This window comes from Marinobacter sp. ST-43 (assembly GCF_030541085.1).
In the GTDB taxonomy this organism is placed as follows: domain Bacteria; phylum Pseudomonadota; class Gammaproteobacteria; order Pseudomonadales; family Oleiphilaceae; genus Marinobacter; species Marinobacter nauticus.
Genome location: NZ_JASSVO010000001.1, coordinates 401,750 through 459,420, shown reverse-complemented (window position 1 = coordinate 459,420; position 57,671 = coordinate 401,750). Strand labels below are relative to the sequence as shown.

46 protein-coding genes (2 of these 46 running past the window's edge) are annotated in these 57,671 nt (G+C 54.7%); 9 read left to right on the top strand and 37 right to left on the bottom strand.

Going from position 1 to position 57,671, the window contains the following annotated elements:
- The 6 genes from prsK to QPL98_RS02135 form a co-directional block, all read left to right on the top strand.
- A protein-coding gene (gene prsK, locus QPL98_RS02160; RefSeq protein ID WP_303292541.1) for an XrtA/PEP-CTERM system histidine kinase PrsK crosses the window boundary here: on the top strand, window positions 1-1,607 show its 3' portion. 532 nt of this gene lie to the left of the window's left edge; only the last 1,607 of its 2,139 coding nucleotides appear in the window; the start codon falls outside the window, past its left edge; its stop codon occupies window positions 1,605-1,607.
- A 135-nt stretch (window positions 1,608-1,742) separates the two neighbouring features.
- A complete protein-coding gene (gene prsR, locus QPL98_RS02155) occupies window positions 1,743-3,113 on the top strand; it encodes a PEP-CTERM-box response regulator transcription factor (RefSeq protein ID WP_014421323.1) in 1,371 nt (456 codons plus the stop codon).
- A gap of 50 nt (window positions 3,114-3,163) precedes the next feature.
- Window positions 3,164-5,866 carry a tetratricopeptide repeat protein gene (locus tag QPL98_RS02150; RefSeq protein ID WP_303292540.1) on the top strand — a complete coding sequence of 901 codons (2,703 nt, stop codon included), beginning with the start codon at window positions 3,164-3,166 and terminating at the stop codon, window positions 5,864-5,866.
- Between the two features lie 120 nt (window positions 5,867-5,986).
- The gene (locus QPL98_RS02145) at window positions 5,987-7,951 is read left to right on the top strand and encodes a PA14 domain-containing protein (protein ID WP_303292539.1); all 1,965 of its coding nucleotides are present in this window, start codon (window positions 5,987-5,989) and stop codon (window positions 7,949-7,951) included.
- A gap of 148 nt (window positions 7,952-8,099) precedes the next feature.
- Window positions 8,100-8,780, top strand: coding sequence for a PEP-CTERM sorting domain-containing protein (locus tag QPL98_RS02140; RefSeq protein ID WP_226538098.1), 681 nt, complete (start codon window positions 8,100-8,102; stop codon window positions 8,778-8,780).
- Window positions 8,781-8,847: 67 nt separating this feature from the next.
- Entirely contained in the window at window positions 8,848-9,918 is a 1,071-nt protein-coding gene (locus tag QPL98_RS02135; RefSeq protein WP_303292538.1) for a glycosyltransferase, read from the top strand.
- Here QPL98_RS02135 and xrt read toward each other — a convergent pair.
- The 11 genes from xrt to QPL98_RS02080 are packed head-to-tail and all read right to left on the bottom strand — an operon-like array spanning window position 9,860 to window position 23,528.
- Window positions 9,860-11,413, bottom strand: coding sequence for an exosortase (xrt, locus tag QPL98_RS02130; RefSeq protein WP_303292537.1), 1,554 nt, complete (start codon window positions 11,411-11,413; stop codon window positions 9,860-9,862). The two genes, QPL98_RS02135 and xrt, sit on opposite strands and share 59 nt — an antisense overlap.
- Before the next feature lie 12 nt (window positions 11,414-11,425).
- Window positions 11,426-12,547 carry a GNAT family N-acetyltransferase gene (locus QPL98_RS02125; protein ID WP_303292536.1) on the bottom strand — a complete coding sequence of 374 codons (1,122 nt, stop codon included), beginning with the start codon at window positions 12,545-12,547 and terminating at the stop codon, window positions 11,426-11,428.
- Window positions 12,544-13,446: a glycosyltransferase gene (locus QPL98_RS02120; RefSeq protein ID WP_031210525.1), complete on the bottom strand. Its 903-nt coding sequence runs from the start codon at window positions 13,444-13,446 to the stop codon at window positions 12,544-12,546. Before QPL98_RS02120 ends, QPL98_RS02125 begins: the two co-directional genes overlap by 4 nt.
- Window positions 13,425-14,492, bottom strand: a complete 1,068-nt coding sequence (locus tag QPL98_RS02115) for a hypothetical protein (RefSeq protein WP_303292535.1) — start codon at window positions 14,490-14,492, stop codon at window positions 13,425-13,427. The genes QPL98_RS02120 and QPL98_RS02115 overlap by 22 nt, the downstream gene beginning before the upstream one ends.
- Window positions 14,485-16,416, bottom strand: a complete 1,932-nt coding sequence (gene asnB / locus QPL98_RS02110; RefSeq protein ID WP_303292534.1) for an asparagine synthase (glutamine-hydrolyzing) — start codon at window positions 16,414-16,416, stop codon at window positions 14,485-14,487. The genes QPL98_RS02115 and asnB overlap by 8 nt, the downstream gene beginning before the upstream one ends.
- A 3-nt stretch (window positions 16,417-16,419) precedes the next feature.
- Window positions 16,420-17,934 (bottom strand): oligosaccharide flippase family protein, encoded by a 1,515-nt coding sequence (locus tag QPL98_RS02105; protein ID WP_303292533.1) that lies wholly within the window; start codon window positions 17,932-17,934, stop codon window positions 16,420-16,422.
- Window positions 17,935-19,062 carry a glycosyltransferase family 4 protein gene (locus QPL98_RS02100; RefSeq protein WP_286874342.1) on the bottom strand — a complete coding sequence of 376 codons (1,128 nt, stop codon included), beginning with the start codon at window positions 19,060-19,062 and terminating at the stop codon, window positions 17,935-17,937.
- 23 nt (window positions 19,063-19,085) lie between these two features.
- Window positions 19,086-20,453: an O-antigen ligase gene (locus QPL98_RS02095; RefSeq protein ID WP_303292532.1), complete on the bottom strand. Its 1,368-nt coding sequence runs from the start codon at window positions 20,451-20,453 to the stop codon at window positions 19,086-19,088.
- Window positions 20,446-21,459, bottom strand: a complete 1,014-nt coding sequence (locus QPL98_RS02090; RefSeq protein ID WP_286874345.1) for a polysaccharide deacetylase family protein — start codon at window positions 21,457-21,459, stop codon at window positions 20,446-20,448. Before QPL98_RS02090 ends, QPL98_RS02095 begins: the two co-directional genes overlap by 8 nt.
- Window positions 21,456-22,628 carry a glycosyltransferase gene (locus tag QPL98_RS02085; protein ID WP_303292531.1) on the bottom strand — a complete coding sequence of 391 codons (1,173 nt, stop codon included), beginning with the start codon at window positions 22,626-22,628 and terminating at the stop codon, window positions 21,456-21,458. The genes QPL98_RS02090 and QPL98_RS02085 overlap by 4 nt, the downstream gene beginning before the upstream one ends.
- Before the next feature lie 18 nt (window positions 22,629-22,646).
- On the bottom strand, window positions 22,647-23,528 hold the full coding sequence (locus tag QPL98_RS02080; protein WP_286874349.1) for a glycosyltransferase: 882 nt from the start codon (window positions 23,526-23,528) through the stop codon (window positions 22,647-22,649).
- A gap of 355 nt (window positions 23,529-23,883) precedes the next feature.
- Here QPL98_RS02080 and QPL98_RS02075 point away from each other — a divergent pair, with 355 nt between their 5' ends.
- Window positions 23,884-25,302, top strand: coding sequence for a hypothetical protein (locus tag QPL98_RS02075; protein ID WP_286874351.1), 1,419 nt, complete (start codon window positions 23,884-23,886; stop codon window positions 25,300-25,302).
- Window positions 25,303-25,343: 41 nt separating this feature from the next.
- Here QPL98_RS02075 and QPL98_RS02070 read toward each other — a convergent pair whose 3' ends face one another.
- The 21 genes from QPL98_RS02070 to QPL98_RS01970 form a co-directional block, all read right to left on the bottom strand.
- Entirely contained in the window at window positions 25,344-26,330 is a 987-nt protein-coding gene (locus tag QPL98_RS02070) for a glycosyltransferase family 2 protein (protein ID WP_303292530.1), read from the bottom strand.
- A complete protein-coding gene (locus QPL98_RS02065; RefSeq protein WP_303292529.1) occupies window positions 26,330-27,358 on the bottom strand; it encodes a CoF synthetase in 1,029 nt (342 codons plus the stop codon). The genes QPL98_RS02070 and QPL98_RS02065 overlap by 1 nt, the downstream gene beginning before the upstream one ends.
- A gap of 215 nt (window positions 27,359-27,573) precedes the next feature.
- Window positions 27,574-28,647 (bottom strand): glycosyltransferase, encoded by a 1,074-nt coding sequence (locus QPL98_RS02060; RefSeq protein ID WP_288034715.1) that lies wholly within the window; start codon window positions 28,645-28,647, stop codon window positions 27,574-27,576.
- Between the two features lie 47 nt (window positions 28,648-28,694).
- Window positions 28,695-29,837 (bottom strand): acyltransferase, encoded by a 1,143-nt coding sequence (locus tag QPL98_RS02055; RefSeq protein ID WP_303292528.1) that lies wholly within the window; start codon window positions 29,835-29,837, stop codon window positions 28,695-28,697.
- Complete coding sequence (locus tag QPL98_RS02050; RefSeq protein WP_303292527.1) at window positions 29,837-30,994, bottom strand: glycosyltransferase family 2 protein; 1,158 nt, start codon at window positions 30,992-30,994, stop codon at window positions 29,837-29,839. Before QPL98_RS02050 ends, QPL98_RS02055 begins: the two co-directional genes overlap by 1 nt.
- The gene (locus tag QPL98_RS02045; RefSeq protein ID WP_303292740.1) at window positions 30,991-31,890 is read right to left on the bottom strand and encodes an XrtA system polysaccharide deacetylase; all 900 of its coding nucleotides are present in this window, start codon (window positions 31,888-31,890) and stop codon (window positions 30,991-30,993) included. The genes QPL98_RS02050 and QPL98_RS02045 overlap by 4 nt, the downstream gene beginning before the upstream one ends.
- A 28-nt stretch (window positions 31,891-31,918) precedes the next feature.
- Window positions 31,919-33,151 carry an outer membrane beta-barrel protein gene (locus QPL98_RS02040; RefSeq protein WP_303292526.1) on the bottom strand — a complete coding sequence of 411 codons (1,233 nt, stop codon included), beginning with the start codon at window positions 33,149-33,151 and terminating at the stop codon, window positions 31,919-31,921.
- Window positions 33,152-33,197: 46 nt separating this feature from the next.
- Entirely contained in the window at window positions 33,198-34,103 is a 906-nt protein-coding gene (locus QPL98_RS02035) for a polysaccharide biosynthesis protein (RefSeq protein ID WP_228223498.1), read from the bottom strand.
- A complete protein-coding gene (locus tag QPL98_RS02030; RefSeq protein WP_011785142.1) occupies window positions 34,103-35,620 on the bottom strand; it encodes an XrtA system polysaccharide chain length determinant in 1,518 nt (505 codons plus the stop codon). Before QPL98_RS02030 ends, QPL98_RS02035 begins: the two co-directional genes overlap by 1 nt.
- 39 nt (window positions 35,621-35,659) lie before the next feature.
- Complete coding sequence (locus QPL98_RS02025; RefSeq protein ID WP_023010390.1) at window positions 35,660-36,304, bottom strand: XrtA/PEP-CTERM system exopolysaccharide export protein; 645 nt, start codon at window positions 36,302-36,304, stop codon at window positions 35,660-35,662.
- Between the two features lie 64 nt (window positions 36,305-36,368).
- Entirely contained in the window at window positions 36,369-37,781 is a 1,413-nt protein-coding gene (locus QPL98_RS02020) for a TIGR03013 family XrtA/PEP-CTERM system glycosyltransferase (RefSeq protein WP_199453877.1), read from the bottom strand.
- Between the two features lie 143 nt (window positions 37,782-37,924).
- Complete coding sequence (prpD, locus tag QPL98_RS02015) at window positions 37,925-39,403, bottom strand: 2-methylcitrate dehydratase (protein WP_303292525.1); 1,479 nt, start codon at window positions 39,401-39,403, stop codon at window positions 37,925-37,927.
- A 33-nt stretch (window positions 39,404-39,436) separates the two neighbouring features.
- Window positions 39,437-40,615 (bottom strand): 2-methylaconitate cis-trans isomerase PrpF, encoded by a 1,179-nt coding sequence (gene prpF / locus QPL98_RS02010; RefSeq protein ID WP_014421294.1) that lies wholly within the window; start codon window positions 40,613-40,615, stop codon window positions 39,437-39,439.
- Window positions 40,616-40,688: 73 nt separating this feature from the next.
- Entirely contained in the window at window positions 40,689-43,313 is a 2,625-nt protein-coding gene (acnD, locus tag QPL98_RS02005) for a Fe/S-dependent 2-methylisocitrate dehydratase AcnD (protein ID WP_303292524.1), read from the bottom strand.
- A gap of 8 nt (window positions 43,314-43,321) precedes the next feature.
- Window positions 43,322-44,455 (bottom strand): 2-methylcitrate synthase, encoded by a 1,134-nt coding sequence (gene prpC, locus QPL98_RS02000; RefSeq protein WP_011785148.1) that lies wholly within the window; start codon window positions 44,453-44,455, stop codon window positions 43,322-43,324.
- A gap of 47 nt (window positions 44,456-44,502) precedes the next feature.
- Window positions 44,503-45,390, bottom strand: a complete 888-nt coding sequence (gene prpB / locus QPL98_RS01995; RefSeq protein WP_011785149.1) for a methylisocitrate lyase — start codon at window positions 45,388-45,390, stop codon at window positions 44,503-44,505.
- 17 nt (window positions 45,391-45,407) lie between these two features.
- Window positions 45,408-46,088: a GntR family transcriptional regulator gene (locus tag QPL98_RS01990; RefSeq protein WP_011785150.1), complete on the bottom strand. Its 681-nt coding sequence runs from the start codon at window positions 46,086-46,088 to the stop codon at window positions 45,408-45,410.
- Window positions 46,089-46,180: 92 nt separating this feature from the next.
- Window positions 46,181-48,286 (bottom strand): glucans biosynthesis glucosyltransferase MdoH, encoded by a 2,106-nt coding sequence (gene mdoH / locus QPL98_RS01985; protein ID WP_303292523.1) that lies wholly within the window; start codon window positions 48,284-48,286, stop codon window positions 46,181-46,183.
- Window positions 48,279-48,536, bottom strand: a complete 258-nt coding sequence (locus tag QPL98_RS01980) for a hypothetical protein (RefSeq protein ID WP_022991112.1) — start codon at window positions 48,534-48,536, stop codon at window positions 48,279-48,281. Before QPL98_RS01980 ends, mdoH begins: the two co-directional genes overlap by 8 nt.
- A gap of 14 nt (window positions 48,537-48,550) precedes the next feature.
- A complete protein-coding gene (locus QPL98_RS01975) occupies window positions 48,551-50,089 on the bottom strand; it encodes a glucan biosynthesis protein G (protein ID WP_303292522.1) in 1,539 nt (512 codons plus the stop codon).
- Between the two features lie 120 nt (window positions 50,090-50,209).
- Window positions 50,210-51,340 (bottom strand): ShlB/FhaC/HecB family hemolysin secretion/activation protein, encoded by a 1,131-nt coding sequence (locus QPL98_RS01970; protein ID WP_303292521.1) that lies wholly within the window; start codon window positions 51,338-51,340, stop codon window positions 50,210-50,212.
- Window positions 51,341-51,734: 394 nt separating this feature from the next.
- Between QPL98_RS01970 and galU the strand changes: the two genes are divergently transcribed.
- A complete protein-coding gene (galU, locus tag QPL98_RS01965; RefSeq protein ID WP_206851827.1) occupies window positions 51,735-52,571 on the top strand; it encodes a UTP--glucose-1-phosphate uridylyltransferase GalU in 837 nt (278 codons plus the stop codon).
- Window positions 52,572-52,587: 16 nt separating this feature from the next.
- Here galU and QPL98_RS01960 read toward each other — a convergent pair whose 3' ends face one another.
- The gene (locus QPL98_RS01960; protein WP_303292520.1) at window positions 52,588-53,004 is read right to left on the bottom strand and encodes a helix-turn-helix domain-containing protein; all 417 of its coding nucleotides are present in this window, start codon (window positions 53,002-53,004) and stop codon (window positions 52,588-52,590) included.
- 119 nt (window positions 53,005-53,123) lie between these two features.
- Between QPL98_RS01960 and QPL98_RS01955 the strand changes: the two genes are divergently transcribed.
- Window positions 53,124-53,990, top strand: a complete 867-nt coding sequence (locus QPL98_RS01955) for a RibD family protein (RefSeq protein WP_303292519.1) — start codon at window positions 53,124-53,126, stop codon at window positions 53,988-53,990.
- Here the strand turns inward: QPL98_RS01955 and QPL98_RS01950 are convergent, their stop codons facing one another.
- The 4 genes in view from QPL98_RS01950 to QPL98_RS01935 are tightly spaced (at most 14 nt apart) and all read right to left on the bottom strand, a layout consistent with a single transcriptional unit that may run on beyond the window.
- Window positions 53,991-54,962 (bottom strand): lysylphosphatidylglycerol synthase transmembrane domain-containing protein, encoded by a 972-nt coding sequence (locus QPL98_RS01950; protein WP_303292518.1) that lies wholly within the window; start codon window positions 54,960-54,962, stop codon window positions 53,991-53,993.
- The gene (locus QPL98_RS01945) at window positions 54,944-56,863 is read right to left on the bottom strand and encodes a glycosyltransferase family 4 protein (RefSeq protein WP_303292517.1); all 1,920 of its coding nucleotides are present in this window, start codon (window positions 56,861-56,863) and stop codon (window positions 54,944-54,946) included. The genes QPL98_RS01950 and QPL98_RS01945 overlap by 19 nt, the downstream gene beginning before the upstream one ends.
- Window positions 56,850-57,248 (bottom strand): 6-carboxytetrahydropterin synthase, encoded by a 399-nt coding sequence (locus QPL98_RS01940; protein ID WP_303292516.1) that lies wholly within the window; start codon window positions 57,246-57,248, stop codon window positions 56,850-56,852. The genes QPL98_RS01945 and QPL98_RS01940 overlap by 14 nt, the downstream gene beginning before the upstream one ends.
- 14 nt (window positions 57,249-57,262) lie before the next feature.
- A protein-coding gene (locus tag QPL98_RS01935; RefSeq protein ID WP_303292515.1) for a zinc-binding alcohol dehydrogenase crosses the window boundary here: on the bottom strand, window positions 57,263-57,671 show its end. It continues 572 nt past the right edge of the window; 409 of the gene's 981 nt are visible here — the last part of the coding sequence; its start codon lies beyond the right edge, outside the window; its stop codon occupies window positions 57,263-57,265.

Below are 57,671 nucleotides of genomic sequence, written 5' to 3'. Positions count from 1 at the left end.
TCATGTATGCCGATGCGCTGCTGTTCGGGCAAGTCGCGGATTCGTTCTGGAATGCGCGCGGTTTTGTGAACGCCGCACTCATGCCCCTTTTTGCCATCAATGTGGTGAACACACGCAAACAACCTGTGGACTTCCAGTTGTCCCGTTCGGCCGTATTTCACGCTGGCACACTCATCTTCGCGGGCGGATACCTGTTACTGCTGGCCATCGGCGGTTACTACGTACGCGCCCTGGGTGGTGAGTGGGGCGAAGCCCTGCAGGTTCTGTTCATCACCGTTTCCCTGGCGTTTCTGGTCACACTTCTGTTGTCGCGGCGGATTCGTGGGCGCCTGATGGTCTTCATCAGCCAGAACTTCTTCGACTACAAGTACGACTACCGGGAAGAATGGCTCAAGCTCACCAAGGAACTGGCCAATCTGAGCAACGAACCGCCCCTGCCCGAGCGAGTGGTGCGCATTCTGGCCGGACTGGTGGAAAGCAATGCCGGTGCGATCTGGATAAAGGGCGAGCAGAAAGATTTCCACCTGAAAGCAAGCGTCAATATCGCGACTCCGAAGTACACCATCATTGACGAACACTCGGATATGGTGAAGTTCTTCAAAGATCGCGAATGGATCATAGACCTGAGCGAATACCGGGAAGACCCGGTGAGCTACAACCTGCTGGAAATACCGGACTCCATCACCAAGACCCCGGAAGCCTGGCTGGTCATCCCGCTGTATCTTGATAACGAACTCTACGGCATTGCCATGGTCGGCGCGCCTTACGCCAGGGTGGAGCTTAACTGGGAGAACTTCGACCTGATCAAGGTGGTGGCCCGCCAGACCTGTAATCTCATCGCCCAGAACGATGCCCAGAACCGGCTCTCACGGGCCATGCAGTTTGAAGCCGTCAGCAAGGCCAGCGCGTTCATGGTGCATGACCTGAAAACACTGATCGCCCAGTTGTCCCTGCTGGTCAAGAATGCGCCCAAACATCGCAACAACCCAGCCTTTATCGACGACATGATTGCCACCACCGATCATGCGGTCCGTAAAATGTCGAACCTCGTGGATCATATCCGCAAACCATCCTCCGGGGCGGACGAGCAACGTGCTCCCATAGACCTGACCCAACTGGTCCGCGAGCTGATTGAAGACAACAGCCGCCGCAGCCCGGCACCGATGCTACTGGGTGCTCCACCCGCCATCCAGGTATGCGCCGACAAAGAACAGCTGCGCAGCGTGCTGGGCCACCTGATTCGCAACGCCCAGGACGCCACGGCTCCAACCGGGGAAATCACACTGAACCTGAAAACGGCCAAAGGCAGCGTGGTGCTGTTTATCCAGGATACCGGCAGCGGCATGACGGAAGAGTTTATCCGCACCCGGCTTTTCAAACCCTTCGAAAGCACCAAAGGGCTTACCGGTATGGGGATTGGAGCCTATCAGGCCCGGGAATACATACAGGAACTGGGCGGTTCGATTGACGTAACCAGCGAGCCCGGCCTGGGCTCCTGCTTTTCGGTACGTATTCCGCTGGCCAATGCAGCAACCGGCGAATCAGCCGGGAACAAGCCGGAACCGACAGATTCCGGCTTGCAGGAAGGCAGGCAAGCCGTCAATTAACCGACGGAGAAGACTATTTTATTAAGCGAGCATTGCAAAGTGTCAATGTTCAGTTAAGAATCAGAGTCATGGAATCGCGTTCGCCTCATGGGCGTCTATCCGATATGAACACGGAACAAAGGACTGGTTGTTGTTGTGAAGCAGTTATTGATAGTCGAGGATGATCCTGGCCTCCAGAGCCAGATGCGATGGTGCTTCAGTGAAGACATTGAAGTCTCGGTGGCCGCTGACCGGGAGGCAGCGCTAACGGCACTTCGGCGTCTCGAGCCTGAAGTGGTGACGCTGGATCTTGGCTTGCCACCCGACCCCGGCGGCGCCACTGAGGGTTTCGCCCTGCTGGAAGATATCCTTCGCCTGGCGCCCATGACCAAAGTGATCGTGGTGACTGGCAGGGAAGACAAGGAAAACGCCGTCAAGGCCATAGGCATGGGAGCCTGCGACTTCTACCAGAAGCCACTGGATGCCGACATCCTCACCTTTGTGGTAAATCGGGCATTCCGCCTCGCGGAACTGGAAAAAGAAAACCGCGAACTGTCCTCGCAAGGCAATGGCACCAACATCAAAGGCATTGTTGCCGCCAGCCCCGAAATGCTGGTGATTTGCCGCACGGTTGAAAAGGTTGCGCCTACCGATGTCACCACCCTGATTACCGGCGAAACCGGTACCGGCAAGGAACTCCTGGCCCGGGCCCTGCACGACCTGAGCCATCGCGCCGACAAACCCTTTGCGGCCATCAACTGCGCCGCCATTCCGGAAAACCTGCTGGAAAGCGAACTGTTCGGGTTCGAGAAAGGCTCCTTTACCGGCGCAACCCAGTCCAAGAAAGGCAAGATTGAGAGCGCCAATGGCGGCACCCTGTTTCTCGACGAGATTGGCGATATGCCGATGGCACTGCAGGCCAAACTGCTTCGCTTCCTGCAGGAACGAGTAGTCGACCGGGTAGGTTCGGTAAAACCGATTCCCGTTGATGTCCGGGTGGTGTGCGCCACCCACCGGAATGTTCAGGACCTGATTGCCCAGGGCGATTTCCGGGAAGACCTGTATTACCGGATCAGTGAAATCACACTGGATGTGCCTGCCCTGCGTGAACGGGATGGTGACCCACTGGTGATTGCACAATCCCTCCTGAAAACCCTGGGCAAACAGATGGACCGCCCTAACCTCACGTTCTCGGACGATGCGGTTCAGGCCATCAATGCCTACAGCTGGCCAGGCAATGTGCGTGAAATGATCAACAAGGTGAAGCGGGCGATCATCATGGCCGATGGCAAGCGCATCACCGCCGAGGACCTGGTTCTGCCGCTCGAAGGCTGCGACACCGACTTTCAGCTCAACCTGCGCCAGGTACGTGAAGCGGCAGAACGAAAGGCGATTATTCAGGCCCTCACCACCAGTAATTTCAACATGGCTCAGGCATCGCGCCTTCTGGGCGTTACCCGCCCGACGCTGTACAACCTGACCGACAAGTACCGGATTGAGACCAACACCGCCCCGAACGAGGCCTGAGACACCCAATGCTGGAACAGAACAAGACCCGACGAAGGAAGGACCAGGGCATGAAGATAAGAACTATTGCGCGTGCATCACTGCTATCCGCTGCCATCGCTTTGGCCGTGACGGGGTGCAACAGCGAACCGGACATGTCTCAGGAAGACATTCAGTACATCAGCCATGTAGACCAGGCACGGTTTTTCCAGCGCCAGGGTGAGCTGAAAGCAAGCACCATCGAGGCCCGAAGCGCCATCGATCTCCAGCCGAATCGCGCCGCCCCCTACTTTGTCATCATCCACAACCTGCTAACTGCCGGTGATGCGGCGAACGCTGAACGGCAACTGGACAAGCTCCTTGAGAAGACGAACATTGAGGAGCTGGGCCAATCGGAACGCAACCAGGCTGCGTTGATCCGGGCTGAAGCCCGTATTCTCCAGGGTAAACACCAGGAAGCCCTGGAATCTCTGGACCAGATTTCATCGCCCTCTCCGGATCAACAGTTGCAGGCAGACAACCTGAAAGGTCGCGCCTGGTTGACCAGCGGCGACTTTGACAAAGCCGAAGAGGCCTACCAGAGCGCGTTCGACAAACACAGCAATAACGTTGTTGCCATGGTCGGCCTGTCCCGGGTTGCCACGGCCAAGGGCGACTTCGACACTGCGAAGGAACGCCTTGAGAAAGCCATAGAAATTGACGCTGAACACGAGGACGTCTGGCTCTGGAAAGCGCAATTCGCCCATGCCCGGCAACAATGGGCCGAAGCAGAACAGGCGTACATACGCGCACTGGAGACAATTGGCCAGTTCGACGTTATGACCTTCCGGAAATACCAGACCATTTCGGCCCTGATCACCGTTCTGCGTGAGCAGGGCAAATCGGCGGAGGCATTTGTCTACGAGGAAATCCTCGCCAAGTCCGGTCCGGGTACGATCAAAAGCAACCTGGAAGCCGCGGCCTCAGCCTATAATGATGGCGACCTGAATACCGCCGCCAGATATCTGCAGGAAGTCCTTAACCAGGTTCCCAATCATCAACAAAGCGCATTGATGCTGGGCGTAATACGTTATCGGCAAGGCCGCCCCGAGGAGGCGGAGAAACTGCTTGCACCGCTGGCCGATATGGAAAACGCCGATGAAGTACGCAAACTCCTGGCCGCCACCCGCATATCCATGCGCGACCCGGCTGGCGCAAAATCACTGCTGGAAGACCTGGAGGGCAGCGACGCCGATCCACAAACACTGGCACTGGTAGGCATTGCAAGCCTGGCTTCTGGCGATGACCAGAGTGGCCGCCAGCTCCTGGAGAAGTCGCTGGAACTGGCACCGGAGAACCACAACCTGCGTCTGCGCTATGCGGCTTATCTCACTCAAACCCGAGATTTCGCCAATGCCATCAAACAGGCCAGTCAGATTCCGTCGGATGCCACGGAGGCCCTGCAGGCCACAATCCTGACATCCCAGGCCCAGGCGTTGTCTGGCAATTCGCAGGCGGCAACAGACACCCTGGACACCTGGCTTAAAGCCAATCCGGACAGCATGGCGGCTTTGATCGCCCGGGGAAACCTGGCCAGCAGCCTGAACAACACCCAACAGGCGGCAAGCTACTTTGAGCGGGCGCACAAGCAACACCCGGAAGAAGCAGCTCCTCTGGTAGCTCTGGGCAACCTTGCCCGCGAACAGCAGAACACAGAGCAGGCGATTACCTGGTACCGCCAGGCGGTCGAAACCAACCCGAACAACCTGCCCGCCATTCAGGCCCTTGCCGGTGTGATGAAGCGCGATCAACTGACCGGGCTGATGCAGGAAATCAGCACGCAACACCCTGAGGCAAACGGACCGCGGCTGATCCTTCTGGAATCCGCGCTGATCAACAACGATACGTTGCGAGCCGATGAACTGACCGCCCGGTTGATGGAAAGAGAACGCGAAGACCAGCCCTCACCGTCTGAACCGCTGGTCGCTGCGGTGTATGAAGGCATTGCCACTCAAATGGCACAGCGCGACAACAGCGAGCGCGCTCTGGAGATCCTGAGCCGCGGACGAGCGCTCTTCCCTGAGAACGAGGCCATTGCCCTAAAAGTGGCTGCCATCGAATTCAGCAATGGCAACGCAACCGCCGCGCGAAGCGCGCTGCAGGATGCCAAGCAGCATCATCCGGACTCCCCCGCGCCCTACCAGGTAGAAGCCAGCTATTACGAGAACCAGGGCGAACATCAGCAAGCTGCTGAGCTTTATCAACTGGCGCTGGCCAAGCGACAAACGGCGGAACTGGCCATCGCCCATGCTCGCGCACTCTCTAACGCCGGCCGATCTCAGAATTCGATAGAAGCACTGCAGGAAGCCAACAAACAATTCCCGAACAATTCGTCAATTCTGCTTACACTGGCGCTTCAAACCCAGCAAGCAGGCCAGACGGATGCGGCCATTGAGCACTACCAGCAGGTTCTGCAACTGACCCCGGACAACGCCCTGGCGCTGAACAATCTCGCCTGGCTGTATTATGAGGCCGGCAACAGCGAAGCGGCATCACTGGCCAAACGCGCCTACGAACTGGTGCCCGAAAATGCTGCGATTGCAGATACCTATGGGTGGATCCTGTTCGAGGCTGGTGAACACGAGCAAAGCCTGGCTGTACTGGAAAGAGCCCATTCCCTGGCACCGGATTCCCAGGAAATTGCCATGCATCTGGCCGAAGCTTATCGAGCCACCGGCCGCACGGATGCGGCCCAGCAGATCATGGACAAGTTCAGCACAGGCAACAACGGCTAATCATTACTCGCGCTATAACCAAAGAGAGGACATAACGAAACGTTCCTAGCCGCCGGTGGCAGCCCTGACACACTGCAACAATACTTTACATATTGTTTCCAATAGCAAGGAAGGTGGGTTATGGCTGCTATCAAAGTGTTGAGCGTAGGCACCGTGGTGGTTCTGCTCAGCGGCTGTCAGAACTGGCAGTTCAGGGATATTGAGGATTTGCCACCGACAGCCGCGATACCAGAGACGAGCGAACCGGGAAAGGTCGATGTCTGGTATTTTGACGGTATCTCCGGGAACTACGTTCAGGGCATGCTGGACGCAGAGAAATATCCGGATTCGCCCGATGAAATCACTGAACTCACCCAACTGCGCCAAGCCACCAGCCGAGCCAATAATTACGGCACACTGATCCGGGGCTTTATCGAGCCCCCCGCAACGGGCGAATACACCTTTTACATCAGTGGCGACGATCAGACACAACTGTGGTTATCTGATTCCCAGAACCCGGACGGTGCGGTTCAGATCGCCTCCACCATGTCCACGCCCCTCGATAATTTCACCCGCTACGCCTCACAAACCTCCGGCGTACAATATCTGGAGGCCGGCAAAAAATATTACTTTGAATTCAGACACAAGGAAGGTGGATGGGACGACCACTTTACCGTCGCCTGGTCCGGCCCCGGCATCTCTCAGCAAGTGATCAGCGGCAGCGCGCTACATAGCTACGCCCAGAAAGCCCCTGACTCGGCCCCCGAGATGACAACCGAAGATGCCTACCATCAGGGTTACCGAATCGGCTACTTTGACGCTGAACAGGGCCTCTCATTCAACAGCCAGTACCCACCACTTGATGCGGACAGTGATGATCTGTACGACAACTGGGAGATTGTGTACGGGCTGGATCCATCCAATGCCGCCGATTCAAAATCCGATACCGACAATGATCTGCTTACCGCCATGGATGAGTTCTGGGCCAGGACCAATCCCGGCACCGAAGATACTGATAACGACGGGATTCCGGATGGGTACGAATACGCCTATGGCACGGACCCCACCAACCCGGGCGATGCCAATGTAGATCTTGACGGTGATGGCTACACCATCCTGCAAGAGTACCAGGCCGGCACCAATCCCACCGATGCCAGCGACTTCCCTGCCCCCCAGGAAGTGTATGCAACCGGATTCGTCGGCCAATACTTCACAGGCACCGAGTTTGACAGCTTCGTTTACAGTCAGCGGGATGCGACCGTCGACTTCAACTGGAATAGTGGAAGCCCGGCAGCGGAGCTTCCAAAGGACCGGTTCAGCGTGCGTTGGCAGGGATGGTTCACACCCCCCCACAATGAAGGAACCCGGGACTACACCTTCACCACCACCACGGATGATGGTGTTCGGCTTTTCCTCAACGGGTCTACCGTCATTGATCAGTGGAAGAACCAATCCCCCACCAGCTACAACGCCACCGCGAGTCTCGAAGCAGGGACCCCCGTTGCCATCACCATGGAGTACTTTGAGTTCGGCTGGGGTGCCACCGCACAACTGGCGATTACCGACGCCGCCACTGGAGATGCCATATCCACGACCAACACCGTCCAGCATCTGGCATTGGACAGCGAGTTCGCCGAAAGCACCTTGAACGACGGCATCGACGATCTTTACAAACTTCGCTACGGACTCCCCCTGATGCAACCATCAGCGAGCCGGGTGCTTAACGATAGCGGCGTGACGGTTCTTGAGGCTTATCAATCGGGCCTGCACCCGTACACGCTCGAAACCGTATCGGAGCCAGAATCACCGGTCACCAGCCAGCCCGGTGGTACCGGCGATGCCAGCGGCAGTGTGACACTATCGTGGACGCCTCCGGGCACCAGGGTAGACGGCAGCAGCATTTCGCTGAGCGAAATTGACCGTTACCGGATCAACTACGGACAGGATGCTGCAAACCTGACTCAAACTCTGGAGGTGCCGGCAGGCACAACCTCAACCACGGTTACCGGCCTGGCGCCCGGCACCTGGTACTTTACGATTCAGGTAATTGATATCAATGGATTGAGTAGTGAACCGTCCGATCCGGTAGAGCATCAGGTTAACTAAGTGAGCATTCTGGTTGTCGAGTTATTTTACAACCAAACAGCAGCGGCCAGAAAAGTTCATTAATATTCAATGACTTAAATTTTGGCACGAAGCCTGCTTATTAGAGGATGACGTAACGCAAAGACCACTCACTGGAGGAGTGACTCAAATGAAAAAATTGACTCAAGGCTTGGCAATGGCTGCAGCCGTCGGTTTTGCGGGAGTAGCTCAGGCTGCCTATATCGATTCTGTTGCCAATGCAAACGCACCTGGCGCTGTAGCTGAGCAAAGTGTTCCGGGAGACAACGATTACGCCACTCGCGTAGGTGGTACCTGGACAGCGGATGCACCTCTGTACAACGTGGGTGATACCGTATTGTTCGGCCACAACCTGAAATCCACCAGCTCCGATCCGTTCAAGCTGACCTTCACCTACCTGGGTAAAGAAGCGAACGACAACAACCAGTTTTACTGGGGTAACACTCTGGTATTCGATACCAACAGCAATCCTGATGACCAGTTCAGCGCCGTATTCTACGGTGGTCTTGACGCCCTGCTGAACTTCAAGTTCATCAACGGCAGCGGAGTTACCATCAACAACGATGGCGCCAACGGCAGTCAGTTCAACAACATCGCCAAACCGAACTCCAGCACCAACTTCAACCTCTTCTATGTTGAAGAAGATTACTTCGTAATCAGCCTGGACGATGGCTATGTTGGCGATGACAACCATGACGATATGGTGATCGCAGTTCGTGCCACCAAGGTTCCCGAGCCTGGCACGCTGGCACTGCTTGGCCTTGGTCTCGCTGGCATTGCCGTCCGGATGAAAGGCCGTAAAAAAGCCTGACATCGAGTTCTATGCTACGCTTTAAAAGCCCTGCACTTGCAGGGCTTTTTCATTTCAGGTCAGGTTCATGGATGTACTGATTGTTTATGCCAATAGCGGCAGAGGGCTGCAAAAAGATGCCAGGATACTGGAAGCAGCCCTACAGCAGCTTGGGCACCAGGCCAGGCAGGTTCAACTGCCCCCTACTCCCGTATGGCGTTCCCGCCTTTCAGCCTATCGATTCAAGGCATTAGAACGATTTTGCCCCGGATTTCTCAGCAAACTCTTCTATCGCAGTCAGATCGGCTTGCTCAGGCTACTACGTCCGGTTCAACAGGCAGATCTCGTCATTCACCTCGAGAATATCTGGATATCTCAATTGGCTGCTGGCCGACACCACTGGCTCATCCCTAACCAGGAATGGTTCATTGAGTCGAGAGGTCCCTACCTCAGCTTTACCAACCGTATACTCTGCAAAACACACCACGCGGTATCAATTTTTTCCGCCTTACATGCAGACACCCAATATCTGGGATTTACCGGCGGTGAAGTTAGCGCCCGGACCAGCTCAGAGAGGAAAGACTACCGTTTGGCTTTGCATGTAGCCGGCAACAGTCAGTTCAAGGGCACGCAGCGTGTTATGGCATGTTGGCAGAGGCACCCTGAATGGCCAGAACTGGTCGTTGTCTCCCAGCATCTGGACACCACCCCCGCCGCCAATATCAGGGTAGAGAAAAATCTCACGAACAATGAACTGAACACACTCTGGACCCAGGCCGGTTTCGCGGTACTACCTTCTGAGGTGGAGGGTTATGGCCAGGTACTGGCAGAGGCCATGGCTTACGGCTGTATTACAATAACAACTGATGCACCGCCCATGAACGAGCTGGTTGGGAAGGACAGAGGCTTTCTGGCACATGTGGAAAGAAACCTGACGTTTCGCCTGGGCACCCGTTACCTTGTCTCAGAGCAAGCTCTGGAGCGGAGCATTCAAGCTGCGATAGACCAGCCACCGGCCACGCTGGCCCAGATGTCCAGGCTGGCAATCGAATGGTATTCAACAAATCACGAACAGTTTCTGTCCCGATTAGAGAGCCAACTCAACGATCTGATCGCACCACCTCTTGATCAATCTGCTCAAGAATCACCGGAAAGGTAGACTCGATAAACTCAGCAAGCGTTGCAGCCACCTCACAGCCATCGCACGCCACTGCAGAGATGAGTAAAGAGGCATCATCACGGCCACTGAAGAACCCACCCACTTGAGCAAGCTTCGCGCGCCACTGATCGGTTTCCCACTGCCCCTGAACAAAGTAGCTATACCCCAGATGCACACGTTGTCCGGAAACACGATGTTTCAGGGTGACTCCCTGCACCGGGATATTCAGGCTGTTTTCAACATCAAAGAAGCCTTCCGGAATCCAGAAATCACGGTCATAAAGGCGGTTGCTGTACTGGATGAGTTCCGCACGATGCCTCTGATAGTCATAGGTAAACGCGCCGAGATAGTAGGTTGTGCCCAAACCTTGCCCTGCGCGGGCCTGCAAACGGTCAAACAGGGTCTGCGCATACACTCTGTCTGGATTGAGAACGTTGGGGCGCCACCCCTCCAGTGCAGATCCGAAGACCGGGGAATACCTTTCACTTAAATCAATGGCGTACCCCTCGGGTTCAGAAGCAATGTTGCCTCGCTTGTCCGGCAAAGCAACCCAGGTAACCAGCCCCAACAGCGCGACAACCGTTACAGCAACGGTAGCTTTACCTGCGGGTTTAGCGTGATCTTGCTTCTCGTCATTATCCTGGCTGGCAACAACCTGGTCGTCCCGTTTCTCAAGCTGACGAGCCAGAAAATAAAGGGGAACAAGCGTGCCCGCAAACACCCACCAGCCAAAGTTTTCATGATCCTCGATCAGGCCGGACTGCATGTTCGTTTCATACCCCATGTAGATGATGACGAACACCCGGATCCAGTTGGCAAGTAGAGCGAATGCCACCCCCAAACAGAATAACGTGATGCGGGATCGTAACCTCGACAGGTATAACTCGCCATAAATCAGAACCAGCGCCTGCCCCACCAGCAGATACCGGAGTCCAGAGCATCCATGAGCAACTTCAAAGGTTCCGACACCGATGAGGTAAACGAAAACGCCCTCCACCTCAAAATCAATATCGAAAAAACCCAACAGGAACTTATTAACGGAAACGGTAATTACCTGTAGCGCCCAGGCCAGGAAATCCCACACAGGAATGGTCAGAAACAGCAAACCCAGCGGCACAATGAACCAGCGAGCCTGGCGCCACCCCATCAGCGTCGCGCAGGCAGCAAACAAAAGAGGCACCAACGCCAATTGCTGAAGCGCCTGAAGACGAATCAACCCCCCTACCCAATAGGCAAGCAGACACGCTATCAAAGGAAGAACCCAAACCGGGGCGAAGCCCGGGGCCACCGGATTGGCCTTCGCCTTTCGCCAGATCAGATACAGCGACACGCCGGCTAACAAAAGACCATGGGAGTATGATTCGTCCCACTTTACCCATCGCGTCACGATTCCTTCCAGAGTAGGAAAAGTAACGAATGCCAGCACACATAAGACAAGCAGGAACGGCCACAGGCGACTCATCAGGCTGATAGACGGCATCCTTTCCATATTCATGACAACACCCGCTCAGAGACGAAAGAAACGATTAATTGAGGACACTAAACGGGGCGGCATACACCCCCTTGCCCCATAAGCCATTTTAAGAATGGGAGAACGAACATACTCAACGGTGGTAAACAACACCTGCTCCCCTCTGAAGTGCTGTTTGTAGAACTTATTTTTCCCGGACCCGGCCAGCAAGTCGTAACTGACAATGCTCGAATCCTGAAAGGATCGCTCAATGGCATAACCCAGATGGAGCGTGCCCAAGGACAATTTGTTGTGGAAATCCTGCATGAACCCCGCTTGCACGTTGTATACCCGATTGCCGGCGCGGACATCATAAAGTACAGACACAATCTGATTATCGGCTCTCAGTACCGACATTCTCGCGGATTGGCTTCCAGAGAGCCGGTTCAGAAGTGCCTCATGGAAGCGAACGGCATTGTCGTCAAAGCAGGGCTTTCCCCAGCGCTCGCAATGAAAACGATTGAGTAATGCCAGAAACGTCTCCGGGGTTTGCCATTCCTCGAAGGAACCATTCAAAGTACCTTCAAACAACTCTCGCCGATTATAGGCTTTCAGACGAGTATTCTTTCCAAGCCTTGATAACCAGTCCGTAAACTGCCCCTGAGTTGGAATCACCACACCTTCCGACTCGCTCCGAACTACCCGGGAGAGAGCCAGCGTGTGGCTCAGGCCAGATTCGATCATACGCATTGATCTCGCGGAGGCATCCGCAATGATCATCTCATCCCACCGGACCTCAGCGAGATAACCCCCGAGCACCTGCAGGATGGCCTGTTGCTCACGCCGATCCACAATGACACCCACGTATTCCGTACGCACCGTAGGCCCCAACTTCCAGGCATTACCTACCACATGCAGCCTTCGAACTTTCCAGCCCAGCGGCGTACTGACGGCACTCAGGTAAAGCGGAGCCAGGCCAACCAGCGTATCACCCGGGGCGTATACGCCCAGCAGCAACAGATCGAGATTCAGTCTATCGCCCCAGGTTTCCCACCAAGACGCCTGCCAGGCCCAGCTCATGAACAGCGGGTCGGCATTACTCTGCTCCAGCAGATGGTCCCAGCTTTCCTGCAGCCCGAAAAACTCTTTCTCAGACAAGCGACGAACGGTATAAGTCACATTCGCCTCCCTCGGCTGAAAGTTAGCACCATTTTTACAGCGAACCGCCAGGGGCCCATCCAGAACGGGTCCTTCGACAATGACCGAAGCAAAGAACGAATGGCCTGGCGACGCTGACCAGACGAGTACTCATATCGCCCTTTCCGAATAAAAAAATAACTTAACCCCCGGCGGGCCTCACCCCGGGTAACTGCTGAAGGAAAGGCTTTCAGAAAACTCTGGACCAGCTGTTCGTTCGCTCGAAACCGGCTTTCTTTGTCAGAGGAGATCTGGTTTTCCATAACCCGGTAATACCCAAGCACCACTGGAACATATAGAAACTGATAGCGGGTAGAAAAACGCAACCAGAGCCCGTAGTCCTCCGCCAACCGATCGGCGCTGTCAAAGCCCCCCATTTCGTCAAAGCAGCGCTTGCGGGTCATAGTTGTGTTCATGCTCACGAAATTATCCCGGAGCAACTGCGGCGTGATACGGCCGGAATAACGGGCCATACGATTCACACCATGTTCATGCCCTTCCCCGTCTATGGTTATGAAATCACCATAGACGATATCCACCTCGGGATGCTCCTCAAAGGCCTTCAGACTGATTTCCAGCTTCGTTCTGACCCAGGCATTATCGGAGTCGAGAAAGCAGATGAACTGGCCACGCGCCTCGGCAATTCCGCGATTCCGAGCCACACTCTGCCCCTGGTTTTCCTGCTGGAACAGACGAACGCGTTCATCCTTCAGGTAAGGTTCAAGCAGTTCCACCGTATTATCTGTTGAACCGTCATCGACGATCAGAAATTCAAAGTTTCCGTACGTCTGCCCCATCACACTCTCAACCGCCTGCAGAATAAAGTCTGCACGGTTATAGGTAGGAGTGATAATAGTGATCAAAGGGTCTTTAGCCGACATCCGTTATCGTCCTTGTTGATACGTTCTTCATTCCACGCTTCCCGGGCAGACTGCAGCAGTTCGCCATCAGAATCCCCCCCCATAATGAACCAGCCGCTGGTGCAATCTCCGCTTGCCGAAACTCGCTGTGGTGATTCCCACACAAAAAATCGGGGTTGCTCACGGCCTTGATAGAACCCGTGCGCTTTCATGACCTGCTTCAGCTCCAAATCGGACGTCATGGCAGAATAAGAGGCTGCATTCGGCCATTGCCGCAGCATTGCCTCTACAACCGCCGACTTCAGCGCTGCTGAAGCTGCTGGCCCGATGTAATCGACCAGCCGAACCTGTCGGTCATCCGCACGGACAACCCCCAGAGCTTTGAGGGAATCATTCTCGTCCCGTACTTCCAGAAATGAATACTGTGCAAACGGATGCCGCTGATAGCGCCAGTCAAGGTAAGGCCAGTCTCTCACAACAACCTTGTCGTAGCCTTGCGCAACTGCCGCCCACAACTCATCAATCTGTTCTCTGGGTGGCAATTGCTGCAGGAGAGACGCACGCATGTGTCGGCTCTGCACTGGGCGATTAACCAGTCGAGTGCAAAATTGCAGTAGCATCAAAGCCCAGTCACGAGCGCTCCGAGGCTGACGGATTTTACGAAGAAAATGCACCTGGTCGCTGGCACGCCAACCCATCCGCTGCAATACAATGGCGGCGACCGGGCTGATGCCAAACGACATAAGAATAGGAGAGCGTTGTGCCAACTCTACTTTGATCAGCCGGCCTACGCCCTTTCCTCGCTGGCGCTCAGACACCTTGAAGTCGCAGCTCCACATGGCCTGTGTTGGCCGGCCATTCCATAGAATACTTACCGGCACCACCCCGTTGAAGCCGACAACCGAACCGTTCTCCTCCGCCACCACCGGAGCAAAGCCACGATCACGCGCACCAGGATTCTCCTGGAACTGATAACTCCAGATATCACGTTTGAACGCCACATCAGCAAACAGGTTCAGCACCTGCTCCCGATGGCGTTGATCATCATAGGGTTTGATTTCAGCCACCCGTGCGCTCCAGCCATGCCAGAAACATCAGAATGCCCCATAGCTCTGCAGAGTAATCCTCCCGCCCTTTGAGGTGCTCCTGCCAATAGGCATTCACAACTGAGCGGTCCAGATAGTCCTGCTTGTCAAAGACAGACGGTTGCAGCAGCGCCTCCGCCCAAGGGCGCAGTGGGCCCCGTAACCATTGCCCCACGGGCACCGCAAACCCCTGCTTGGGCCTGTCCACCAAGGCCTTTGGCACGTGGCGGTACAAAACGCTACGCAGCACCTGCTTGCCAACACCGCCATTAAGGTTATAGCTCAACGGTAACGACAGCGCGAAGGAAACCACCTTCGGGTCTAACATCGGTATCCTGGTTTCAAGGCTACAGGCCATCGCTGCCCGGTCGACCTTCACCAGAATGTCATCGGGCAGATACCAATTCAGATCTCGCCACATCAACGCTTTCAAGCCGTCGAGGGGAACACCGCGCGGGATTGCCTGGGTCAGACCATATGTGGGTTCCTGAACGCCCCTCCGAAAACACTCGGGCTCATTCCAGAAAGAGACAGACTGCCGATAGAAATCTGACAGATCCGCGGTCGAGGCCAGCGCACGCTCCGCTTTGAGGCGATGACGAATTGCCAGCGTCGACCGACCTCGCTGGGAAGGCACCAGAGCCCGGATCGCCTGAGCCGCCGCCGCCTCTGGTAAGCGGGATAACCAGCGCCGGGCGACACCAGCCGGCTTGCTTCGGCTCCGCCAACGGTTATAAACCGAGGGATACCGAGTGTAGCCACAGAACAACTCATCTCCGCCATCACCTGACAATGCAACCGTGACATGCTTCCGTGTCATCTGGCTGACAAGAAAAGTAGGCAACTGCGAGGAATCCGCGAAAGGCTCGTCGTATAGATCTGGCAACCGCGGCACGAGGTTAAGCGCATCCTCGGGAGTTACGTACAACTCCGTGTGTTCGGTTCCCAGATGACGGGCAACCTCTGCAGCATGCTCTGCCTCATTGAAGCCCGGCTCATCAAAGCCAATACTGAACGTTCTCACGTTCTGGCTTGCACGGGCTTGCATAAGTGCAACCACGGTGGAAGAGTCGATACCGCCGGAGAGAAAAGCACCTAAAGGAACGTCCGATACCATCTGGTCTTCGATCACGCTCCCGAGTAAAGCCTCCAACTGGTCACTGGCAGCCTCAAAGCTTTCTGGCGCCCGGCTCTCTGTAAAGCAATCCTCAAGGCACCAGTAGCGCTGCGGTTCCGGTAACGTAGCCGATGAGGATCCATCAAGAGGAAAACGAACCAGTGAGGCAGGCGGTAGTTTTAAAATCCCTTTGTGAATACTGATCGGTGCTGGTATCACGTTGTGCCGGAGCAACAGCGCCAGCGCCCCAGGCTCTACACCGCCTTGCCATGCAGGATGTGCCCGAAGCGCCTTGAGCTCCGAACCAAACAACAGAGTGTTGCCTTGCCATCCATAATACAGTGGCTTTTCACCCATTCGGTCTCGGGCCAGAATCAGATCCCGGCTTTTCAGATCCACCAGGGCAAAAGCAAACATTCCCGAAAACTTCGGTAGGCTCTCTTCCAACCCCCAACGCTCAATTGCGTGGAGCATCACTTCCGTGTCTGAGTGGCCCCGAAAGGTGCATCCCTCCTTTTCAAGCTCTGCTCGCAGCTGCCGAAAGTTATAGATTTCCCCATTGAAGGCAATAACAAAGCGCCCGCTCGCTGACGCCATCGGCTGCGCACCCGCCGGTGACAGATCCTGAATGGCCAACCTGCGATGCACCAGACCCAAGCCAAGGTCTGCCTTGAGCCAGATACCTGAATCGTCCGGCCCCCGGTGAGCTATGGCAGCCCCCATACCCTCCAGGGTGGCCTCCGGGGCTCTACCCACATCCCTGTTTACGAATCCTGCAAAGCCGCACATGGACTATTTCCTTCCTGCGATGCGAGCCAGTCGAGCGCCCACGTAATCTCGTTCGTCTCGGTTCAACACCAGCAGCCAGAAGGCTGCCAGCCAGCCAATACTTCCCAGAATCGCACCCAACAAAATATGGCGGTAACTGTCGTACATCAGATATTGACCAACACCCAGAATAATAACTGCCATTAACCCAGCCGGCACTAAGCCAGGCAGCACAGACGAGCGCAAATACTCTCTGACGGGAAGTTCGAGATGGCGGCAGGTATATCGGAGATATAAAGGGACAAAGATCAACCCGGGAACGACGGAAGCAAAAGCTACGCCCTCAAGGCCATACGGGTGAACAAGAACAAGGCTCAGGCCAATATTCAGTGCGGCTGCCATAGGAGTGAGGCGTGCAAAAATCCCATGTTTGTCAATCGCCGTCAGATAACGGCTGGCGAACGGATTGATGAAAGGCAGCACCGTAAAGAACACCAGAAACACGATAAGCCATTCCGCCTTCTCACCAAACTCGGGCCCCAGCCATACTGAGATAAAAGGCACTCCCAACAACAGAGCCCCCGTGCCCATGGCCAAAAGAATGCTGACAACGTAACGGGACGAAATCAGAAAAACCCGCCGGATGGTGTCGCTCTCAGCCCTTGCACTCAAGCCGCTAAACAGCGGCATAAAGGCATGAGTTAGTGTCCACCCGAGGTTACGGATGTGCTGAGTCAGGTTCGCGGGAATACTGTAGAACGGAACCATAGCAGGCCCCATAATCAAACCAATCACCAAAACGTCGGTAGCATTTTCAACACGGGTGGCAATACCTTGAACGAATGATTTAAAACCGAAAACAATCAGCTCTTTCAGACGCACCCAGGAGTATGAACGCCAACGGGCTCTGATCGCACCAAAGGCGGGGCGTGACAGCAACCACATGAAGAGGATGTACTTTATGGAAATCCCAATGGCGTTGATGCCTGCCAAGAGCACCAGACCGTTTTCAGGAGTGATGAACAGGTAAAGGAGCGTGGAGCCCACTATAGAATTGATAATCGTGATGTTGTTTTTCAGGTAGTACTTCTGGAAACCTTCCAAGTAGCTCTCTGCAACATATCCTGGAAACGAGATTAACAGGTGGGCGCCGATGATGATCAGAAACAGCGTGTATTTCTGATATGGCTCACCCTCCGGGGCGATCGCACCAGAAAACCAGATTCCCCAGCATAAGAAAAAGGCGAAGAGGAGCAGCCCGACCACCATCATGAACACAAAGGCGGACATGTACACAGACTCAAGTGCCTGTGAATCCTGCTCGGCGTGGTGTTTCGCGGCATACCGACTGATGGCAGGCCGCAGGCCAAGGTCCAATATCCCCATGTAGCCGATTACAGCGCCAATCATCTCCCACAGACCGTAGTCGTACTTCCCAAGGTTGTGAACGAAAACGGGGGTCATAATGAAGGTGATGACCAGTTTAACGAGCATCACCAGGACATTTGAGCCGGTGTTGACGAATAGGGTACGAATCATTCAGTGGCCACCCGACAGTCCGCAATAGAGAGCTCGGAGTGAATCTGCTGGCCGTGTAATTGCAAAACGATCAACTGCCTCAGGCTGGTAGCGAATGAACGCCTCTTTCGTCGGTTTGTGTATTTCCTCTGCGATCAGCTCAGCGAGTCCCCCGACATCCCCGGGAGAAAAGATACGAGCAGGGGATCCCGCAACGACCTCTCGAAGCCCGATACAGTCTGTCGAAATAAGAGGAACACCCGCCGCCAGGACTTCCATACCCAGAAGACCACATGCCTCCCAACGGGATGGCATGACAACCATATCCATAGCCTTGATCATAGCCGGCATGTCATCTGTCCCTGGCATTTGGATAAAACGATCACCAAGCCCTATACTCTCCAGATAGGCATAATCTTCCCTAATAAACCCGCCCCATCCGAAAGTTACTACTACCGGAAGTTGGAGATTCTCCTCGTTACGCTCCTTCATTAGAGCAATTGCGTCAACAAGCGTACGAAACCCCTTCTGGCCCATAAATCGGCCGAAGAAACCGATCAGTGGAACAGACGCTGGAATCGAAAGCTCCTTTCTTAAATTCCACGCGATACCATTCTGAAAGTAATGAGTATCAACTCCATGAAGGATAGGATAGAAAGCTGACTGAGAAACACCTGGAAAAAACTCTTGAAAATTGCGGGTAGCATCCTCGGTTACGGTGTGTATCGCATCTATCCTACCGAAGACGAAGCCCATGATACGTTTTTTTATCCGGGATTTTGCATTCTCGAACTGGGAAGGCAAAAACACATCGTGGGCTGTCATTAAATGCTTGGGACCAATGACGAACGTCGATGCCATCTCGGTGAGTAAACCGGCACCAAATCCGTGCGAATGTATTAAATCATAATTGTCAGATTTCAGTTCATTTCTGACAGATCTTATAAACTCAAACGGTGCACAGCCGGTGTGAATCACAGAAATCTTTCCGGGTGCTACGGTCGTGTCAAGAAAACGCTGAAGTGAACCATCGGGATCCGGAGCGATAAGCACAAAGCTATCTTCCTTGAACGCAGGCTGCTGGTAAATGTACCTAAAAAAGGTTTTTATGCCGCCACTTGGCTGCATTGCAGTCATTAATACTTTCATCTATCAATCCAGATCTGACAATACTACTTGCCAACTTGTCGAGAAAATCTTTGTGCCAGTGGATACTTTGGCTCAACAGCCGCCACAGGTCCCTCATTAACGATATTTTTGCTTAGAATATTATGGAAAGCTAAAGAGAGCCCTCCAAACAAATACCAGTAATACTGAGACAACCCCCAATAATTTAAGCTATAAACTACATACATCCAAAAAACAGCAATCATAGACTTATTTAACATTCGATAAAACTGAAACTCATCACTACTTAGAGATTCAATATTTAACCTATTAAAAGACAATTTCTTGTAAATTCTTGCAAGAAATAGCAAGAATATGATAGTGCCTACTATGCCCAGCTCAATTAATAATTCGGCATATAGATTATGAGATGCTTGCCGACGACCCAGAATGTGCGTCTTCGCCTCTGGCGTCGTTCCCAGACCATGCCCTACAATCGGGCGCTCCAGCCCCAGCGCGAACTCACGAACAATCCCATCCAATCGGCCATCAACAGTTGCAGCATTAGATGTCTCAGACTTTCCAATTAGAGAGAGATACCGATCCTTTTGATCGCTACTCATACTGCTCCACCCGAGAACTGAAACAACAACCGCCACCAAAATCAGCCTAAACTTCTGATTTGATTCTTTGAAAATAAAGAAAGCAATGACCAAAAGTGCTAGAAAAGCTCCTCTGGACTGCGTTAAAATTAGCGCATAAAGGATCGGAGGCATTATCACCAGGTAAATTAACTTATACTTGAAGCCATTAGACCACAACAAATAGTGAAGAAATGGAATCAAAGTAACAATAACAAAACCGAGTTCGTTTGGATTAATAACATCTGAAGGCGCCCCAGCGAGTCTCTGTGAAAACTCACCATGTCCGAGATGCGTTCTGCTTCCCCAGTATCCTTCCGTAATATTTAAAAATAGGGGCTCAAAAACCCGAATCACTTGACAGCCCAAAAAAACAAAAAGAAAAAACTTAAGTCTACACTCACTGTCAATTAATAAAGCGGCGAAGAAAAAAAATACGACAGCTTTTACAAATTCAGAAAGATTGTTTCTGATAACGCTTCCGGGCCACTCCACCAAAGGCAATGAAATAAAAATATAAAAAATCAATACGAGAACCGATGATGATACCGGGTCTTTGCTCCACCCAGAAACCTTTTCCCGCTGAAAAAAAAGCGACAAAGAGATAATTAAAACAAGAAGCAAAGTAGGCCGGATTACACCATAGCCAGGTATGCGAGCAGAAAGATGCAAAAAAAAGTCAATCAAAAAATATAAAAATATAACAAACGTAATAGTGTTTATTGATCGAGAGCCGCCTGCAGTTTTTTGGTTACTAACGCCTAAAGCTGAAGCGCCGATTCCACTAATCATAACTGGTCTCTACCAAGTGATGCCGTAGCCGCATACCTAAAAGCTCAACACCGGATATCGATTTCAAGAATTGAAACCGATCTTGAGAGCCCGTATGTCTTCGCATGGCATAACGCTGAGCGTGGCCTTGGCAATCAGCAAATGCTACCGCTGCACAGGAAAAACCAGCTTCTTTTATAAAACTCACCTGGCCCCCAACGAAATCATCAACAGTACCATTCGGGTAGCAAAAAGATCTGGGTGATCCTCCCAGCTTCTGCCTTAGAACCTCGGCGCAACCAAAGATTTCGCTCTTCGCCTCTTCCATAGATACCCTAGCCAAAGAAGGATGCGAAACCGTATGACCGCCAACTTCCAAACCTTCGCTCTGCATTTCCTTTAATTGCTCCCAGGACACGGCGCGATACTCCTTAGGAGGAATGCCAGGGAGGTCAATATCCCAAGCTGCGGCCATTTCATTCAAACAAAGTATCTTGTCTGCGTTATCGGCCTGAAGCATCAACTGATTGAGTCTCCAGTACTCGGATTCAAACTTTTCGTTCGGAATGGGCGTATCAATTCGTGCAATATTGAAGTCGTGCCGACCAACGGAACCTGGTGAATGCTCCAAAAGAAATCTGAGTTGATCGGGCCACAACCAGATGTCACCCGAAACGAAACCCGTGGTGACATAGAAGGTGGCAGGCACCGAATACTTCTTTAGAATTGGCCAAGCGATTTCGTAGAAGTCTTCGTAACCATCGTCAATTGTGATAGCGATTCGGTTCCTTGGCCTACGCTGCTTGACGTACAAGTCCTCAGCCAACTCAGAGACGGTTACCGGGATGTAGTTCTTGGCTATGTGTTGGACTTGCCATTCAAACATTGCCGCGTCCAAATGTCCGGGTTCCACATTCCGCGAGAACCGATGATACATCAATATCCTGGGGTGCTTGGCTGTCATCAACCTGGAAAGCTGATACCCTCCGAAGCTGCCGGCAAAACGGACAAGAGGAGATATATTCACTTCGCCTCCCGGGATGAAAACGCCCCGTCATAGCACCCGATATACGAGTCATACAAATGAACATGAGCTTCGATCATGGAATTCAGCGCATGCCTTTTGTAGGCCAAATGATAACCGGCCTGCCCCATTTCTGCAGAAATGCCGCTTTCGTCAGAGAACAATTTGCCAAGATACGCAACGAGGCTGTCCACGTCTCCAGAAGGATAGACATACCCGGTTTTACCATGAACAACCGCCTCGGCATTGCCACCGACATTTGATGCAACAACCGGCAAACGTGCCTGCATGTATTCTACGATGGCATTGGAATAGCCCTCAGACTCCGAGCAAGACAAACCAACATCCATCGCAGGCAAAATTTCTTTGACATCGGAGCGCGCTCCAAGAAAGTGGACGCGCTCATTCACGCTCATCCGTTGAGCCAGCTCCCTATATGCTGACTGCTCTCCAGCACCGACAAGTACCAAATGAGCATTAGACCCAGAATCCGAGAGAGCGCTTAGCGCTCGGATCGCATCGCCGATCCTTTTTATTTCGCGCAGGTTGGCAACCAGTATCGCGAAACGTCCTTCGGCAGGGAGCCCTAACTGTTCTCTAAGAGGTTTCTTTTCCGCCTCTGACAAGGGGTAATTTGGGGATTTACCGGCGGGATAGCCATTGTAGATAACAGAAACTTCGTCTTGACTAAAATGCTCTTTCTCAATGGTAATGCCTTTCACTGCTTCGCTATTGGCGATCACATGGCTCACAAAACGCCGAGTCTTTCGGAGCAGTCTCAGGTATCCCGGTGTGTACCAAAAGCCCATGTCACGACGTGAGATCAGAGTCGGAATACCCACAAACGCCATAATTGGCGGCAATAGAATTGAAGAATCGTTAAAGAAAACGTGGCATAGGCGATAGCCTTCCGCCCTTTTTCGCAACGCATATCGGAATAACGAAACCCATGTAACCGGACTCAACACTTTTGACCTGCCGAGAACAGTATATGAACACGGCAACCCACCCTCGCTCACAAACTTCGAGTTCCGCAAAACCAGAACTTCTGGTTCAAATCGGTCTGGTGGCAGGTTCTTTATCAACTGCATAAGCTGCCCTTCGGTACCGGCATAAGGGCTCTCAAAGCAATCAATCACATAGAGGATCTTCTTTGGAATTCCGTTTTCCATCACAACAACTTCCCGGGCTTAGGTGATCGCTTCACGACCCCGAATTACGTCGAGGGATCTTTTGGGATCCCCAATGCCGGCTCTCAAGAGATGCGCGCTAGCAAGAAGAAAACGACCTTGCTTCCAACGAACTTGCGCCATCCGAAAGTGCAAAAGCGCCAACCGCTTCCTGAGGACAGATCTTCTATACGGATAGCGGGCCTTAGCACGGTTCAAAATCTCAAACCCAGCTTTCCAACGTCTCTCCAGACCAGTTTTGCTGATTGATTCTTCATGCTTTCGATAGAAGAAGACGATCCCCTTCAAAAACTTGTACGGTGCTATCTCGGCGATACGCAAAACCATATCGTGGTCTTGACCTGCCCTGAATCTCTCCTCAAAAAAACCGGCCTGCTGAAAAACCTTCGACCTCACCATCGCACCACCGGGCAATGCCATATAGCAATCCAAAAGAAGATCATTAGGGTCGCCCGTTTCCTGGTGATTATCGGGTGGCAGCGGAAAAAGATGTTGCCCACTCTCCGACACAGCCATTGCTTGACCGTACACCATCCCAAACTCCGGGTGCGCCTCGAGATATGCTACCTGATCACGGATCTTGTCTTTGTGAAGATAGTCGTCACTATCCAGAATGACGATGTATTCACCTTTCGCAGCCCTCAATCCGAGATTCAAGGCACATGATTGCCCTTTATTCTGACGATTGGCATGTGACAGCAATTCAAGCTTTTGTTCGGCCTCAAATTTTTGCAGAATTTCGAACGTACCATCGCTGGACCCATCATCAACCACGACTAACTGGACATGGGGATAGGACTGACTGAGGACAGACTCTACTGCTTCGGTGATATACTCAGCACGATTAAAAGCTGGAGTGATTACGGTTACTAAAGGGTTCAAAAATTCACCTGCTAACAGTTAAACGACTGCAAATCACCTAAAAGCAACATTCCGATCGTAATGATCTTTTGGAATCAATATCGTGTTGATAGGTGCTTTCTCCACTATCTAACTGGCTTATCCGTGGTGAGCATGGTTTGTTGGCTAGCCCTGACGGCCCAACCGCCGATACCTTTTCGAAACATCAATTTACACAAATTTACAGAGAATAACCACCTGTTAGAGAGGCTCATTTATCGACAGACCATCAGCTTCTCGCTTATCCAACCCCATAGCATCGGACAAGGAAAACCGTGAACAGACGCCATGTATTTTTCAGAGAATCAGCTAACATTATTAAAGAGCCACGTGCCAAATGAACACTGTTAAAACGCTTAAGCCTACGGGTGGCATTATGAAGCACACAAACACCATCTCAATAGCAATGCCTTTTGTCCTGGCTGCAACGATTACATACGGAAATGGCGCTGTTGCTGCACCGCAAATCACCCAAGCAGACCTCTCTGACAGCACGATCACCATCTATGGCACCGGATTTGGCAAAAAGGATCAACCTGCTCCTGTTCTTTGGGCATTTGGTCAGGACGTCAGAGAGAACGGCGTTCAGGTTGCCAAAGAGAGAGAAATCGGTTTAGGTCGGCCCGTGCCCGTTGCAAAAGATCCCAGCTTGAGTATTTGGTCGCGGGGCACGGGTGCAACTTTCAGTGATATCACCAGAACAACAGGCGTAACACATACCTACCGAGCTACCAACGAAGGGTGGCTTGGCTGGCCACATGCATTTGGTGGAGAGAACACTCCATACTCAGACAAAGCCTACATTTCTTGGAGGATTAAACCAGCTGGCGACATTAACAGTTACAGAACTGTTCGCATATCAGATGTTGGTGGCGTTTTTGACTCCGGGAAAGACCGCTATTCGCCGGGGGAACCGGTTCGGATCCTAACCTCTACCGGAAGTGAAATAAGCGGAAGAATTGTACACTATGACGCCGCCAAGTCCCTGGTCCACCTTGAGGCAGGAACTCTCCAATCAACCGATAGTGTTGGGGCCAAAATTGTCGGTCTGAATAGTGGCGCCTACGGTTTACTGAAAGGCGACGAATTCTTCCAGTCATCGATCTCCGGAAAATATTTACGATCCTACGAAACCCTCAACCAGGGTGGCACTAACTCTGTTTTTTCGACTAATAGGTGGATTGCTGTCCAGTTCAATAGCAGTGGTAGCGAGTTGCGCCGAGGATTCGAAACACAATCTGATAGCGGTTACGGCGTACCCAACATATCGAAAACAACCAACTGGAAATTGCTAGAAGCTTTCATAGATCTCTCTGGGGAGTATGGCTCAGGCTATATTTCCATGGATAGCAAAGATCAAAAATGGTTTAAAAACCTCTACATTGGCGACTCGAAACCGCAAGATGCGGGCCCCACCATTTCCAATATAGGTTGGGAACCGGCAGGTGGAGCAGAGTCGGTGAACGTTGGCTTGAATTTTGGAGAAGTTTATTTCGATACTACTCCACAAAGAGTAGTTTTGAGTGACCAGGGCCTGTTTTCTGATGTTCGGGGGAACCAAGAGTTTCAATACATAACTGAATGGACTGATCAAAAAATCCTGGTTGATATAAGACACGGAGCACTAGCCCCAAATGGCCCCCTCTTCGTCTATGTCTTTGATGAAAGCAATGTTGTTAATAAAACTGGCTTTTGTGTCGCTAACTGCGATGTGGACATGAGTCCTCCGAGTAAAATTAATCTCGGTATCAATTGATTACTGACCGGATGGGCTCGGACGACCTTGCTCCGAGCCTGTCAATACCTACCTCGAAAAACGCTACTCAAGAACCCTCCTCCTCTGCCCAAGTAATAGACAAACGAAAGAACTAGTGAGAAAAAAAGAGATTTTAAAGGCACACCTTTTAGACCTTGCGACCTCACCTGATTTATAAAGAAAGCCAAGGGACATAAAACAATGAATACCGAGCCAATGAGCGCCAATGAAAATCCAGTAAACAAGTATGTAAAAAATGATACCGAAGACGCCAAAAAAAGAATCACAGTCAGAAACATCTTATCTTTAAAACCGTAATTCGACTTCAAGTAACTTGATGCGTGCCAGAATTCACGCTGGAAAAAACCTCGCAGAGTAGAAGGATAACCAAGATGCACCACATAGCATTCTTCTGTAAACCAAAGCTCAAAACCCAGATCGGAAATGTCCACCGATAACCTAGTATCCTCGCCAGCATTAATTAACTCATTAAAGCCACCAAGTTTTTCAAATAACGACCTTCCTACGATAAAACTGCCTCCGGCGAGAGCCTTGACCTTACGGGTTTCTTTGACCGAGTTTAGCTTCCACCCACGCTCAACCCAGGATGGCCGGTCTCGCAGCAGACATCCGCCACCGACACCGCCAACATTTTCACCGGCGAGGACCTCTACCGCTTTCGACAACCAATGCTCTCCCGCAACGCAATCGCCGTCGATAAACGCTAAGATTTCGCCTTTAGCCTGCTTAACACCATAGTTTCTCACGCCGCCAACTTTAACGCTTTCTTTAATGAAAACCTTGTCCGTAAACTCTTTAGCGATACTTACACTATCGTCCGTAGAACCATTATCAACAACTATCACTTCATAACGATTCTTTGGATAGTCCTGGCGCAACAAAGAACGAAGACAGTCAGAAATATACTTAGACTCATTAAAGACAGGAACAACAACAGAAACATAAGGGACATCAACAGAATCTTTCATAATATAAAAACGGTTAGGATTAATGTTTCCAGCTAACATTATAGCTTCTGGATAAAATAGGTGTGCTTGCCTTCACTGAATCCATCGTCGTTAACTAGGACTTGGATTTCTAAATGGTCAGTCAATGAAAGACCAGTTTTTAAGTTAGACTTCAAAAACAACCTCAAGTCTTCAAGACCCCGCATGGGGGGCTCGGAAACGTAGAGATCAAACTCACTATAGCCAACCTGAACAATCGTAAACTTGAAGCAATCACCGGTCTGCTCCATGTAGGTATTGAGTGCTCGCCCAAATACGACAGCGTGAAACTTTTGCTCCGGATTGATATAGGCAAACTGCTGAGCTGTACGTCCACGCAGCTCTTCGATCGAGCACATCGAGCCCAACTCACCACAATCACCCTTGGCAAGGCTAACTGAATCTCCCAGCTGATAACGAACGATACTTTGAGATTTGCGAGAGACATCCGTGATCAACACCGTGTCGTCTTCTTCCTCAACCCAAAGCCAGGGATTCACCAAGTGCAAATGCCCTCTTAAGCATTCAAAGGCGATGACATCAAACTCGGTGGACCCATATTCCTCAAGAACCGGAGCTCCAAACACCTCTGCGATAAACTTCTTCTGCGCGGGCAGAATCGACTCCGCCGTGCAGATCACGGCTTTTAAGCCCCTTGGCTTAAGTCCCTTCTTTTGCGCAATCTGCGCGGCCTCAAGGATGAGCGACGTATATCCATACAGATACTCAGGGCTCCACTTGACCAGTTTTTCAACCGTTTCTTCAGCACCGTCCTCCGCCGGGTAGAACACCTTACGGTTCAACAAAAAATCACGGATCTTTGCCGTTAGGGAATTGGCTGCCCTACCCCATACTCGCGCTTCTCTCTGACCCAGTTTCAGACCGTGCTTGTTATAGCAATACGCCCTGACGGCAAGCATCTGCGCCAGCTCAGTTCTGGACAGAGAAATGTGTGTTGGCTCTCCGGTAGTGCCCGCCGTGTGCCGGGAAAAACTCGATGCCACAGTGCTGCTGGCAGCAGACATTGCTCTGAGATCAGCCTTGCTCATTGGCGGTCTATCCGGCAATTCCGACAGAGAATGCACTGCCACACCCTGGGCATCTTTAGGCTGATTCTTGTTGAGTATACAAGACAGCCGCTGCAGTCTTTCGTTTGGCTCTAACCCCCAAAGGTCCTCTACTTCAGCCTGAAACCTGGCAACAGGAAGCCGCAGAACCCGGTAGGTTAAGCGCGCCAAGACATACCGAAAAAAGAACAAAGCCTTCAAGATGCCACCACCCCGTTATATACGCGCAGATACTGTTCGGCCATTGATCTTGCAGACAACTCTCCGGAGACTTTATGAAAAGCGTGCTCAGTTTTCCGATGAGTGGCCTCTGTCTCGTTGAGCACGAGTTCTATGGCATCAACCAACTCTGAAGCAGGATCCGTTACCAGAACGCCGCTATCCCCTTCATCCAGAACAAACGGGATCTCGCCAACATCGGTAGATACAACGGGCAGGCGGACAGCCATCGCTTCGAGCAAGGTGATCGGCAAGCCCTCGGTAGACGAGGAAATAACCAAAGCAGACGAGCGCGCCATCAAAGCAGGCACATTGTCGCAATACCCGGGCAAGCAGACATCGCTGCCAAGACCGAGACGTGCAACCTGGTCTTCCAGATCCTTACGCAGCATTCCATCGCCAACAATCAGCAACCCAGCTTTAGGAGCAGATTGTTTGATCTCACGGAAGCTATCAATAAGATGACTGAAGCCCTTTTCGTTGGATAGACGACCAACCCCCAGAATCACCGGCTCATGGGTGCTAAAAAACTCTTCAAGCGCCTCTGGCAAGGGTTCAGTTGCCTTGCGCTGAGTGTCGTCTACCGCCAGTCCGTTTCTTATTGTCGTGAGGCGACGGGGACGAATCAGGCCCGTTGATAGTTCCTTCTTCATCGCCGCGCCAACCATGACCACTCCATCCAACCGACTGATCGCCAGTCGATCAAGCAATTCATATACCCACATCCTGGAAAAGCGAGGCGCGTGAACATACCCGTGCAAGGTACTCACAACCGGAACCTTCCGACTAAGCCGACCAAAGAGAGACATCAGAATATTGAACTTGTACCCGTGGGAATGCACCAGGTCGACACCCCAATGCTCGGCCCACTCACAGATTTTCCGAGTTTCCGGGTAGTTCAAGCCCGGAGTCATTCGCCAAACTACAAGCGGCAATCCCAGTTTCTCAGCCTCGATCTCAAGCGGCTTTTGGTGAATCCCTTGCTCACCCGCACTGAGAATCATGGGCTCCAGCCCCTGCTTGATTTGCTCTGCTACCAGAGCCAACAGCATTCGCTCTGCGCCGTACAGGCCGCCACTATCAATCAGGTGCAATACCTTCAACTGGAACGCTCCCTGGCCGCGAGGCTCTCCATTCCGGATGGATTACCCGCCTTCGGTGAGCGTCCAGGCTTGGCTCCCACTACCTCATAGCGGTGCTTTAATCGCAGGAATCGTTTTTCGAGGAAATGGTAAGACGCTGAGGCAAGCACACAACTGAGAATCACGCCAGCCAGGAGCTGTAACCACTCGGGGAGAAAATCCAGTTTGTCGCCGGCCTGAAGGCCCCATACATGCCAAAGATAGATCGGGTAGGATATAACTCCGAGATAGACCGACACAGGGTGATTCAACCAGCCCCAGAAAGCCCCTGAGCTGAGCCTGATCAATTGCAACAATAGAATCGAAAGTAGCAACGCATCAACCGTAAACGCCGGGCCGTAGGCATAATCGCCACTGCCGTACTCTTTTGACAGGAACAACAGGCCCAAGGGGATAAAAGGCATCCAGAACCGGCTGCTGATGCTATTGAACACAGACAGCCAACGCGGCTTTTGCGCCAGAAACGCCAAAAGGCATCCCAGAGCCAGATTATCAAAACGCGTATCAAACGCGTTGTAGGCGTAGGATGGTCCGTAGTTGAGGTAGGTATAGGAATAGGAGCGCCAGGCCAATACAACCAAACTGGCAATAATCAGGAAAGCAACCGCGTACTCCCGGCCGCGCCTCATCAGAAATACGAAAAGCATCGGCCAGATCAGATAGAACTGTTCTTCAATGGCCAGAGACCAAACATGCGCAATGGACGACGACGAATGTCCCTCCAGCGCGTTGTGGTAGTTCATAAAATAGAACAGGCCGGGGACTATGGCTTCTTTGATGTCGTCATTACCGCGGAACAAATCCCACGAAATCGATACCAGTAAGAAGGCGTAGTAAGCCGGGAAGATGCGAAGAGACCGGCGCATGTAAAACTTTCTGAAGGAAACGGTTCCTGTTTTTGCATGTTCCTTTAGCAGGAGCCAGGTAATCAAAAACCCACTCAGAACGAAGAAGCCAGCCACCCCATGGCGTGCCGAAAAGAACAGCGTGCCTACCCCTGAGTGAGCCAGCACCACTGCCATGACGGCAACCATTCGAAATCCATCAAGCCCGGGGAGTTTTTTCTCCTCCAGCAAGGCTTCCAGGTTGGGCAATGCCATTATCCCTTCCTTGGGTTCCAGACAACCTTCTTCTCGCCCTTGGCGAAGGCGACAAATGCCTTAAAGGACGCAAGGTTTAACAACACGAAGTAGTAAGGCAGGGCATAAATGGTAGAAAGCGATTGCCCCCGGCTCTCTTTTTGATAGCCCGCCCACGCGAAATAGAGAAACAGGCCGTACCCTATCGCGGCTAACGCATACAACCCTTTCACCGGCGCCAGGTAAAGGGCAGCAATCGCAAGGGTTATCATGGGTGCAAAGGCCGCGTAGCGCAGTAGCTTGTGGGAGATAAGCTGCCAGGCAAACACTGGATCGTTGGCCGGGCTCATGAGCTGTTTCATGTCTTTGAGCGCCCACAGGGCACGCAAGCTTACCCGCACCCGCATGCTGAATTCACTGCCCCCATCGCTTAACGCTTCTTCCTTAAGCAGCGCCCCAGGTTCATAAACAACGCGGTACCCCTGCTCAACCACTTTGAGTGGCTGAACAAAATCCGGCAACTGATCGGCATTCAGCTCGGAATGCAGTTCTTTACGCATGGCGTCAATGCCACCGTCAACGCCCACCACAGAGCCTACCAGAGTCTCCTGTGCCCTGAGCCAGTTCTCGTACTTCATGTAAGCACTGCAGCCGTCGCCAATTAGGGCGCCCTCCGGGTTCACGTAGACCATTTTTCCGGTTACGTAACCCACCGATGGGTCGTTGAAGTTACTCACCAGTGCTTTCAGGGCTTGTTGATCCCATTCGGAGTTGGCATCCGAAAACGCCAGAATATCCCCCTCCGCATGCTGCTTGAGCATGTTGAGCCCTGCGGTTTTACCCTGACGGGGTACCTGACGAAACAGTTTGACCGGGAAAGGCGCATCCGCGGCAACCGCCTGGACAATCTCGTCGGTTCCGTCCTCCGACTCATCGGAAACCACCAGGATTTCCAATTGCTCCCTGGGATAGTCCAACGCCAGCTTGTTCCTGAGCGTAGCCTCAATATCTTTAGCCTCGTTGTAGGCAGCGATAAGAATCGAGACTTTCGGCTGGTAAGCGCCGCTCTTGTTTACGGGCAAGGGGCGTGCGGATGCCAGCAGTCTGATACAGACGGGATAGCCGAAGTAGATGTAAGCCAACAACAGGAAAGATATCCAGAAAACTGCGACCATCATTCCATCCCTGCCACAGAACGAGAGCCTAGAGTGTTCGATAAGGGCTCAAGAACCCCTTCGCTTTCCAGAACCTGGCTCATGGTGGTAAACCGGAAATCAGACAGTAATCTGGCCAATCTCTGTTCACACACATCGAGATTGTTGTAATGGCGGAAGCGGGAGAACCACTTTACATCCAGGCGCGGCTGGCCCGGATCTACTTCCCAGGGGTGAAGGTAAAACACAAAAGGCCGTCCCTCCCGGTTAATGGAGCCCAGTCCGTATCGACTGAACCAGTAGGGGAAAAGCCGGAAATATCCACCACCAGCAATTGGAAGGGTGTAACCCGGCAACTTGAACGTGCTTAGCGGGAACTCCGCCAGCTCATAGCCTTTATCGGTGGTCAGTCGATGGGGCCAGCGTGGCGTGCCGGGCATGCCATAGCGATCGTGATGCACTGGAAAGATGGACGAATCCCAGGTAAACCCCTGCTCGGCAAGAATATCCAGCGCCCAACGCGATTGGTTAGTAATGGAGTAGCTGGCAGCGCGATAGCCTGTTACTGGTGCACCGAGAATGTCCTCAAGAATCACCTTCGATCGCCGGGTTTCTTCTTTGAAAACGTCCGGCGTCTGGTTATAAATCAGTTGATGACTGTAACCATGGCTGGCAACTTCATGGCCTTGAGCCGCAATCCGTTTCACCAGCTCTGGAGATCGCTCAGCGACCCACCCAAGGGTAAAAAAGGTCGCTTTTACATCTGCCCTCTCGAATAACGAGAGAATGCGATCTGTATTCGCTTCAACCCTATACTCCATGGAGGACCAGTCGTCGTAGCGAACAGCCTCTGCCAATGCAGCTACCTGAAAGTAGTCTTCCACATCAATGGTCAGGGCGTTCTGTATCGGTTCTTTCATGGCCATAGCCTCACACTTCCTGTGTTGATCAGCGCAGTCGGTATTCCAGACCAACCAACACCCAGTTCTCATCGTATTCCCGGCTGGAAACATCGCTGGACTTGGCGTCGTGCCCTACCCTGGCCAACAAACTCAAATCCCGGGTTGTCTGGTGTTTAGCCCCCAGAACGAGTCGGGCGACTTCGTCCTGGCTGTCGTCGCGTTCATAACTCAGGTGGTCGAAGCCCAGCGCCAGGTATCCGGTGGTCAGCTCCGAGATCTGGCGTGAATAGCGGGCATTAATACCGACTTTGTCCTCTCTCTCCTCGCTCTCAAGGTAATCCGAGCGATAGGCATAAAGGTCAATATTCAATGAGGAGGCATCGGAGAACTGCTTGTTGAGGCCGGTGGCCAGGGTGCTGTTTTCAACGGTAATGCTTTCACGGAGGTTGAATTCAAACTCACCGAAACGCAGGTCAAGCGTGGATGTGCGGTCTGTCAGCTCTCTTGAAGCATTCAGGTACCATTCGGTACTCGGATTGATTTGCCGGGTCAGGTTTATCTGGCCTACCAGCCCATCGCTCGACTGGTTGGTATTGGCGTAATCCGTTTCGATCTCACTCACGCCAACAGAACCGGAAAGAGACGTGGTCGCCCAACGGTTCTCGAAGGTGACCTGGGCACTGCTTACATCCACTTCTGCGCCGTAGTCGAATTCGGTTTCACTGTGGGAAATGCTCAGGCCACCTGTGAACGTTGAACTGAACAGGTGGTTCCAGGCGATGGACCCGGTATAGCGCTCGCTATCCGTTTCCTCAGGCTCTTCGTACTCGGTGTTGGCGTAGCGGGCAGAAAAGTTGAGCCAGTTGGTGTCATTCAGGCGCCAGAGGTACCTGGGGCCAGTGCTGAACACGTTTTTTCGGGTTCGGTTTTCCGGGGTGTCGCTCTGGCGGGTGTCCTGGTTCACTTCCCTCAGGTTGTTGTCCACTTCCCAGTAAAGCTGGTTGGCGAGCTCGCAATCGCCCTGGAAGTCCATTTCCGCGAAGCTCTCGCTGTCAAAGCTATCGTCCTGCCACCAGGAATACCTCAGAGTGCCCAGGAAATCAGCGTTGCAGCGCCCGGGATCTGTCTGGTAACCGGCGGTAAGGTAGGCACGGGTCTCGAAATCGCTGTCTTCATTCGTATCTGCTTTGCGGGCATTGTCGGTGAAGCGGCTGTCCAGCCCGAACGTGACCTCACTTTGCGCAAACACGGGGAACGAGCAGGCACCAGCCAGTAACATTACTGGTATTGCCTTTATTGCAACGGGTGTCCCTACCCTCTGCCGATCAGCCATTGATCACCGCTCCTACAAACTTGTCCGGATTGAAAGCCGTCGCAGCTTGTTCGGCCGTCGCCGCAGTGATCTTGCCGTGAGGTACCACCAGCATGGCGTAATCGCAGAGTTCGGTCAGAATGCGGGCATCCGGAGATTCGGATATCGGCGCCGTGTCCAGCACGATGAAACGGTCTGGATAGCGACGACGGATTGCCTGCAGGAATTGCTTCATCCGGAAGGAGGTAAAAAACTCGGCCGGTGTTTCACGGCGACTGCCCGCCGGAATCAGCCTCAGCCTGGGAATACCGGTCGGATAGAGAATCCGGGCAATGTCGTAATCCGGATCGTCCAGAAAATCTGTCAGCCCGGTCTCCGGCATCACATCCAGCGTGGAATGCAACGAGGGTTCACGCAGGTTGCAGTCGATGATCAAAGCCGTCTTGGCCTGATCAAAGGCAAAGGCTGCCGCAAGATTCAGGGCTACAAACGAGGAACCGGCACCAGAGCTGGCACCACTCACGACCAGCGTGAAGTTATTGCCTCCGGAAACCTCCAGCAGCTTGGTTCTCAGATCCCGGAAGCGGTTGACCAGCGCGCGGTTGCGGGACTCGGGATAGATAATCCGACGCTCGTCGAGGTCGTCCTGCGTGAGCCTTCTGGGCTCCTGCATACGCACGATCTGCTTACTGATAACGTATTTATCAACCGCGCCGGGGCCCAGTTCCAGAGAACTTGGCACCAGCATGCGAGAGTCTTCGTCATCCCGGAAATCCAGCTCTTGTTTCAAACGCTCCTTGCGCTTCAGCCAAAAGGAATGCTCTTCACTGCCCGCCGGGCTGCTGCCGGTTGTCTCATTGCCAGAATTCTGGGAACCCTCGGGATCAAATCCGGACCGATCATTTCGTTGTTCTGGCATCAGATCACTCCCATTTGAGCTAGCACAACGATGGTCACATACACTGTTACCGTGAGCACCGCGAAAATTCCGATCAGTAACGTAACCTTTCGATCCCGTCGCTTTTCATAGGGTGTTCGTACCTCCGGAATCTCAACAAGAACCGGCAAACCAATGTCTTCTTCCAGCTGCTTCCTGGCACGAATTCGGGGATCTACCTGTAGTAGACCCGCAACCGCTCCAAAGGGTGCCGCCAGCCCCAGGAACAACCCAGCCGCAGCAAACATGGAGAACTGGGGACCGGAGGGTGTGCGCGGGAACTGAGCGGTTTCATTGATGCGGTAGTTTAGCCCCTGCCCTTCAATGTCGAGATGCATGGAGACCCGCGCTTTTTCCCGGCGTTTGAGCAGGTCATCGTAAATCTCACGGTTCACTTCCATGTCGCGGGTGAGCTCAGAGTACTGGGCCTTGTTGGCCTGGATGCGCTCCATACGCTTTGCTTGCTGTTCCAGCAGACGGGAGAGCGAAGTAATTCTGGTATCCACGGTGGCCATATCCGCCCGAGTGGTAGAGAGGTTCGCCCGCAGTTCCTGGTAGAGCGGGTTAACGGCTTCTTCGCCCTCAAGTGAACTCACGTCGGTCGGCCGTTCTGCCGCCTGATCTCGTTGTTTGCGCAGTTCCGCCAGCTGTTCCCGGAGTATCACGATATCCGGGTAGGTATCGTGGTATTGCAGCCGCAGACTATCCAGGCGCTCTTCCAGGATCCGGATCCGCTCTCTGTAGGCATCCTCAGTTCGGCCTTGCGTGATCGTGGGCCGGATGCCTCCGAGCTGGCTCTGAAGGGAAGCCGCACGGGTTTCAAGTTCTTTTTTCTCGAGTTCGGCCAGTTCCAGCTGATTACGAAGCTGCGCCATGCGGGCATTGGCTTCCTGCTCCGTTCCATCGGTGTTTTCAGAGAGGAACTCCTTGAGCCGGTTCTCAGCCTGGGCCAGTTGCTGCTCGTAGCTTTTGACCTGTTTGTCGATGAAATCGTAGGCGTTGCGGCTTTCGGCCCGCTTACGGTCTTTGGTTTCTTCTATAAAGACCTGCCCCAGTTTCTGGGCAACGCGGAATGCTTCCATCTGGGAAGTGGAAGAAAAGCCAATACTGAAATAACTGTCGCCCCGGGGCCTGACCGACAAACCCGAGCGAATGTTCGCAATCCGGTACTCAAGTGCCGCCGGGTCAGAGGGCGCATCCGGATAAATTTCAGGATCCAAAGCCACTTTCTCGATCAGGCTCCGGCTCATCAGCAATTCTTTTGCAGCCGAGGTACGGTCGTTAATCTCCGTGGCCACGGCGCGCCCTTCCATCAACGGCGCAATGATGTTGCGGTCGTCTACGAAGATGATGGTCTCAGACTGATACTTATAGGGCCATACAAAGCCTGCTCCAAGCACAGCAAAACTGACAATCACAAACGCGAGGAACGCGAGGCCCTTCCGGCCCCGGACCTCGCGAATGATCTCCTGCGGTAACTGGGATAACGGTAATGCCATAACCTAACCCGCCTTCAGACCTTTTAGCTCTACAACCACTCAGAAACTGCGCTCTGGAATGGTAAGAATGTCACCCGGCCGCATGCCGTAGTTGGTTTCAACCCGGCCTTTGTTCAGGATGTCGTCCAGTTTTACGGGAATGGCAACCACCTCGCCCTCAAGCTTCCGATACAGCATGGCGTTGTTCAGCGCGGCAAACTCGTTCGCACCACCGGCATTCAGGAAGATATCCAGAACCGTCATGCCGCTCTGGTGAGGCACTGAAATGGGCTGGCGAACCGCACCGGTTACCCGCACCCGGTCTGTGAATTCATGGCTGCCCATGGAGGTCACAACCACACTCACCTGTGGCTCACGAATGTACTCAGTCAGGGAAGTACGAATGGAGCTGGCCAACTCTTCGGGCGTTCGGCCACTGGCCTGCACGTCGCCTACCAGCGGTACGGAGATCTTGCCGTCAGGCCGAACCGGAACGGAGATGCTGAGATCCTCGTTGCGCCACACAGAAACCCGTACGACATCGGTTGCGCCCAGTATGTACTGGTCCACGCTATCCCGGGTATCAACGGCCAATGCACGCTGGATCTGTTCTGAAGAGGAAGCGGAAGGGCCGGCACAACCCGTTGCCAAAGCTACCGCCATGAGGGACACAATAAGCCCTTGGATGAGATACTTCCGTGACATCTTTATTCCTCTCTTGTGAGGTCCGTGCTGTATTCCATGTTCCGGGAACAGCTGACTCCCGAAACTACCTTGATCCTTTTTTGAACAATACCACTTCTACTGTCTGAATTATAATCAACAGATCAAGAAGTAAACTCTGATTCTTGATGTAGTAGAGGTCGTAGCGCAGCTTTTCCCGGGTGTCCTCTTCGTTGTCTGCGTAGGCGAAACACAGCTGGGCCCAACCGGTCAGCCCGGGTTTTACCCGATGCCTTTCTGCATAAAACGGAATTTTCTCAGACAGCTGCTCAACAAACACCGGCCGTTCCGGCCTCGGGCCAACAAAGGCCATGGTGCCATTCAGTACATTAAAGATCTGTGGCAGCTCATCAATCCGCACCTTACGGATAAATTCGCCAACGCGTGTTACCCGAGTATCGTTCTTCCGAGCCCAGACCGCGCCGTTCTTTTCCGCGTCGGTAATCATGGACCGAAACTTGTGCACCTTGAACACCTGGTTGTTCAGACCTACCCGTTCCTGGCTGTAAATCACCGGTGCTTTCAATCCGTCTTCCAGTTTGATGGCGATGGCGGTGAGAATCATGATCGGGAACGTGGCCAGCAGAAGCGTACCGGAGGCCAGTACGTCCAGCGCCCGCTTGCCAACGCCATACACCGAAGAAACCGTGAATCCGTCAGAGAACACCAGCCAGCCGCGGGTGATCATCTCCAGAGCCACCTTACGGGATTCACGCTCGTAGAAGTTGGCACCATCGATAATGTGCACACCTTCCATTTTGCATTCCAGAAGGTCTTCCATCGGCAAGCCCCGACGGCGGTCGTCCACCGCAACCACAATCTCCCTCACCGGGTGTCGAAGTACGTAGTCATGCAAGGAGGTTGGAAGATTAATGAGGTACTGCTCATCCACTTCCACCGTGTCATCCGGCATGGGAACGAAGCCGTCCAGTGAAAAACCTTTACGGTTGAAGGGAGTGGTCAGGTCCTCGAACATCTGTTTTGCCCGGCGGCCGGCACCCAGCACCAGAACCCGGCGCTTGAAGCGGTCCTTGCCGACCACAGCAAAGAACACCATTCTGGCAATGCCCAGCGAAAATATCGCCAGCACAGTCGCCGATGTCAGTAACCCGAAGCTGCCCAGATACCAGAGCCAGTCATCAGCCACGAAATAGGCAAAGCCGTGCAGCGGTATGGCGAGAATCATGGCCATGATGGTGCGTAGCATCATGCCGGACATGCCTTCTTCCACACGAGACTGGTGCACGCCCAGGGCGATCATGACGATCAAATTGAACAACGCAAAGATCGTGATGGAAGGGAGGACAAAAACAAGATTATCGAGGAAGAATTCGAGCTCGCCGAAGAAGCGGAAAAACACCGCCAGTGCGAACGCAAGGCCCATGACGATCAGATCGATCAGGCCGAGAATAACAAAAGGTAAGTGTATATAGTGTCTGAACAACCTGACGTGGGCCACGTCGACTCCTTGTGCGGTTCACACTGCCTGTACTGCAAGCATCCTTTGCTACACACTGTAACAAACCGTTACGGGATTGTACGGCAATTCATTGAAACTGCAATGTGGGCCACTCGCCCATTTCGTTCAATTTTACAAATATTTTATAGTTGCGACACAAACTCGTGCACCGGCATCACCTCAAGCCGCCCCAGACTCCCACAACTGTCCATAATGGCGTCGCATTGCTGGGCAGGAAAGCGCGTCTGAAGATTGGCGCGGAATTTCTCCACCAGCAGCGGCATACCCTCCTCTCGCCGGCGCCGGTGCCCTATCGGGTATTCCACTGCAATCTTGTCGGTACTGGAGCCATCCTTGAAGAAAACCTGTATCGCATTGGCGATTGATCGTTTATCGGCCTCGAGGTATTCGCGGGTATATCGTTCATCCTCGATGACCTGCATTTTTTCTCTCAGGCGGTCGATTTCTGGATGGGCCTGGTGAAAGCTGTCTTCGTAATGCTCTGCCGTCAGGTTGCCAAAGATCAGTGGCACCGCCGTCATGTACTGCAGGCAGTGATCCCGGTCTGCGGGGTTGGCGAGCTTGCCCTGCTTGGAAATGATGCGAATAGCCGACTCGTGGGTAGTGATCTCTACGCGATCAATGTCGTCCAGTCGGCCCTTCACTTGCGGGTGCAGTGATACCGCTGCCTCGGCGGCGGTCTGGGCATGAAACTCTGCCGGAAACGAGATCTTGAACAAGATGTTTTCCATCACGTAGGAGCCGAAAGGCTGTGGTAATGCGAAGCTACGTGATGATTCAGGTTTCAGGGCCTGATCTCGATTGGTCTTGCTGAACAGGACGTCGTAGAAGCCCCATTGTGGCGCCGTCAGCACGCCGGGAATGCCCATCTCCCCTCGCATGGCAATATCTGCCAGGCGAACACCCCGGGAGGTGGCATCGCCTGCCGCCCAGGATTTACGGGATCCGGCGTTGGGCGCGTGGCGATAGGTGCGCAGGGCCTGGCCATCTATCCAGGCATGAGACAGCGCGGAGAGCATCTGTTCCCGGTTGGCGCCCATCAGTTTGGCACTGACGGCCGTCGACGCCACCTTCACCAGCACAACATGATCCAACCCTACCCGGTTAAAGGAGTTCTCAAGGGCAAGTACACCCTGAATTTCATGGGCCAGAATCATGGCCTCAAGAACGGCCTTCATGGCCAATGGCGCCTGGCCATTGGCAACGCGCTTCTGCGAGAGGTGATCGGCAACCGCAAGAATGGCGCCAAGATTATCGGAGGGGTGGCCCCATTCGGCCGCCAGCCAGGTATCGTTGTAATCCAGCCAGCGGACGATACAGCCAATGTCCCAGGCGGCTTTCACCGGGTCCAGGCGGTATGGAGTGCCAGGCACCCGGGCGCCGTGGGGAACGATCGTGCCTTCCACCAGCGGGCCCAGGTGTTTGGTGCATTCCGGAAAACGCAACGCCAGCAAACCGCAGCCCAGGGTGTCCATCAGGCAATAACGGGCGGTTTCCCAGGCTTCTTCGCTTTCTATGCAGTAATCAAGAGCATAGTCGGCGATTTGTTGCAGTATGTCGTCGTAGTCCGGGCGTTCGTTGAGATCGTAAGTGGCAGACATATTACGGCCCTCCTGTCCCAACTATAGGAGCCATCAGAAGCTGTCGCCAGGTACCCTCACCCAACCTTCCATGATAATCCGCGCACTGCGGCTCATGATCGCCTTGGTGGCAGTCCACTGACCATTTACTTCCTTCGCTTCCGCCCCCACCCGAAGGGTTCCGGACGGATGACCGAAAGTCACATGGGTACGGTCTCCGCCGCCAGCCGCCAGATTAACCAGCGTGCCGGGAATTGCAGACGCCGTTGCAATAGCCACCGCCGCCGTACCCATCATGGCGTGGTGCAGCTTGCCCATGGACAGCGCCCGAACCAGCACATCAATATCGGCGGCATTGATCTGTTTACCGCTGGAAGACACATAATCCGAAGGTTTGGCCACAAACGCCACTTTCGGAGTGTGCTGGCGACTGGCAGCTTCCGCGATATCCGAGATCAGTCCCATTTTCACCGCGCCATGGGCGCGAATGGTTTCGAACATGGCCAGCGCCTTGGGGTCGCTGTTGATGTCATTCTGCAGCTCGGTGCCCTTGTAGCCAATGTCTTCGGCATTGATGAAAATGGTCGGGATACCGGCATTGATCATGGTGGCATTCAGGGTGCCGACACCCGGCACTTCCAGCTCATCCACCAGATTACCCGTGGGGAACATGGCCCCTTCGCCATCGGCCGGGTCCATAAACTCGATCTGGACTTCTGCCGCCGGGAAGGTCACGCCATCCAGTTCAAAATCACCGGTTTCCTGCACTTCACCGTTGGTGATGGGCACGTGGGCCACGATGGTTTTGCGGATGTTGGCCTGCCAGATACGAACGGTACAGATGCCGTTTTCAGGAATACGCTCTTTGGCCACAAAGCCGCCGTTAATGGCGAATGCGCCTACGGCGGCGGTGAGATTGCCGCAGTTACCACTCCAGTCAACAAAGGGTTTGTCGATGGAGACCTGACCGAACAGATAATCGACGTCGTGATCCGGTTGCGTGGGCGCTGCCAGGATTACCGATTTACTGGTGCTGGAGGTTGCATTACCGAGGCCGTCGATCTGCTTTTCGTAGGGATCGGGGCTACCAATTACACGCAGCAAAAGCTTGTCTCGCGCTTCACCGGGTACCTGGCAGGCTTCGGGCAGATCCTGCAGGCGGAAGAATACGCCTTTACTGGTACCTCCACGCATGTAGGTGGCAGGAATACGAACTTGGGGAGCAAAACTCATTGAGCGAGCCTCACTTGAATGAATGTTTCAGGCGGGAGCCAGGAACAACTCCCGCCTGACCTTGCCATGGCGATCAGGCTGCGCTTTCAGACGCCAGGAAATCCTGGGCAAAGCGCTGCAGTACGCCACCGGCAGAGTACACGGTGACTTCTTCCGCGGTATCCAGACGACAGATCACCGGCACCCGGTCCACGTCACCACTCTTGCGGTGAATGACCAGTTCCAGCTTGGCGCCGGGGGCGGGCTTGCCTTCCACGTCGTAGGTCTCGGTACCATCCAGCTGAAGCGTGTGGCGCGTGGTGCCTTCTTCGAACTGCAGCGGCATCACACCCATACCGATCAGGTTGGTGCGGTGAATCCGCTCGAAGCCTTCGGCGACGATGGTCTCTACACCTGCAAGGGCAACACCCTTGGCCGCCCAGTCACGGGAAGAACCCTGCCCGTAGTCTGCACCGGCAATGATGATCAGCGGCTGCTTGCGTTCCATGTAGGTTTCAATGGCTTCCCACATGCGCATGGTCTTGCCTTCCGGCTCCACACGGGCCAGGGAACCCTGCACCACTTCCCCGTTTTCGTCCCGGACCATTTCGTTGAACAGTTTCGGGTTGGCCAGGGTCGCTCGCTGGGCAGTCAGGTGGTCACCACGGTGGGTGGCGTAGGAGTTGAAGTCTTCCTCCGGCAGGCCCATCTTGTGCAGGTACTCACCGGCAGCCGAGTCCATCATGATGGCGTTGGATGGCGACAGGTGGTCTGTGGTGATGTTGTCCGGCAGGATCGCCAGCGGGCGCATACCCTTGAGCGCGCGCTCAGCGGCCATGGTGCCTTCCCAGTATGGCGGCCGACGGATGTAGGTGGACTGCGGGCGCCACTCGTACAACGGGCTCTTGGCCTGCTCGGCTTCATCCAGATTGAACATCGGGATGTACACCTGCTTGAACTGCTCCGGCTTCACGTATTCGCCGACAATGCGGTCGATTTCTTCATCAGACGGCCACAGGTCTTTCAGGGTGACGGGGTTGCCATCCTTGTCGTAGCCCAGGGCGTCCTGTTCAATATCGAACCGAACGGTACCGGCGATGGCGTAGGCGACAACCAGCGGCGGTGACGCCAGGAAGGCCTGTTTCGCGTATGGGTGAATCCGGCCATCGAAGTTCCGGTTACCAGAGAGAACGGCGGTGGAATACAGGTCCCGATCAATGATCTCCTGCTGTATTTTCGGGTCCAGAGCGCCAGACATGCCGTTACAGGTGGTGCAGGCATAGGCCACGATACCGAAACCCAGTTTCTCCAGTTCTGGTAACAAACCGGCTTCTTCCAGGTACAGGCGGGCCACTTTGGATCCCGGTGCAAAGGAAGATTTTACCCAGGGTTTGCGCACCAGCCCCAGCTCGTTGGCTTTCTTGGCCAGCAGGCCAGCCGCCACCACGTTGCGGGGGTTGGAGGTGTTGGTGCAGGAGGTAATGGCAGCGATGATGACTGCGCCATCCGGCATCAGGCCCTTCTTCTCTTCTTCCAGTGCCTTATCCAGATTCACGGCAATGCCGCGATCGTGCAGATCGGACGTGGCGACACGGCGGTGCGGGTTGGACGGGCCGGCCACGTTACGGACCACGGTAGACAGATCAAACTCAAGCACGCGCTCGTACTGAGCCCCGGTCATCTCGCTGGCCCACAGGCCGGTTTCCTTGGCGTACTTCTCAACCAGGTCTACCTGCTCTGGCTCACGACCGGTCAGCTTCAGGTAGTCGACGGTCTGCTCGTCGATGTAGAACATCGCGGCCGTAGCACCGTATTCCGGGGTCATGTTGGAAATGGTGGCGCGGTCGCCGATGGTCAGGCTCGACGCACCTTCGCCGAAGAATTCCAGGTAGGCGCCGACCACGCGCTCCTTACGCAGGAACTCGGTAATCGCCAAAACAATATCGGTGGCGGTGATGCCCGGCTGGCGCTTGCCAGTCAGCTTCACACCCACGATATCCGGCAGACGCATCATGGACGGACGGCCCAGCATCACAGTTTCCGCTTCCAGACCGCCCACGCCAACGGCGATAACACCCAACGCATCAATGTGCGGCGTATGGCTGTCGGTGCCCACACAGGTATCCGGGAAGGCAATCGGGTGACCGTCTTCATCCGGGCGGTTCTGAATCACCGGCGACATCTTCTCCAGATTGATCTGGTGCATGATGCCGTTACCGGCCGGAATCACGTCCACATTCTTGAATGCGGTGCGGGTCCAGTTGATGAAGTGAAAACGATCTTCGTTACGGCGGTCTTCGATGGCGCGGTTCTTTTCGAAGGCATCCGGGTCAAAACCCGGGGCTTCAACGGCCAGGGAATGGTCAACAATCAGCTGGGTCTGAACCACCGGGTTGACTTTGGAGGGATCACCACCCTTCTCGGCAATGGCATCACGCAGGCCGGCCAGGTCCACCAGGGCGGTCTGGCCCAGGATGTCATGGCACACCACCCGCGCCGGATACCAGGGGAAATCCAGGTCGCGGCGACGCTCAATCAGCTGCTTGAGGGAATCAGTCAGGGACTCCGCATCGCAACGGCGCACCAGCTGCTCCGCCAGAATCTTGGAGGTATAAGGCAGCTTGGCGTAAGCGCCAGGCTGGATGTCTTCTACCGCCTGGCGCGTATCGTAGTATTTCAGTTCCGTGCCCGGCAGGGCTTTACGGTATTGGGTATTCATAGTCTCTCTCAGCTCCGCTTGTCGATGGGCAACCAGTCCTGATGTTCAGGGCCTGTGTACTCAGCGCTCGGGCGGATAATTCGGTTGTTGGCGCGTTGCTCTTTCACGTGGGCGGTCCAGCCGGATACCCGGGACATCACGAAGATGGGCGTGAACAACTCGGTCGGAATGCCCATGAAGTGATAGGCCGAGGCGTGGAAGAAGTCGGCGTTACAGAACAGCTTCTTCTCGCGCCACATGACTTCCTCACAGCGAACGGAAACCGGGTACAGCACGGTATCGCCCACTTCCTTGGCCAGCTTTTCAGACCACTTTTTGATAATGCCATTGCGCGGGTCGGATTCGCTGTAGATGGCGTGTCCGAAGCCCATGATTTTTTCTTTGCGTTCCAGCATGCCCATCAGGCCGGCTTCGGCCTCTTCCGGGGTCTTGAACTTCTGAATCAGTTCCATCGCCGCTTCGTTGGCGCCGCCGTGCAGCGGGCCGCGCAGGGAGCCGATAGCACCGGTCACGCAGCTGTGGATGTCAGACAACGTGGAGGCGCATACACGTGCCGTGAAGGTGGAGGCGTTGAACTCGTGCTCCGCGTACAGAATCAGGGAGACGTTCATCACCCGCTCATGCAGCTCGCTGGGCTTCTTGCCATGCAGGAGCTCCAGGAACACGCCACCAATGGAATCGCATTCGGTATTGGCGGTATCGATGCGAATGCCTTCGTGGGCAAAGCGGTACCAGTAGGTGATGATGGCCGGGAACACCGCCAGCATGCGGTCGATCTTGTCGTCCTGCTCGCTGAAATCCTGTTCGGTTTCCAGGTTACCGAGCATGGAGCAGCCAGTACGCATCACATCCATCGGATGCGCGTCCTTGGGGATCTGCTCCAGCACCAGCTTCAGCGCTTCCGGCAGGTTACGCAGGCTCTTGAGCTTGGTTTTGTAGGCATCCAGCTCGGCCTGGTTCGGCAGTTTGCCTCGCAGCAGAAGGTAAGCCACTTCTTCGAACTGGGCGTTATCCGCCAGATCGGTAATATCGTATCCGCGGTAGGTCAGGCCGGTACCGGTTTTGCCAACGGTGCACAGGGCGGTTTCACCAGCTACCTGGCCACGCAGGCCAGCGCCACCGAGTTTCTTTGCTTCAGCCATGTTGGTCTCCCAGATTTTCTGTTTATATTTTGTTCAGTTTAACGCAATCAGTCTTTTTTCTGAGCGAACAGCTGGTCCAGCTTCTGCTCGAAGTCGTGGTAGTTGAGGAAATCGTACAGCTCCATACGGGTCTGCATCAGGTCAACCACGTCTTTCTGGTCACCTTTTTCCAGAATATTCTGGTATACCGTCAACGCTGCCTTGTTCATGGCACGGAAGGCGCTCAGCGGGTACAGCACCATCGCCGCGCCGGCATCCGCCAGTTCTTTCCGGTTGTACAGCGGCGTGGCGCCAAATTCGGTGATGTTGGCCAGAATCGGCGCATCGATCGCCTCGGCAAAGGCTTTGTAGTCACTCAGTTCGTGCACGGCTTCCGCAAAGATGCCATCGGCACCGGCTTCGATACAGGCCTTGGCACGATCGATGGCCGCGTCCAGACCTTCCTTCTGAAACGCATCGGTACGGGCCATGATGAAGAAGTCTTTGTCTTCACGAGCGTCAGCTGCGGCTTTAATGCGGTCTACCATTTCCTCTTTGGAAACGATTTCCTTGTTCGGGCGGTGGCCGCAGCGCTTCTGGGCAACCTGGTCTTCAATGTGCACGGCAGCGGCACCGGCACGCTCCATCTCGCGAATGGTCCGGGCAATGTTAAACGCACCGCCCCAGCCAGTATCGATATCGACCAGTAGCGGAACATCAACGGCGGCGGTAATCCGGCGCACATCTTCCACCACATCGTTCATGGTGGTCATGCCCAGATCCGGCAGGCCATAGGAGGCGTTCGCTACACCACCACCAGACAGATAAATGGCCTGGTGCCCTACCCGCTCGGCCATCATGGCCGCGTAGGCGTTGATCGTACCAACAATCTGCAGTGGCTGGTTTTCTTTCAGGGCTTTACGAAAACGGGCGCCCGGGGAGAGTTTGTTAGCCATGGGTTTTTCCTCTCTTATCAGATGGTGAGAACGCCTTCTTCGATTTTCTTCTCGATGTTATGGCGTGCTGCATTAATGTGTCGTTTCATCAGGAATTCGGCGAGTTCGCCATCGCGCTGGGCAATGGCCTCGACGATACGGCGGTGTTCACCCAGCGCCAGATGGGGGCGCCCGGCCGAGGTGCTTAACCGGTAACGGTACATCCGCACCATGTAGTAAAGATCACCCAGAAGCATCTGGGCCAGCTTGGTATTGCGACTGCCGGTGGCAATCCGGTGGTGGAAGTCGTAGTCACCCTCGGCCTGGTAGTAGGCCTGACCCTGGGCTTCCTCAATCATTTTTTCATGACTATCGAGCGTGGCCAGGAGATCACGGATTTCTTCATCGGGCATACGTTCGGCCGCCTGACGGGCTGCCAGCCCCTCCATGACTTCACGAATTCGGTACAACTCAAGAAGTTCTGCGGCACTAACGGACACCACCTTCACACCGGCGTGAGGGCGCCTGACCAGTAATCCACGGGATTCAAGGCGGCCCAACGCTTCACGCAGCGGGCCTCGGGTAAGGTTAAAGCGGGAACAGAGCTCGACTTCGCCGATTTTTTCGCCCGGCGCCAGATCGCCCTTCACAATCGCCGTTTGCAGACAATCAAAGGCCTCATCGGCGCGGGTTTGGGTTTGCAGCTGTGCCTGAATCATGCTTTGTTAACAATCCAGAGGTTATTTAGCGTGAAACTACGCCTGCATTCCCTGATTGTCAACAATTGTGAGTTAGGCTTAAGTATGATTGTTTACAGATCCTGCAAACCTTGCGCGTGCAGTACGAGATTGCGAACGCGTTGCCCCCAGAATGAGTCCGAAGGCGCGCTCCAGGCTCGCCGATGCAGGGCTGTCAGTGCCTGCGGGTCTTCCAGCAAAAGCGAAAGCCGGCCCTTTTCGATTCCCCGGTAGCCTCGGCTGACGCAGGCATCGAGCTCTCCCTCAATGACTTCTTTCTTCAGGCCCTTGGCGCCACGCCCGGCAAGCTGGCGGTGCAGCCGATTGACCGCAGGGATCAGTACCGCCTGCTCAACCGGCGTGAGAGCAACCTCACTCTCTGCTTCCTCTCGAAAGCCCCTTGCATCATCAAGCAACGGCATACGGGTTCGCTCCTCAGGTGTTAACAATAAGCCCCTGCGACTCAGGGACTCACCGCTGCTTGACCGGCTCAGCCAAACCGTTGTTGGCGCTGCCAGTGCCAGAGGGACAGACACGGGTAATGACCATAAAAAGAACATCGGGTCCAGGGTCCAGGCAAAGGCCGACCAGGCACTACCGATGATAAGTCCGGGCAGATGTCGCACAGCAGCCTCCCGCCAACCGGTCTCCTCAGTACGATTCTGGCCTGCCCAACTCAGCCGAACGTTTAACAGGGCCGAAACAACGGAATGACTGTGGGCAAGCATCCGGATGGGGGCAAGCAACACTGAAACGACGATTTCAAGCAACACGCTGCACAACAACCTGAAAAAGCCGCCAAATCCACTCAGAGTCCGATGGGCGACGACATCAACAATGGCCAGAAACTTCGGCAAAAACAACAGCGCCATGGTGCTGACGACCAGGGTGATGGCCCATGTCGGCCGCCATTCTGGCCACAAAGGAAAGGGGCTCTCGCGCCCGTCCGGAAAATAATCGATAGGCGCGATGGTCAGCTGCACAGCAGCAATCGTTGTCAGTACCAGGAACAACAACCATAACGGTGACGATGCGTACGCCATGATGCCATTCAAAAAGGCAAAACGATGTGCCAGGCGCAATCGAGGCGAGAATAGCATCAGCGCTGCGTGCTGCAGGTTCCCTTTCGACCAGCGCTGATCTCGGGCAAGTTCGTCATCAAGCGTGGGCGGAGATTCTTCATAGCTGGCCCCCAAAGCCGGTTCCAGCCAGACTTCATACCCTGCTCTCCCCAGAAACGCCGCCTCTACGAAATCATGGCTCATGATCGGCCCTTGCCAGATACCAGCGCCTTTGAGCTTTGGCAAACCACAATGCGCCATAAATGGAGCAACGCGTATCACAGCGTTGTGGCCCCAGAATGCAGCATCTCCCATCTGGATGGCAGCCAGGCCCGTGGCAAAAAGCGGCGAGTAAAGCCGATTGGCAAACTGTTGAATACGAGCAAACGCAGAGCGAGCGTTAATAATGGTAGGTGCAGTCTGAAGGATACCAACCTGCGGTTCCCGGTTCATCACCTGCACCATGGTCCGAATAGTGTCACCGGCGAGGAGGCTATCGGCATCCAGAACGACCATATACTGATACTGACTTCCCCAGCGCCTCAAGAAATCAGCCACGTTGCCGCTTTTGTAGTTGAGATTAACCCGACGCCGGCGATAGAAGAGCCGACCGTGAGCGCCAAGCTCTTCCACCAGTTTCAACCAGACCTGCTGCTCTTGCAGCCAGACATCAGGATCCTGACTGTCTGAGAGAATATAAAAATCAAAATCATCCAGGCGGCCTGATCGCGCCAGATCGAGGTAAATGGCTTTGAGCCCCTTCAGCGTCCAGCTTACCGGCTCGTGATACAAAGGCATGACAATTGCGGTTTTCGACAGCGGCGTTGCCGCCAGCTCATTCGGCGTATGGCGCTTCAGTAACGATGCCCGATCTCCGCCCAGTAAACGCAGCAGGAAGCCGTATACTGCGATCCAGAAGCCAAAGGCAATCCAAAGGTAAAGCACCGCGAAAACAGCAACAATCAGCCACTCCACCACGTTGCCCCCGTGATAAGGCAGCACCTGGAGCAGAAACCAGGACGCCAGCCCCGTCTGTCCAGCCACAAACGCAGTCAGCACCAGGCGTCGGATCGTCGCCTGCAGGTGCCAGGAGCGGGACGCAGTCGCTGACTCAGTCATCGGTGAAATACCCGATACTGCTGCGGCGAATCGGCGGTGCTACCGGCGGAAGACTTGGCTCATCCAACTCAAAGTAGTCAGGAATGCGGGCCAAAAGGTCCTCAAACCGAACGCTGTGTTCGTTTCCGGCAACGCCGTCCGCGAGTAAGGCCAGTGCGCCATTGAACGTTTTACGGTCGTTACTGGCGCCACTCAATTCAAGGTACACCAACAGCTTTCCCAGCAACTGGTAAGAGGTTTGCGCGTCCATACGATCCTCCAGGATCAGGGTTCTGCCCGCAGGCCTGTCCCCGGCGGCAAGGAATAGCTCCACGTCTCCGTGGCGACCTCATCATCCACCATCAGAAAACCCCGCAGCTGAAGTATCTGATCCGGCGCGGGCTTGGCCAGGATCGACAATCGCCAATGATTCTCTGGCGCTACCCACTCCACAAAGTGTTCAAGCACCTCAACACCCTCGCCCCCGGTCACTTTGCTGACTACGGGAGACTCCGCGTTGAGCTCCGACAAGGGACCGCCGGCAAAATCCACCAGGATCCGATAGGCACCGGCCTGATCACCGCCGCCTATACGATCCCCTGCGCCGACGAAGGTGTTTACCACTTTTCCGCCAGGATGTGGCGCCACGCCGGGACCGCCGAACTGAATCGAGTAGTTCAGATCCCGCGACGTGCCTGCGGACACTTCACCTCCCGGACTCCAGAAAGCGACTACGTTGTCATTGGTCTCGTCGTCGGTAGGAATCTCCACCAGAACCACATTTCCTTTCCCCCAGTCCCCCTCGGCGCTCACCCAGGCGCTGGGCCTGCGCTCATAGCGAGCCTCCAGGTCTTGGTAGTGACGAAACTCCCGATCACGCTGAATCAGACCAAAGCCGCCGACACGACGGACACTATGGAAACTTGCGGCAAGTCGATCCGGGTTCATCAGCGGGCGCCATAGCCACTCGCCGGTAGCATCATCATGGATTAACAATCCGTCCGAATCGTGCACCTGGGGGCGCCACTCACCAAGCGGCCTGGGAGTATGTTCCCCGTAATAGAACATCGAAGTGAGTGGTGCGAGCCCCAGCAACTCGATGTCTTCCCGCATATACAGGCGGGCTTTCACATCTACCCGGGTCTGCTCCCCGGGGTACACCGTGAACTCATAGGCCCCGGTCAGGCTTGGACCATCCAACAATGCGTAGACACGAACATGATCGCTGTCGGGAGCGGGGCGCTCCAACCAGAACTCCGTGAAATCAGGAAACTCCTCACCGGTCGGCAAACCCGTGTCTACAGCGATACCCCGCGCAGACAGCCCGAAAGAGGTTTCCTTACTGACGCCGCGAAAATAGCTTGCGCCCGCGAACACCAGGAACTGATTGGCTACGTCGGGACCATCAAAAGGGAACGTCAACTTGAGTCCGGCATAGCCGAGATCGGCCGGCACCCGTTTTCTGAGCGCCTCGTCGTCGACATTGAACAGACTCTTATCGAACGACAGTGGATGGACGCCCTCGCTGTCCACTACGTGGATGCTTACTGGACGGGTGTAAAATTTACCAGCGGGAATGAGCATTACCTGGAAACGGGAATCCCCTTCTCGCCAGAGGCTTTTTGAAGGATCAAAGCGGATAGACTGGTATTCGTCGTAGCTCAGGCCTGCCATGAAGTCGGGAATTCCAGGGACCGGCTCGTACGCCACACTCGCCTTCGATTTCGCTTTTTCCACAACATCCTGAAACTGGAACGCCTGGGCATAAAGGGGAGCAAACAAGAACAATCCCAGAACCACCAGACCTACTTTCCCTGCGTGCATCGTTTCCTTCCTCGGTTCACGGTTTGTCCATTCAATGTAGCACCGCGCCCGAGGGCTGCTACAAGTGACAAGTTCGTAAGCGAATCGAAATCAAATGAAACAACGTGAGGCAGAGTTGCTTCAGATCTGCAAGCTCATGGTAAAGCGGACATCCGGTTGATCAGGTACGGCTATGGCATCTGTGGTTGTGTTCAGCACCCGCCCCAGGCTGACATCGGCGCTGAACTGCCGCGCAGATAGCCCCCATGAGACCTCTCCCGACGTCACATGCCCCGCCTGATGCTGCTGAAATGACTCATCGGGAATCCAGCCGCGCAGAACAGAAAGGCGGACACTGGACGACAGCCTGGGAAAGAACGGAATGTCGAATTCCGGGCTACGGCTACCCAGGCGCAGCCACCCACCTTCGGCTACGCTAAGTGACTGGCCGTTGAAACCCGCCACCAGTCCAGACCCGGCGACCCTCAGGTGCTGAGAACCCGGAATATCGGCAGACGCCAACTGGTATTCCCCGTCCAGCCCCCATTGCCAGGCCAGTAACTCTCGGTCAAGCGATGCACTGAGAACCATGCGCCCAAACTGCTCTTCACGCCGTCCCTGTTCCGAATCGGTTGCACGCTCTATCTCGGCCTCAATACCCGTGACCGCACGAATTCCGCTGCTCAGGTCGAAACCACCGTACAGATTGTGATGTCCGTTAGCCTCGAACCCCAGGGTCGATAACTGGTAACTGGAACGATGCACTTCATCCGTTCTTCGGGTCCAGTACTGGTTTACGGAAGAGTATCCGGCACGGCCGAGGAACTGATAGCCGAACGTAGAGAACAGGGCCCGCCTGCCGGTGATAGTGAGATCCCGGGTGCGTCCTTCTTTCTGAAAACGGGAACCGTCTGCCCTGGACACCTCTTCATAAGCGGTATTCCGGAGTTCAATATCCAGATGGTTACGCCCTACCGGAAGGCCATAACTGAAGCCGAGTACTCGGCGCTCATTGCCCACCCGATAGGTCTTGGCGTCACTGTAGCGCACGCCGGCACGATGATTCGCCCAGAAAAGACCATTCAGGCCCACGTTCAGCGCCCCATCCCGATGATCGGTGTCCCGGTTGGTGCGCCCGGAAAACTTCATCTTGGAGCGCAGCCAGTGTTCACGGGTCAGCTTCAGACTGTTCTCGGGAAGCAACGCCTGCCGGCTGGTTTCAGGGGTATCACCATCGAGCGCCGTCTCTGAACCGTAGGCTGGCAGACACAAGCTCGCTGTCGCGCACAAAAATAGTGCAGACAATGAGAAGTGACGAACAGGCAGTTTGAAGATCAATGGCGGCACTCTGAAAAACCCGAAGCATTGTCAATTTCATGTAAACCCATTAATTCGGTGCAACTTTAAAAGATAGGCCGCTCTCAGGCCACCATTATCATCATAAATTTACAAATTTAATGTTACCTAAAATCATGTAGTTAAAAGCGGGACTGAAACAATTTTCTAGGAATTTCAGTCATCCCGGACAGATCGGAACCAGTCGACAGAATTACCAGAAATCAACACTCGGAAATGAAACCCTCCAACTCGGCATACAACTTGGTTACACTTGGCACGCTTTGTGGGTAAACAAAGCGGTAAACCACCTGATTAAGGACGAACAATCATGATCAAAAAGTGCCTCTTCCCGGTTGCCGGATACGGCACCCGTTTCCTTCCGGCCACCAAGGCCATGCCTAAGGAAATTCTGCCGATCGTTAACAAGCCACTGGTGCAGTACGGGGTGGAGGAAGCCGCAGATGCCGGCATTCATGAATTCGGCTTTGTCACCGGCCGCGGCAAACGCGCCATCGAAGATCATTTTGATATCAGTTACGAGCTCGAGCACCAGATTGCCGGTACCGGCAAGGAAGGCCTGCTAACCTCCATCCGGGATCTGATCAACAACAACTCTTTTGCCTTTACCCGTCAGAATGAAATGAAGGGGCTGGGCCACGCCATCCTGACTGGCCGCAACCTGGTGGGCGACAACCCGTTCGCGGTTGTGCTCGCGGATGACTTCTGCGTGGGCCCGGAAGATGGTGACGGCGTTCTGACCCAGATGGTCAAACTGTATAACCAGTTCCGCTGCTCCATTGTGGCCATCGAAGAAGTACCGGAAGACGAAACCCACAAGTACGGTGTGATTGCGGGTGAATCCATGAAGGATGGCCTTTACCGTATTACCGACATGGTGGAGAAACCGGCACCGGAAGACGCGCCCAGCAACCTGGCGATTATCGGCCGCTACATTCTGACCCCGGACATTTTCGACATTATCGAGCGTACACCGCCGGGTAAGAATGGTGAGGTTCAGATTACCGATGCCCTGCTGGAGCAGGCGAAGAATGGTTGCGTGCTGGCCTACCAGTTCAAAGGTCAGCGTTTTGACTGCGGCAGCATTGACGGTTTCGTGGATGCCACCAACTTCGTTTACGAGAACATCTACAAGAAGGGAAAATAGAGGCGACCAGGGCCCTTTAGCGCCCCAATAGCTGCAACACCATGCGCCGGTTATCTGCACTTGCCTTGCGGAACCGGCGCAGCAGCTCGGTTTCGTCATCACTGAGCTGGATTCGATTGATCTCCTGCTCAAGCTCTTTCAGCGCCACTGACAGATCATCACTGTTGCTGAACGCCAGCCCCGGCAGTTCCAGTTGCCCATCTTCACCGTCATCGTCCATATCCAGCAGACGTTCCAGCGGTGTTTCGGTTTTCAGGCAAAAATCCAGCAATTCACTAACCCCGGGGTACGCTCTCTGGCGTGCGTCCGTCGCCTCCCAGCTGCGGACACGGGCCTCGTCCACGCCACACATTTCGGCCACATCCCCCAGGGACAACTGGCCCTGCTCCCGAATACGACGCAGACGACGGTTAAAAGATTGCAGGTACCGCATGGCTCCGTGCCCCTGAAAAGTTGGCCGAAAAAAGTGAATCAAACCGGAAATGTATCGTACATATAGCTTTGGACACAATCTGCCTATACTGAAACGAACAACGAACGAGCAGGTACCACATGGCAAATGACGCACTGGACACCGATAACGCCTGGGATCTGGTACTCAGCGCGATCAACCGGAGCAATATCACCCTGCCCGTGCCCGGTACTGATCAACCCGCGGTGAAGATCAACGGCAAAAGCTGGGAACTCGTTCAGCCGGCATCCGAACAGGCGAGAAACCTGTTGTCGTTGTTCCTGCCCCTGTGCCAGCCCGTCACCAATAACAGCCGGGTGATCGGCCAACTTGGCCAGAGCCTGGATGGACGGATCGCCACGGTCACCGGCTGCTCCCGGTTTATCAATGGTGACGACGGCATTACCCACCTGCACCGAATCCGCGCCCTGTGTGACGCAGTGGTGGTCGGCGCTGGAACGGCCAGCACCGACAATCCGCGCCTGACCGTGCGCCGAACCTCTGGCCGCAACCCGGCGCGCGTCGTGATCGACCGCCGGCAGCGGGTGCCTGCCAGCCACCACCTGTTCACCGACGGCGATGCGCCTACGCTGCATCTGATTGCCGGCGATTATCAGCCAGGCCCGAAAACGCTGGATCCGACCGGGGTTACAACAGTGCCTTGCCTGGGCTCCGCAGAAAACGAAGCCCCTGCTTCTCCCGAACGTATCCTGCAGGTGTTACAGGATTTTGGACTTCGCAAGATTTTTATCGAGGGCGGTGGCGTTACCGTCTCGTCCTTCCTGAAGGCGGGATTACTGGACCGCTTACACGTGATGGTTGCCCCCATGATCATCGGCAGCGGCCGGCCTGCATTCTCCCTGCCGGAGATTGACCAGCTGGATGAGGCGCTTCGCCCAAAAGCCCAGTTGGTGAATCTTGGCAGCGATATGCTTTTTGATCTGGCATTCGACACCGCCAAACCCTGATTACCGGCGGACAAGCAGCGCCAGCGCGCCCGGCAAACTCACCAGAAACACCGCCGCACCATAACCAACACTCAGCGCCACGCCCTGCTCTGCCGGCAGCCCCGCCAACGGCCACAGAATAGCCGCTACGCCCTCTCTGACGCCCCAACCAGACACCGTTAACGGGACCACCATGGCCAGTAACAGTAGCGGGCACAGGGCCACGACCAACAGCCAGGGTGTGCCGTCGGCAAACAAGCCCATGCCCGTGGCCATCAACATGAACACCGCCATGTAGGTCAGGAAAACCAGAAACGAGGTACCAACCTGCACCAGGGCATTCCGCCAACCCAGAAAAGCCCGACGCACATCCCCGCGTAATCGTCGGACATAACGCCTGAACCGGGCCCCGAACCCAGTCATAGAGACCAGCAACACCCCGAGCACGGTCAACGCGGGCAGAACCAGCCAATAGCCCAGGTTCAGGGATACGCCTGCGTCACCGAACTGGCTATTTAACTGCCCGGTCCACCAAAGCCCGGACACCGCAATCAGTACAACCGGTACCAGCACCAACTGGCCTGACAGGCGCTCCAGCACAACCGCATGGACAATCGCCAGTTGCTGCAAACGCTTCGCCGAACGGCTGTGGCGCCAGGCTCGATTTACGTCCCCCATCACGCCCCCGGGAAGCACCTGATTCAGAAACCCGGCCAGGTAATACTCCCGAAAGGCAAAGCCAAAATCCATGGCTACACCGAGCCGGTTCGCGGTATACCGCCAGCGCCAGGCCGACAGTGCGATCTGAATCAGCGAGACCACCAATACCGCAAGGATGATCGTCGGCGAAACCATCGCCAGTCTCTGGGCGAGCCTATCGATGTCGACGAAAACAAGGACAATCCCCAGGAGCAGCAGGGTGACACACCAGCGAAACACTCCTCGGCCAAAGCCGGGGACCGGCCTCTCCGGGTTCAGGCCTGCTTCGGCCATGCCAGCAGATCCGAATGGCTCACGGTGATGGCGAGGGCGTCGGCATCCAGCTGTTGCCGCCGGGTTTCAAGCCAGGATTGGATGGCGTTCGCCTGTTCCGGCTGCTGTTCTGTGGCCGCCTCCGCCCAGCCCTCAAGCAACATGGCGGCGAGGTTTGCCTGTTCACCCGTCAATACCCAAGGGCTATCTGCCGTCTGGATTTCGTAGCCCTTGCCGGACATTAAACGGCTCAAACAGGCCGTGGCGTCCGGGCCAAGCGCAGCGCCACTGCCCTTCTCCCGATGTTGATGGGCATTGACCAGAGCGCGCAGTTTGTCATCGAAGGGATGAGCAGGTTCCAGAGTAAAAAATCCGCTGTAAGTGATGACGACCAACAATGCCGCCTGACGTTTGGCCACCGCTGCAGACAAGGCGCTCAACCAGGGTTCGGAAACCAGGTCGATCAAGGCCGAGGACGTCACCAGGTCCGCGTTTTCGGGCAACGCCGTACTGAGGTTATCTTTCGTCAAGACCATTGTTTCCAGCACAGCCGGTGCATCCAGTTTTTCAACCCGCTGAAGGGCGATCCCGGCCAGGGTTTGGTCCGGCTCAACCAGCGTCCAACGCTGGGGTACCGGTAGTCTCGGGCAAAGGTAGACGGGATTGGAGCCTCGCCCGGTGCCCAGATCCACAAAGTGAAGAGGCGCGCCCGGTTCACTACCTGACGCCCGGCAGTCATATCGTTCGGTCAGCCATTCGAAGAGCCGGGCCGTCAGCCCATCATCACGGGCCTGGTGATCGGCGGGCTCCCTTGCTTCCAGCCAATCCGCGGCAAATTGAACCGGATTACGCGGCCTGCCCTTTTCCAGCCCGGCAATGAAATCTTGCGCGGTTTCAGACCAGCGACGGATCTCGCACCGGGCCTGAATAGCGCCAGCGACCAGCGCTTCAACGGCATCCGGTTCCGCAATCAGCCGGGTCAATCTGGTGGCCAGAGCCGCTACATTGCCCGCTTCATACAACTCAACCCCTGGTTTGGCGCCAGTCAAAGCCAGCGCGCCACCGTCGGAACTCAACACCGGCAGACCGGCTGCGAGGGCCTCATCGATTACCATGCCATAGCCCTCGTAAAGCGAGGGAAACACAAACAGATCGGCTTGCTGATAAGCCTTCAGCACATCTGCTTCTCCCAACTCGCCAGCAAACTCAACGCGGCTTTCCAGCCCGGATTCACGGACCAGGGCACGAACCCCCGAGGCATAATCCGTGGCTCGCCCGGCACTGCCAACCAGCCTCAAGCGCCAGTCCAGATGTGTGAGTTGAGCAAGCGCCTGAATCAACTGATGCTGCGCTTTTCGTGGCGACAGATGACCGACACACAACAGGTGAATCGCCCTGGTGGCATCACGCCGGCCAATCCGGGGCGACTGCTGAAAAAAAGCATCGTCGACAGCGGGCAAGGCAGTGGTCACCCGCGCCGGCGTCACTCCGAATGCCTGCAGCCGTTCCGCCGTGTAATGACTGGTGGTAAAAACGGCGCCGACACAGGCCAATGCCGTCGTTTCCGAATGCTTGAACCAGGCCTGTTCCTGCTCACTCAGGCCGTTCTCATCCGCCAGCGGGTGATGTACCAGCGCCATCAGGTTCAACCGGCTCTGGTGCCGCTGTAAAACCTCAGGCAGGCCGCCCATGGCCAGGCCATCCAGCACGACCCGGGTTCCGTCCGGCAAGCCCGCAAGGAACCGATCCAGCGACTGCCGGGCAAAGTCATCCGGTTTGGGAAACGCTCCCTCCAGCCCGGCCAGCTTTACCGGAATGCCCGCCTTGACCAACACCTCGACCAGGCGCCGAACATAACGGTAACCGCCGGTGTTCTGGCCGGGGTCTCCCGGCACCACGAACCAGAGTTCAGATGCCGGCATGGTAGCTGGCCCACGCGATGTGCGACTCGCTGAGGGTCACTTTCAAGCTGACCACGCCTTTACCGTCCTCACCCAGACGCCCGGCGTGAATGGCCGCTGCCATGCGGTCGAACACCACCTTGGCCATGAACTCTGTGGTGGTGTTTCGTCCCGAAAACTGGGGAATATCATCCAGGTTCTTCATGTTGAATTCCGACAACACGTCCTTGAGCAACGCCGAAGCCTGCCCGATGTCGACAATCAGGTCGTTGTTGTCGAGTACGTGGCGCTCGAAAGTAACATCCACCACATAGGTTGCCCCGTGAACGCGCTGGGCAGGCCCGAAGATCTCACCGTTAAAGCTGTGGGCGATCATCATGTGATCTCGAACGGTCAGGCTGAACATAGTCTCTCCCTGAGTTAGTAAACAATTCGGTGGCAGAGCGCATCGGCGCCCGGCATCAGAATATTTCCGGCGACTTGCGGAAGCTGTTCAAAGCGTGACTCTCCGCTGATCAACGCATCCAGAGCCGGCTCTGACAGCATGGAAAGCGCCAGCTCCAGGCGGCGGCGGTGGTTCCAGCGCGGTCTGCGCTCCGGCGATAGCTGGCCCACCTGGCTTGATTTCAGGGTCAGCCGGTTCGGGTGAAACGCGTGGCCCAGCGGCACGTAAACAGGCGTGTCTCCATACCAGCTCAATTCAAGCACCCGGGCATCCGGCCCCGCCAGCGACAAGGCTTTGGCCAACCCCGAGGGGTGCCCGGAAGCATGAAATACCAGGTCACAGTTCTGGATGTCCGGCTCGGTAGTGAAACGTACTCCAAGGGCT

Coding starts and splice junctions, on each gene's coding strand:
- QPL98_RS02150 (WP_303292540.1), top strand. CDS start 3,164: ATGAAGATAAGAACTATTGCGCGTGCATCACTGCTATCCGCTGCCATC.
- QPL98_RS02145 (WP_303292539.1), top strand. CDS start 5,987: ATGGCTGCTATCAAAGTGTTGAGCGTAGGCACCGTGGTGGTTCTGCTC.
- QPL98_RS02140 (WP_226538098.1), top strand. CDS start 8,100: ATGAAAAAATTGACTCAAGGCTTGGCAATGGCTGCAGCCGTCGGTTTT.
- QPL98_RS02135 (WP_303292538.1), top strand. CDS start 8,848: ATGGATGTACTGATTGTTTATGCCAATAGCGGCAGAGGGCTGCAAAAA.
- xrt (WP_303292537.1), bottom strand. CDS start 11,413: ATGAATATGGAAAGGATGCCGTCTATCAGCCTGATGAGTCGCCTGTGG.
- QPL98_RS02120 (WP_031210525.1), bottom strand. CDS start 13,446: ATGTCGGCTAAAGACCCTTTGATCACTATTATCACTCCTACCTATAAC.
- asnB (WP_303292534.1), bottom strand. CDS start 16,416: ATGTGCGGCTTTGCAGGATTCGTAAACAGGGATGTGGGTAGAGCCCCG.
- QPL98_RS02105 (WP_303292533.1), bottom strand. CDS start 17,934: ATGATTCGTACCCTATTCGTCAACACCGGCTCAAATGTCCTGGTGATG.
- QPL98_RS02100 (WP_286874342.1), bottom strand. CDS start 19,062: ATGAAAGTATTAATGACTGCAATGCAGCCAAGTGGCGGCATAAAAACC.
- QPL98_RS02095 (WP_303292532.1), bottom strand. CDS start 20,453: ATGATTAGTGGAATCGGCGCTTCAGCTTTAGGCGTTAGTAACCAAAAA.
- QPL98_RS02085 (WP_303292531.1), bottom strand. CDS start 22,628: ATGGAAAACGGAATTCCAAAGAAGATCCTCTATGTGATTGATTGCTTT.
- QPL98_RS02075 (WP_286874351.1), top strand. CDS start 23,884: ATGAACACTGTTAAAACGCTTAAGCCTACGGGTGGCATTATGAAGCAC.
- QPL98_RS02070 (WP_303292530.1), bottom strand. CDS start 26,330: ATGTTAGCTGGAAACATTAATCCTAACCGTTTTTATATTATGAAAGAT.
- QPL98_RS02065 (WP_303292529.1), bottom strand. CDS start 27,358: ATGAGCAAGGCTGATCTCAGAGCAATGTCTGCTGCCAGCAGCACTGTG.
- QPL98_RS02060 (WP_288034715.1), bottom strand. CDS start 28,647: ATGCTGTTGGCTCTGGTAGCAGAGCAAATCAAGCAGGGGCTGGAGCCC.
- QPL98_RS02055 (WP_303292528.1), bottom strand. CDS start 29,837: ATGGCATTGCCCAACCTGGAAGCCTTGCTGGAGGAGAAAAAACTCCCC.
- QPL98_RS02050 (WP_303292527.1), bottom strand. CDS start 30,994: ATGATGGTCGCAGTTTTCTGGATATCTTTCCTGTTGTTGGCTTACATC.
- QPL98_RS02045 (WP_303292740.1), bottom strand. CDS start 31,890: ATGAAAGAACCGATACAGAACGCCCTGACCATTGATGTGGAAGACTAC.
- QPL98_RS02040 (WP_303292526.1), bottom strand. CDS start 33,151: ATGTTACTGGCTGGTGCCTGCTCGTTCCCCGTGTTTGCGCAAAGTGAG.
- QPL98_RS02035 (WP_228223498.1), bottom strand. CDS start 34,103: ATGCCAGAACAACGAAATGATCGGTCCGGATTTGATCCCGAGGGTTCC.
- QPL98_RS02030 (WP_011785142.1), bottom strand. CDS start 35,620: ATGGCATTACCGTTATCCCAGTTACCGCAGGAGATCATTCGCGAGGTC.
- QPL98_RS02025 (WP_023010390.1), bottom strand. CDS start 36,304: ATGTCACGGAAGTATCTCATCCAAGGGCTTATTGTGTCCCTCATGGCG.
- prpD (WP_303292525.1), bottom strand. CDS start 39,403: ATGTCTGCCACTTACGATCTCAACGAACGCCCGGACTACGACGACATA.
- prpF (WP_014421294.1), bottom strand. CDS start 40,615: ATGAGTTTTGCTCCCCAAGTTCGTATTCCTGCCACCTACATGCGTGGA.
- acnD (WP_303292524.1), bottom strand. CDS start 43,313: ATGAATACCCAATACCGTAAAGCCCTGCCGGGCACGGAACTGAAATAC.
- prpC (WP_011785148.1), bottom strand. CDS start 44,455: ATGGCTGAAGCAAAGAAACTCGGTGGCGCTGGCCTGCGTGGCCAGGTA.
- prpB (WP_011785149.1), bottom strand. CDS start 45,390: ATGGCTAACAAACTCTCCCCGGGCGCCCGTTTTCGTAAAGCCCTGAAA.
- QPL98_RS01990 (WP_011785150.1), bottom strand. CDS start 46,088: ATGATTCAGGCACAGCTGCAAACCCAAACCCGCGCCGATGAGGCCTTT.
- mdoH (WP_303292523.1), bottom strand. CDS start 48,286: ATGACTGAGTCAGCGACTGCGTCCCGCTCCTGGCACCTGCAGGCGACG.
- QPL98_RS01980 (WP_022991112.1), bottom strand. CDS start 48,536: ATGGACGCGCAAACCTCTTACCAGTTGCTGGGAAAGCTGTTGGTGTAC.
- QPL98_RS01975 (WP_303292522.1), bottom strand. CDS start 50,089: ATGCACGCAGGGAAAGTAGGTCTGGTGGTTCTGGGATTGTTCTTGTTT.
- galU (WP_206851827.1), top strand. CDS start 51,735: ATGATCAAAAAGTGCCTCTTCCCGGTTGCCGGATACGGCACCCGTTTC.
- QPL98_RS01960 (WP_303292520.1), bottom strand. CDS start 53,004: ATGCGGTACCTGCAATCTTTTAACCGTCGTCTGCGTCGTATTCGGGAG.
- QPL98_RS01955 (WP_303292519.1), top strand. CDS start 53,124: ATGGCAAATGACGCACTGGACACCGATAACGCCTGGGATCTGGTACTC.
- QPL98_RS01950 (WP_303292518.1), bottom strand. CDS start 54,962: ATGGCCGAAGCAGGCCTGAACCCGGAGAGGCCGGTCCCCGGCTTTGGC.
- QPL98_RS01945 (WP_303292517.1), bottom strand. CDS start 56,863: ATGCCGGCATCTGAACTCTGGTTCGTGGTGCCGGGAGACCCCGGCCAG.
- QPL98_RS01940 (WP_303292516.1), bottom strand. CDS start 57,248: ATGTTCAGCCTGACCGTTCGAGATCACATGATGATCGCCCACAGCTTT.